At 60.0% G+C, this 55,965-nt stretch carries 54 protein-coding genes, 1 other RNA gene and 2 pseudogenes (1 of these 57 only partly in view); 29 read left to right on the top strand and 28 right to left on the bottom strand.

Translation table 11 applies throughout. From position 1 onward, the window contains the following. The 3 genes in view from FHX06_RS29385 to FHX06_RS29375 are tightly spaced (at most 16 nt apart) and all read right to left on the bottom strand, a layout consistent with a single transcriptional unit that may run on beyond the window. On the bottom strand, positions 1 to 192 hold the 5' portion of the coding sequence (locus tag FHX06_RS29385) for a 5-(carboxyamino)imidazole ribonucleotide synthase (RefSeq protein ID WP_183881987.1). It extends 876 nt beyond the left edge of the window; the window shows 192 of its 1,068 coding nt (coding positions 1-192); its start codon is at positions 190 to 192; the stop codon falls past the left edge of the window. Continuing rightward, positions 189 to 683 carry a 5-(carboxyamino)imidazole ribonucleotide mutase gene (purE, locus tag FHX06_RS29380; protein WP_029868737.1) on the bottom strand — a complete coding sequence of 165 codons (495 nt, stop codon included), beginning with the start codon at positions 681 to 683 and terminating at the stop codon, positions 189 to 191. The genes FHX06_RS29385 and purE overlap by 4 nt, the downstream gene beginning before the upstream one ends. A gap of 16 nt (positions 684 to 699) precedes the next feature. Further along, on the bottom strand, positions 700 to 903 hold the full coding sequence (locus FHX06_RS29375) for a YdcH family protein (protein WP_029868736.1): 204 nt from the start codon (positions 901 to 903) through the stop codon (positions 700 to 702). 230 nt (positions 904 to 1,133) lie between these two features. Between FHX06_RS29375 and FHX06_RS29370 the strand changes: the two genes are divergently transcribed. Further along, positions 1,134 to 1,307, top strand: a complete 174-nt coding sequence (locus FHX06_RS29370; protein ID WP_007826474.1) for a YdcH family protein — start codon at positions 1,134 to 1,136, stop codon at positions 1,305 to 1,307. Positions 1,308 to 1,464: 157 nt separating this feature from the next. Here FHX06_RS29370 and FHX06_RS29365 read toward each other — a convergent pair whose 3' ends face one another. Together FHX06_RS29365 and FHX06_RS29360 are read right to left on the bottom strand one after the other, a co-directional pair. After that, on the bottom strand, positions 1,465 to 1,725 hold the full coding sequence (locus tag FHX06_RS29365; RefSeq protein ID WP_029868735.1) for an ArsR/SmtB family transcription factor: 261 nt from the start codon (positions 1,723 to 1,725) through the stop codon (positions 1,465 to 1,467). A gap of 65 nt (positions 1,726 to 1,790) precedes the next feature. Further along, positions 1,791 to 2,555 (bottom strand): sulfite exporter TauE/SafE family protein, encoded by a 765-nt coding sequence (locus FHX06_RS29360; protein ID WP_183881816.1) that lies wholly within the window; start codon positions 2,553 to 2,555, stop codon positions 1,791 to 1,793. Between the two features lie 108 nt (positions 2,556 to 2,663). Between FHX06_RS29360 and FHX06_RS29355 the strand changes: the two genes are divergently transcribed. Together FHX06_RS29355 and FHX06_RS29350 are read left to right on the top strand one after the other, a co-directional pair. Then, entirely contained in the window at positions 2,664 to 3,317 is a 654-nt protein-coding gene (locus FHX06_RS29355) for a thiamine phosphate synthase (protein ID WP_183881814.1), read from the top strand. A gap of 10 nt (positions 3,318 to 3,327) precedes the next feature. Then, positions 3,328 to 4,410 (top strand): tetratricopeptide repeat protein, encoded by a 1,083-nt coding sequence (locus tag FHX06_RS29350; RefSeq protein WP_183881812.1) that lies wholly within the window; start codon positions 3,328 to 3,330, stop codon positions 4,408 to 4,410. Between the two features lie 12 nt (positions 4,411 to 4,422). Here FHX06_RS29350 and FHX06_RS29345 read toward each other — a convergent pair whose 3' ends face one another. Next, positions 4,423 to 6,168, bottom strand: a complete 1,746-nt coding sequence (locus FHX06_RS29345; RefSeq protein ID WP_183881810.1) for a chemotaxis protein — start codon at positions 6,166 to 6,168, stop codon at positions 4,423 to 4,425. Positions 6,169 to 6,511: 343 nt separating this feature from the next. Between FHX06_RS29345 and FHX06_RS29340 the strand changes: the two genes are divergently transcribed. The 11 genes and pseudogenes from FHX06_RS29340 (at position 6,512) to FHX06_RS29290 (ending at position 20,576) form a co-directional block, all read left to right on the top strand. After that, complete coding sequence (locus FHX06_RS29340; RefSeq protein WP_113117311.1) at positions 6,512 to 6,841, top strand: STAS domain-containing protein; 330 nt, start codon at positions 6,512 to 6,514, stop codon at positions 6,839 to 6,841. Continuing rightward, the gene (locus FHX06_RS29335; protein WP_112544064.1) at positions 6,838 to 7,206 is read left to right on the top strand and encodes a response regulator; all 369 of its coding nucleotides are present in this window, start codon (positions 6,838 to 6,840) and stop codon (positions 7,204 to 7,206) included. Before FHX06_RS29340 ends, FHX06_RS29335 begins: the two co-directional genes overlap by 4 nt. Continuing rightward, positions 7,203 to 9,248 (top strand): chemotaxis protein CheA, encoded by a 2,046-nt coding sequence (locus tag FHX06_RS29330; protein ID WP_113145553.1) that lies wholly within the window; start codon positions 7,203 to 7,205, stop codon positions 9,246 to 9,248. The genes FHX06_RS29335 and FHX06_RS29330 overlap by 4 nt, the downstream gene beginning before the upstream one ends. Next, entirely contained in the window at positions 9,245 to 9,751 is a 507-nt protein-coding gene (locus FHX06_RS29325) for a chemotaxis protein CheW (RefSeq protein WP_112544062.1), read from the top strand. Before FHX06_RS29330 ends, FHX06_RS29325 begins: the two co-directional genes overlap by 4 nt. Before the next feature lie 30 nt (positions 9,752 to 9,781). Then, positions 9,782 to 11,497 carry a methyl-accepting chemotaxis protein gene (locus FHX06_RS29320; protein ID WP_183881808.1) on the top strand — a complete coding sequence of 572 codons (1,716 nt, stop codon included), beginning with the start codon at positions 9,782 to 9,784 and terminating at the stop codon, positions 11,495 to 11,497. A 360-nt stretch (positions 11,498 to 11,857) separates the two neighbouring features. Further along, a complete protein-coding gene (locus tag FHX06_RS29315; protein ID WP_183881806.1) occupies positions 11,858 to 13,786 on the top strand; it encodes a methyl-accepting chemotaxis protein in 1,929 nt (642 codons plus the stop codon). Between the two features lie 791 nt (positions 13,787 to 14,577). Continuing rightward, positions 14,578 to 16,038 (top strand): annotated as a pseudogene (locus FHX06_RS29310) (methyl-accepting chemotaxis protein); the annotation flags it as partial. 170 nt (positions 16,039 to 16,208) lie between these two features. Continuing rightward, positions 16,209 to 18,029 carry a methyl-accepting chemotaxis protein gene (locus FHX06_RS29305; protein WP_113211970.1) on the top strand — a complete coding sequence of 607 codons (1,821 nt, stop codon included), beginning with the start codon at positions 16,209 to 16,211 and terminating at the stop codon, positions 18,027 to 18,029. A gap of 75 nt (positions 18,030 to 18,104) precedes the next feature. Continuing rightward, complete coding sequence (locus FHX06_RS29300; protein ID WP_029869063.1) at positions 18,105 to 18,581, top strand: chemotaxis protein CheW; 477 nt, start codon at positions 18,105 to 18,107, stop codon at positions 18,579 to 18,581. Between the two features lie 32 nt (positions 18,582 to 18,613). After that, positions 18,614 to 19,468 (top strand): CheR family methyltransferase, encoded by an 855-nt coding sequence (locus FHX06_RS29295; protein ID WP_183881804.1) that lies wholly within the window; start codon positions 18,614 to 18,616, stop codon positions 19,466 to 19,468. 10 nt (positions 19,469 to 19,478) lie between these two features. Continuing rightward, positions 19,479 to 20,576 carry a chemotaxis response regulator protein-glutamate methylesterase gene (locus tag FHX06_RS29290; RefSeq protein WP_112968827.1) on the top strand — a complete coding sequence of 366 codons (1,098 nt, stop codon included), beginning with the start codon at positions 19,479 to 19,481 and terminating at the stop codon, positions 20,574 to 20,576. Between the two features lie 53 nt (positions 20,577 to 20,629). Here the strand turns inward: FHX06_RS29290 and FHX06_RS29285 are convergent, their stop codons facing one another. Beyond that, the gene (locus FHX06_RS29285) at positions 20,630 to 21,370 is read right to left on the bottom strand and encodes a 3-oxoacyl-ACP reductase family protein (RefSeq protein WP_113211972.1); all 741 of its coding nucleotides are present in this window, start codon (positions 21,368 to 21,370) and stop codon (positions 20,630 to 20,632) included. Between the two features lie 66 nt (positions 21,371 to 21,436). Next, complete coding sequence (locus FHX06_RS29280; RefSeq protein WP_029869240.1) at positions 21,437 to 22,015, bottom strand: TetR/AcrR family transcriptional regulator; 579 nt, start codon at positions 22,013 to 22,015, stop codon at positions 21,437 to 21,439. Between the two features lie 212 nt (positions 22,016 to 22,227). Between FHX06_RS29280 and FHX06_RS29275 the strand changes: the two genes are divergently transcribed. The 3 genes from FHX06_RS29275 (at position 22,228) to FHX06_RS29265 (ending at position 25,274) form a co-directional block, all read left to right on the top strand. Then, positions 22,228 to 23,028, top strand: coding sequence for an inositol monophosphatase family protein (locus tag FHX06_RS29275; RefSeq protein WP_029869239.1), 801 nt, complete (start codon positions 22,228 to 22,230; stop codon positions 23,026 to 23,028). 113 nt (positions 23,029 to 23,141) lie between these two features. Next, positions 23,142 to 24,239: a MotA/TolQ/ExbB proton channel family protein gene (locus FHX06_RS29270; RefSeq protein ID WP_112545034.1), complete on the top strand. Its 1,098-nt coding sequence runs from the start codon at positions 23,142 to 23,144 to the stop codon at positions 24,237 to 24,239. 3 nt (positions 24,240 to 24,242) lie between these two features. After that, a complete protein-coding gene (locus FHX06_RS29265; protein WP_112545035.1) occupies positions 24,243 to 25,274 on the top strand; it encodes a peptidoglycan -binding protein in 1,032 nt (343 codons plus the stop codon). On the opposite strand, the gene FHX06_RS29260 is transcribed toward FHX06_RS29265, so the two are convergent. From FHX06_RS29260 to FHX06_RS29240, 5 genes are all read right to left on the bottom strand, one after another. Next, positions 25,255 to 26,505, bottom strand: a complete 1,251-nt coding sequence (locus FHX06_RS29260) for an RNA polymerase sigma factor (protein WP_183881802.1) — start codon at positions 26,503 to 26,505, stop codon at positions 25,255 to 25,257. The two genes, FHX06_RS29265 and FHX06_RS29260, sit on opposite strands and share 20 nt — an antisense overlap. Positions 26,506 to 26,512: 7 nt before the next feature. Further along, complete coding sequence (locus FHX06_RS29255) at positions 26,513 to 26,854, bottom strand: YciI family protein (RefSeq protein WP_112545037.1); 342 nt, start codon at positions 26,852 to 26,854, stop codon at positions 26,513 to 26,515. Between the two features lie 231 nt (positions 26,855 to 27,085). Further along, the gene (locus tag FHX06_RS29250) at positions 27,086 to 27,274 is read right to left on the bottom strand and encodes a YegP family protein (RefSeq protein ID WP_029869175.1); all 189 of its coding nucleotides are present in this window, start codon (positions 27,272 to 27,274) and stop codon (positions 27,086 to 27,088) included. Between the two features lie 168 nt (positions 27,275 to 27,442). Then, positions 27,443 to 28,432, bottom strand: coding sequence for a Bug family tripartite tricarboxylate transporter substrate binding protein (locus tag FHX06_RS29245; RefSeq protein WP_183881800.1), 990 nt, complete (start codon positions 28,430 to 28,432; stop codon positions 27,443 to 27,445). A 137-nt stretch (positions 28,433 to 28,569) separates the two neighbouring features. Continuing rightward, positions 28,570 to 30,372 (bottom strand): ABC transporter transmembrane domain-containing protein, encoded by a 1,803-nt coding sequence (locus FHX06_RS29240; protein ID WP_183881798.1) that lies wholly within the window; start codon positions 30,370 to 30,372, stop codon positions 28,570 to 28,572. A 193-nt stretch (positions 30,373 to 30,565) separates the two neighbouring features. Between FHX06_RS29240 and rpmE the strand changes: the two genes are divergently transcribed. Continuing rightward, a complete protein-coding gene (gene rpmE, locus FHX06_RS29235; protein WP_112545040.1) occupies positions 30,566 to 30,787 on the top strand; it encodes a 50S ribosomal protein L31 in 222 nt (73 codons plus the stop codon). 131 nt (positions 30,788 to 30,918) lie between these two features. On the opposite strand, the gene FHX06_RS29230 is transcribed toward rpmE, so the two are convergent. From FHX06_RS29230 to FHX06_RS29220, 3 genes are all read right to left on the bottom strand, one after another. Then, on the bottom strand, positions 30,919 to 31,434 hold the full coding sequence (locus FHX06_RS29230; protein ID WP_112545041.1) for a DUF1465 family protein: 516 nt from the start codon (positions 31,432 to 31,434) through the stop codon (positions 30,919 to 30,921). Between the two features lie 373 nt (positions 31,435 to 31,807). Next, positions 31,808 to 31,999, bottom strand: a complete 192-nt coding sequence (locus FHX06_RS29225; RefSeq protein ID WP_113015551.1) for a DUF1192 domain-containing protein — start codon at positions 31,997 to 31,999, stop codon at positions 31,808 to 31,810. Positions 32,000 to 32,122: 123 nt separating this feature from the next. Beyond that, entirely contained in the window at positions 32,123 to 33,403 is a 1,281-nt protein-coding gene (locus FHX06_RS29220; protein WP_112968833.1) for an MFS transporter, read from the bottom strand. A gap of 175 nt (positions 33,404 to 33,578) precedes the next feature. On the opposite strand from FHX06_RS29220, the gene FHX06_RS29215 reads away from it, so the two are divergent. Beyond that, complete coding sequence (locus FHX06_RS29215; protein WP_183850680.1) at positions 33,579 to 33,746, top strand: hypothetical protein; 168 nt, start codon at positions 33,579 to 33,581, stop codon at positions 33,744 to 33,746. 6 nt (positions 33,747 to 33,752) lie between these two features. On the opposite strand, the gene FHX06_RS29210 is transcribed toward FHX06_RS29215, so the two are convergent. The 7 genes from FHX06_RS29210 to tkt form a co-directional block, all read right to left on the bottom strand. Next, positions 33,753 to 34,673 (bottom strand): PhzF family phenazine biosynthesis protein, encoded by a 921-nt coding sequence (locus FHX06_RS29210; protein WP_183881796.1) that lies wholly within the window; start codon positions 34,671 to 34,673, stop codon positions 33,753 to 33,755. Positions 34,674 to 34,831: 158 nt separating this feature from the next. Next, positions 34,832 to 35,857, bottom strand: coding sequence for a class I fructose-bisphosphate aldolase (locus FHX06_RS29205; protein WP_112545045.1), 1,026 nt, complete (start codon positions 35,855 to 35,857; stop codon positions 34,832 to 34,834). A 231-nt stretch (positions 35,858 to 36,088) separates the two neighbouring features. Next, positions 36,089 to 37,285 carry a phosphoglycerate kinase gene (locus FHX06_RS29200; protein WP_183881794.1) on the bottom strand — a complete coding sequence of 399 codons (1,197 nt, stop codon included), beginning with the start codon at positions 37,283 to 37,285 and terminating at the stop codon, positions 36,089 to 36,091. 80 nt (positions 37,286 to 37,365) lie between these two features. Further along, positions 37,366 to 39,216, bottom strand: coding sequence for a potassium/proton antiporter (locus FHX06_RS29195; protein WP_112545047.1), 1,851 nt, complete (start codon positions 39,214 to 39,216; stop codon positions 37,366 to 37,368). A gap of 273 nt (positions 39,217 to 39,489) precedes the next feature. Continuing rightward, a complete protein-coding gene (locus tag FHX06_RS29190) occupies positions 39,490 to 39,999 on the bottom strand; it encodes a GNAT family N-acetyltransferase (RefSeq protein WP_183881792.1) in 510 nt (169 codons plus the stop codon). Positions 40,000 to 40,080: 81 nt separating this feature from the next. Further along, the gene (gene gap, locus FHX06_RS29185; protein ID WP_183881790.1) at positions 40,081 to 41,091 is read right to left on the bottom strand and encodes a type I glyceraldehyde-3-phosphate dehydrogenase; all 1,011 of its coding nucleotides are present in this window, start codon (positions 41,089 to 41,091) and stop codon (positions 40,081 to 40,083) included. 65 nt (positions 41,092 to 41,156) lie between these two features. After that, entirely contained in the window at positions 41,157 to 43,130 is a 1,974-nt protein-coding gene (gene tkt / locus FHX06_RS29180; protein ID WP_112545049.1) for a transketolase, read from the bottom strand. Between the two features lie 333 nt (positions 43,131 to 43,463). Between tkt and FHX06_RS29175 the strand changes: the two genes are divergently transcribed. The 3 genes from FHX06_RS29175 to ssrS all read left to right on the top strand — a co-directional run bounded on the left by FHX06_RS29175 (position 43,464) and on the right by ssrS (position 44,349). Continuing rightward, positions 43,464 to 43,739 carry a DUF4164 domain-containing protein gene (locus tag FHX06_RS29175; protein ID WP_112545050.1) on the top strand — a complete coding sequence of 92 codons (276 nt, stop codon included), beginning with the start codon at positions 43,464 to 43,466 and terminating at the stop codon, positions 43,737 to 43,739. A 14-nt stretch (positions 43,740 to 43,753) separates the two neighbouring features. Further along, positions 43,754 to 44,131, top strand: coding sequence for a cell division protein ZapA (locus FHX06_RS29170; RefSeq protein ID WP_113015555.1), 378 nt, complete (start codon positions 43,754 to 43,756; stop codon positions 44,129 to 44,131). A 59-nt stretch (positions 44,132 to 44,190) separates the two neighbouring features. Beyond that, positions 44,191 to 44,349: non-coding RNA, 6S RNA (ssrS, locus tag FHX06_RS29165), on the top strand. 61 nt (positions 44,350 to 44,410) lie between these two features. On the opposite strand, the gene FHX06_RS29160 is transcribed toward ssrS, so the two are convergent. Both FHX06_RS29160 and FHX06_RS29155 read right to left on the bottom strand, forming a co-directional pair. Next, positions 44,411 to 45,022 carry a GrpB family protein gene (locus tag FHX06_RS29160; RefSeq protein WP_246715684.1) on the bottom strand — a complete coding sequence of 204 codons (612 nt, stop codon included), beginning with the start codon at positions 45,020 to 45,022 and terminating at the stop codon, positions 44,411 to 44,413. After that, the gene (locus FHX06_RS29155) at positions 45,019 to 45,915 is read right to left on the bottom strand and encodes a LysR family transcriptional regulator (protein WP_113213262.1); all 897 of its coding nucleotides are present in this window, start codon (positions 45,913 to 45,915) and stop codon (positions 45,019 to 45,021) included. Before FHX06_RS29155 ends, FHX06_RS29160 begins: the two co-directional genes overlap by 4 nt. 115 nt (positions 45,916 to 46,030) lie before the next feature. On the opposite strand from FHX06_RS29155, the gene FHX06_RS29150 reads away from it, so the two are divergent. Together FHX06_RS29150 and FHX06_RS29145 are read left to right on the top strand one after the other, a co-directional pair. Continuing rightward, positions 46,031 to 47,224 (top strand): MFS transporter, encoded by a 1,194-nt coding sequence (locus FHX06_RS29150; RefSeq protein WP_183881788.1) that lies wholly within the window; start codon positions 46,031 to 46,033, stop codon positions 47,222 to 47,224. A 25-nt stretch (positions 47,225 to 47,249) separates the two neighbouring features. Further along, on the top strand, positions 47,250 to 48,080 hold the full coding sequence (locus tag FHX06_RS29145; RefSeq protein ID WP_183881785.1) for an aldo/keto reductase: 831 nt from the start codon (positions 47,250 to 47,252) through the stop codon (positions 48,078 to 48,080). Between the two features lie 113 nt (positions 48,081 to 48,193). Here FHX06_RS29145 and FHX06_RS29140 read toward each other — a convergent pair whose 3' ends face one another. From FHX06_RS29140 to FHX06_RS29130, 3 genes are all read right to left on the bottom strand, one after another. Further along, positions 48,194 to 49,183, bottom strand: coding sequence for an NAD-dependent epimerase/dehydratase family protein (locus tag FHX06_RS29140; RefSeq protein WP_113015557.1), 990 nt, complete (start codon positions 49,181 to 49,183; stop codon positions 48,194 to 48,196). Positions 49,184 to 49,279: 96 nt separating this feature from the next. After that, entirely contained in the window at positions 49,280 to 49,813 is a 534-nt protein-coding gene (locus FHX06_RS29135; protein ID WP_113213265.1) for a multiprotein-bridging factor 1 family protein, read from the bottom strand. A 30-nt stretch (positions 49,814 to 49,843) separates the two neighbouring features. Further along, positions 49,844 to 50,176 (bottom strand): ArsR/SmtB family transcription factor, encoded by a 333-nt coding sequence (locus tag FHX06_RS29130; RefSeq protein ID WP_112545056.1) that lies wholly within the window; start codon positions 50,174 to 50,176, stop codon positions 49,844 to 49,846. Between the two features lie 56 nt (positions 50,177 to 50,232). On the opposite strand from FHX06_RS29130, the gene FHX06_RS29125 reads away from it, so the two are divergent. The 5 genes and pseudogenes from FHX06_RS29125 to FHX06_RS29105 form a co-directional block, all read left to right on the top strand. Continuing rightward, positions 50,233 to 50,715: an SRPBCC domain-containing protein gene (locus FHX06_RS29125; RefSeq protein WP_113015559.1), complete on the top strand. Its 483-nt coding sequence runs from the start codon at positions 50,233 to 50,235 to the stop codon at positions 50,713 to 50,715. A gap of 11 nt (positions 50,716 to 50,726) precedes the next feature. Then, a complete protein-coding gene (locus FHX06_RS29120) occupies positions 50,727 to 51,083 on the top strand; it encodes a hypothetical protein (RefSeq protein ID WP_113015560.1) in 357 nt (118 codons plus the stop codon). Between the two features lie 235 nt (positions 51,084 to 51,318). Beyond that, positions 51,319 to 52,344 carry a phosphogluconate dehydrogenase (NAD(+)-dependent, decarboxylating) gene (gene gnd / locus FHX06_RS29115; RefSeq protein WP_112968846.1) on the top strand — a complete coding sequence of 342 codons (1,026 nt, stop codon included), beginning with the start codon at positions 51,319 to 51,321 and terminating at the stop codon, positions 52,342 to 52,344. Between the two features lie 144 nt (positions 52,345 to 52,488). Further along, the gene (locus FHX06_RS29110; protein WP_183881783.1) at positions 52,489 to 54,561 is read left to right on the top strand and encodes a mechanosensitive ion channel family protein; all 2,073 of its coding nucleotides are present in this window, start codon (positions 52,489 to 52,491) and stop codon (positions 54,559 to 54,561) included. 202 nt (positions 54,562 to 54,763) lie between these two features. Beyond that, positions 54,764 to 55,965: pseudogene (locus FHX06_RS29105) on the top strand (lysylphosphatidylglycerol synthase domain-containing protein); the annotation flags it as partial.

Genomic DNA, 55,965 nt, shown 5'->3' with positions numbered 1-55,965 from the left:
GAGCCCCGCCAGTTCGGCGAGCGCTGAAGGGTCGTCATAGGCGGCGGTGATCTGGCTGTTGGCGAGCTGCGCGGCGGGGCTATCGGCTTGCGGTTCCAGTATAACAGTGCGGAAATTCAGCCGTGCTGCGGCCATGGCAAGCATGCGGCCGAGCTGGCCGCCGCCGATGATGCCTATCGTCCTTACCATCAGAGATCGTCCATAGGATATTCGGCGACGGAAGCGCTCTGGCGCTCGCGCCATTCGTCGAGGCGCTCGGCGATCTCGTCGTCGGAAAGGGCGAGCACGGCAGCGGCAAGAAGGGCCGCATTGATCGCACCGGCCTTGCCGATGGCAAGCGTGCCGACGGGGATGCCGCCCGGCATCTGGACGATGGACAACAGGCTGTCCTGGCCGGACATGGTCTTGGACTGCACAGGCACACCGAAAACCGGCAGCGGCGTCATGGCCGCCGTCATGCCCGGAAGGTGAGCCGCGCCGCCAGCGCCCGCGATGATGATCTTGAAGCCCTCGGCGCGCGCGCCCTTGGCGAATGTCACGAGCCGGTCAGGTGTACGATGAGCCGAGATGATGCGTGCATCATACTCGATTTCCAGCGCCTCCAGCGTATCGGCAGCATTCTTCATGGTCTCCCAGTCGGACTGGCTGCCCATGATGATGGCGACTGGCGGTCTGTCTGTTATCGTCACAATCGTTCCTTCAGGCGATGATGTCAGGGATGATCTGGTCTTCCAGCTTGGAGAGCTTGTCCTTGATGACCAGCTTCTTCTTTTTCATACGCTGGATGCGGAGGGCGTCGCAGCCCGTCTCAATCATGGCGTTGATCGCGGCGTCGTAATCCTCGTGCTCCTGACGCAGACGCGCCGCCATGAGCCTGATTTCCGCCTGTTCCTGATCGGCCATTTGCATTCCCCATAATCGTCTTCGGACCTTGTCCGGTCTGCCGATAATTTCCGCAAGCTCCTATCACCAAATAGAGGTAACGGGAAGTTAGTGTTGATCATGAATTTGCCGCTTAGTCTTCATCTTTTGGCCTTCGACAAGCCTTCAAAAATGTGTCACAGTCCGCTGGTTGACACCTTGGATCCCTGGCAATGGATGGCTGGGGAAGGGTAAGAGGAAGGAAGGGTCAAATGACTGTTCAAGCTCATCTTGAATCGCTCCAGAAAAAGCATGTCGCTCTCGAGGAGGAGTTGCATGCCCTGAGAACATCTCCCTCTATTTCCGATACTGAACTTGCCGAATGCAAGCGCCGTAAGCTGCGCATCAAGGACGAGATCGAGCGTCTCAAGTCATCCGTCCATTGATCTTTCCAGGCTATCGCCGGACGTTAGTCTTGTGAAAGAAAAGGTGAAATTCCCAAATTTTCTCGACTATCAAGCAAGACCCGGTGAATAACCGAAATCGAGCGCCAGTCCCTTGCATGCGGCATCGGGCTGGCGTTTTTGCGAGAAGAGGGTGCCTTCAGGCCCAGAACTGATCCAGCCAGAGATTGAGCTTGTCGAAACCACGGTTGTTGACCGTGTAGATGCGCCTCGTTCCTTCCGAGGTCACGGAAACAAGGTTGCTTTCGAGCAATGCCTTCAGGTGCTGCGACACGGCGGGACGGCTGATCGGCAGACCCTCGGCAAGCTCATTGACCGTCTTTGGAGCGCGCCGCAATTCCTCCAGCAAGAACCGCCGGTTCGGATCGGCAATCGCAGAGAAGGGGTCCGTGTTCGACATGTCAAAAAGCTACGTCAAACGGGCCTTTCCAGCAAGGAAATTGTGCATCGCAACGGAATGCAACCCTATCCAAGCACGCCTTCACGCAAGATCAGGAAGGCAGCGATCAGCGCCATAGCATACATAAAAGGGTAGAATATCTGCGGCTTCATGCGACGTACACACCATGCACCGGCCATTGTCGCCAGCGGAGCGAAGGGCACAAGCGTGGCTGAGGTCAGAAGATTGCGGGTGTCGAGTTGGCCGAGCGCGAAATAAGGAACAAGCTTTATGGCGTTCAGAATGGCGAAGAAGCGTACGCTGGTGCCGGTGAATTCGCGTGGCGGCAGCTTGAGCGGCAGCGCGTAAATCTGGAATGGCGCGCCGCCGGCATGGGCGACGAAGCTGCCATAGCCGGAAAACGTGCCCCAGAGGCTTGCCAGTACCGGGCGTTGGGGACGCGGTGGGACGACTATCCCCTTGCCGGGGCCGAAATTATTCCAGAAGTAACGCAGGCAGAAGGCCACCGTGACGGCACCGATGAGAACGCGCAATACGCTGCCTGGCACGAGAGCGGAGGTCGCCCAGCCGAAGGTGATGCCGAGAATAGCGCCGGGCAGCATGATCTTCAGCGTCGTCCAGTCGCCATGCTGGCGCCAGATCGCCAGCGAGATCATGTCCATGAAGACGAGGATGGGAAGGAGGATCGCGGCGGCTTCCACGGGAGCGACGACGAGGGCGAGAAAGGGAAGGCCGATCAGCGACAAAGCGTCGCCCATCCCGCCTTTGGCAAGCCCGACGAGAATGACAGCCGGGATTGCGGCGTAGTAGAATGACAGATCTTGCGGCATGCTTTTGAAGTTCCTCCCCTTGCAAGCCCCCTCTATCGGAATTACTCACTCAAAACGAGTGCGGATCCGCCATAGAGCGGGAAAAACCGCCGCAGATGGAAAGACTTCATGACCGAACCGGAAAACCGCTGCCGCCTTGTTCTCGTTCTGCCCGATATCGCCGATGCCGATGAGCGGGCGAAGATCGTCGCCGATGCGCTGAAAGGCGGTGATGTCGCGTCCGTTATCCTGCCGCAATACGGTCTTGACGACGGCGCCTTCCAGAAGCATGCGGAAAAGCTCGTTCCCATTATTCAGGGTGCGGGTGCCGCGGCGCTGATTGCCGGCGACAGCCGCGTCGTCGGTCGCGCGAAGGCCGATGGCCTGCACATCACCGGACCGGCAAGCGAGATTGCCGACGCAATCGATCGCTATGCGGACAAGCTGATCGTCGGCGGCGGCAATGCCGCCGACCGGCATACGGCGCTGGAAGTCGGCGAGGAGCGGCCGGATTACATCTTCTTCGGCAAGCTCGACGGCGACATCAAGCCGGAGGCGCATCCGAAGAACCTGGCGCTTGCCGAGTGGTGGGCGTCGATGATCGAAATCCCGTGCATCGTCATGGGCGGCACTGATCCGGCCTCCGCCCTTGCCGTTGCGCAGAGCGGGGCAGAGTTCGTGGCGATGCGCATGGGTGTATTTGCCGAGCCGGCTCAGGCGCCCTCGATCGTGGCTCAGATCAATGCCCTGCTTGACGAAAAAGCGCCACGGTTTGAGGATTGATATCGCGCTTATGCCGATCCCCGCCCGCTTTTCGAGATGCGCTCTCTTTTGTATAGCCGCCTTATTGGCGGCTCGGACGGAGTTTGCGCAGGCACAGGCGAATGAAACCGTTACCGAGCGCTCGCCAACGCCAAGCCAGACATTCCGTACCGACCGACCGCAGCCCCCGCAGGGTATTGAGCCGTCTGACGGCGTCGGGGTTTTCGATCGCATGGGTGCGAAGCTGCCCGATCTGCCACCTGAAAAGCCATATACGGGTGCGATCGACGAGGCGTTCGGCGCCTATCAGCGTGGCTACTATCTGACCGCCATGGACAGGGCGCTGCCACGGGCACAGCTCGGCGATCCGGCGGCCCAGACGCTGATCGCCGAAATCCTGTCGCAGGGCCTCGGTGTCAAGCGGGACATGAAGAACGCTGCCTTCTGGTATGGCAAGGCGGCAGAGGGCGGCGATCCGACCGCCATGTTCAAATATGCGTTGCTCCTGATGGAGGGCAACAATGTCACGCGCGACAAGGCGAAGGCCGACGAATATATGCGCAAGGCGGCCGATGGCGGAAATTCGTCAGCCGAATTCAACTGGGGCCAAACGCTCGTAGCCGACAATCCCGGGGACAAGGGATTGAAGCTTGCCCTGCCTTATTATGAAAAGGCAGCAGAGCAGGGCATCGCAGACGCGCAATATGCGGTAGCGCAGATCTATCAGCAGGTGCCCGACCTGCCCGAAGACAAGAAGCAACTGGCACGCGAATGGATGGCGCGCGCGGCGCGGGCGGGCTTCGATACGGCTCAGCTCGACATGGGTATCTGGCTGATCAACGGCGTCGGTGGGCCGAAGGATTACGTGCGCGGCTTCGAATGGATGAAGCTTGCGGCCAACCGGGGCAATGTCGCTGCGCAGAACAAGCTCGCTCATCTTTACGTCAATGCAATCGGCACGGCGCCCGATCCGGTCGAGGCGGCCAAGTGGTACGTCCTGTCACGGCGTGCAGGACTGAGCGATCCCTCGCTTGAGGATTTCTATCTCGGCATCGAAGACGACCAGCAGAAGGCGGCGATCGAAGCGGCGAACAAGTTCCGCCGCATCAATTGAGCTGCAGCCTTTCTAAAAGAGAGCGTCCTCGAACAAGTCCTCGTCGCTCTGGGCTTTGGCGGGCTCGGCAGGCGCCATTGTTGTTGTTTCCTCGTTGGCGGGAATGATGTTGCGATGGACATTGCGTTCCTGCACCATCGTGTAGAGCTTGAAGATCTTGCGGTCGAGCGGGCCAATTGCTTCGGCAATGTCGGAAATATCGGCGATCTGGTCGCCGGCCACGGTTTCCAGCACGTCGGCGCAGCGGGCAAGCACGTCACCGAGATCATGCTGGAAATCGAGTTTGCCGATCAGCAGGTTGATCTTGGTCGCGACCTCGCGGCCATGTTCGGCAAGGACTTTGAGTTCGTCTTCCATCAGGTTGGCCGCGGAGCGGATCGTGCCGACGGCCGACGTGAGGCTTTCGGCAAGGCCGCCGTTCCTGGAGCCGGCGGCGGGGGCAACGCGCCCTGCCGAGGCTTCGAGCGCAGGCAGGCCATTGACGATGGCATCGGCTGAATCATCCAGCTTGCCGGCAAAGATGCGCAATTCGGCGGTGACGACGTTGATCGACTTGCCCTCTTCGCCGAGACGGCTGCAGCGCAGGTTGGTATTGAGCGCCATGTAATGGATATCGGTCTTGACCGCGCGGATCGCCTCGATGGACTGCAGAAGCGTTGCGGCGGTGCCGATCGTCGACTGGCTGACCTGGTCGGCTTGACGGCTTGCCACATCGACCTGCTTGACGATCTCGTGAGCGGCGGAGACGCTCGATTCCAGCGCGCGCATGAAGTTCCCACCGCTGCCGTCGCTCTGACCGCTCATCTGGTCGCGCAATCTCAGAATTTCCTGCGTATCCTGGCTGAAGCTTGCGATGGTCTTTACGACATTACGGGAATCCCGCTGGAAGTCGGTGCACATCTCAGCCATCTGCGCGGCTGTCAGGTGATGAATGACGTTCTGCAGGCGCTTGCGTCCATCGGCATCGAGCTTAGCGCCGTCTTCGCTTGCGAGGAAATCCTCCAGCAGCGAGAAGGTGCTCTGCACATGTTCGATGCGCTGGCGAGTGATATCGCCGATCTGCAGCGCCGAAAGAGTGGAGGCGACCTTCCCCTGCACGCCACGGGCGATTGCGCCTACATCGCGGGCGATGGTGCCGAGGCTCTGGCGGTGGTCGGCAATCTTCTTTGCGTCATCCTTCAGCGCCCTGGCGACTGCCGGAACGGTGTCGGCGTAGCTCTTGGAAAGATTGTTGCCGAAGGAGAGGGCGAGCTTGACCTCCTTCTGGAGGCTGTCGAGATGGGTGGCGAAGCGGTTGACTTCGTCAGTTCCCGAATAGATGCGCTCAAGGATTTCCTGAGCGAAGCCTGCAAATTCGGCAAGGCCCGCACCCGTTATCTTTACCGTCACTGCGAAGGTGCGCAGGTAGCGCATCGTCTCCTGCATATCAGCGACATGCCGGTGCAGTTCCGAGCCGGTCTGGGCAAGTGCCGTCAGAGCCTGCTGGCGTTTTTCCTCAGAGCCCGGAAGCTCGATCAGGTTCTGGACGGTCGCATTGAGATCGGCGCTGGTGTCACTCGCCTCATTGTTGTCCAGCGCCTTGGTGATCTGGTCCAGTGACGTCAACAGACGATTGAGGACATCCATCACTGAAAGCAGGACTGTACCACCTTCGAGGAAGCGTTCCTCCACCTGGGCGCGGGCCGACTCTAGGGTCTGGCTGATATCCGAACCTGGTGCCAAAAATGCAGTCTGTGCCGATGCCGTCGCGTTTGTCACATTTGTACCTTTACTTATGAACACAGGCAATTTGACTCTATTTTTACGGGCAGGATGGAAACGGCAGGTAAACGCCGCAGACTCGTAAACGTTGTGATTAACAACCCATAAAACTATTCGGCAAGATTTTATAAGCTTCCTATAAAGTGTTGTCTATCATATTGTTTTTTCATGGTATTTTATAATATGAGAAAGCTTCAGTATAAATTATCCCGGATAAGAATTCAGGGAGTCGGGACTCGCGCCAATTGCACTTTCCTACAACCGCTGTTTACGCGCTGTTAAGCCTGTCATGAGAGTCCTTTTATGGTCGTTAAGTATTTCTCCGACCATGGAGGCTGCATTGGATACTCAGGCAAAATATTTCGAATCTATATCCCTTCCGGAAACTCTGAGCATTCGTAATGCTTCGGAAGTATATGCGAAGATTATTGATCGGTTTCGCGACAATAATAGTATTGCCGTAAGTCTTCCCGAAAACGCGGAGGCGGATCTGAGTTTTCTTCAGCTCATCGAATCCGCCCGTCGTCAGGCCAAGGCCGAAGGAAAGACTTTTACCCTTTCAGCTCCGGCCAGCGGTTCGCTTCTCAAGGTTCTTGAACGCGCCGGATTTATGGAAGTCTTCGATCAAGAAGACCAGAAGTTCTGGTTGCATAAAGAGGTGACATTATGAGCGCAAACATCCTGACCGTCGACGATTCCGCCAGCATCCGGCTGACCACCAAGGTCACGCTGACCAATGCAGGTTACACCGTCACCGAAGCCGTCAATGGCGCCGAGGGTCTGGCAACCGCCAAGAGCGGCAATTTCGACCTGATCGTCACCGACCTCAACATGCCCGTCATGGATGGGCTGACGATGATCGAGGAACTGCGCAAGCTGCCCGCCCAGGCCGGCGTGCCGATCATCTTCCTGACGACGGAATCCGACGCGGACCTCAAGGCCCGTGCCAAGGCCGCCGGTGCCACCGGCTGGCTCACCAAGCCGTTCGATCCGGAAAATCTCGTTAAGATCGTGAAGAAGGTTCTCGGCAGATGAGCTCGCTTGATCCAGTCGCAGTCTTCCGAACCGAAGCGGCCGAATGCCTCGAGGCGATCGAAGCCGGCCTTCTCGACCTTAATCACGACCTCGAAAACAGGGATCTCGTCGACGCTGTCTTCCGCGGCCTTCATACGTTGAAGGGTTCGGGTGCCATGTTTGGCTTCGAGGCGCTTGCGGCTTTCACGCATCATTGCGAAACGGCCTTCGACCGTGTTCGCAAGGGCGAGGTGCCGGCAACCGCCGAGCTCGTCGCCGCCGTTCTTGCCGCGCAGGATCACATGCGCGCCCTTGTCGAGCAACCCGATGCCGATCATGGTGATACCGGCCACAAGCTGCTTGCCCAGCTCCAGGCAGCGGTCGGCGGCAAGTCGGAGGCCAAAGAGGCCACAGCGCCTGTGGCTGCAGCACCTGTCGTCGCCGGTCCCGTCAAGAAGAAAACGACGTGGCGCATCCGTTTCAGCCTTCCGGCGAATTCCATGGCCAACGGCACCAACCCGCTCGGCCTTCTGGATGAATTGCGCGATCTCGGCGAATGTACCGTCCGCGCAAACAGATCGGGAATTCCGCTACTCAACGATCTGGTCCCGACAGAACTTCACGTTTCCTGGGACGTCGTTCTGACGAGTGAACAGGACCGTTCCGCCATCGACGACGTCTTTATCTTCGTCATGGATGACATGGAGCTCGATGTTCAGGAAATCGCCGGTCCGCAGGCCGCAACGATCGAAGCAAAGAAAGACGTAACTCCTGCCGCAGCAGCTGTCGCTCCAGTGCCCGCCGCTGCTCCGGAATTCCGCCCCGTCGAGGCGGTTCCGGTGAAGCGCGAGGCGGCAGCTCCTGTTCAGGCGGCAGCCCAGGCGAAAGCGCAGGAAAACGTCCGCGTTCCGGCCGAACGCCTGGACGAACTGATGGACCGCGTCGGCGAGCTCGTCATTGCCCAGTCGCGCCTTAGTCAGCTGGCAAGCTCCAGCTCGGATATAGCGCTACGCTCGGTTTCGGAAGAAATCGAACGTCTCTCCGGCGAGCTGCGCGACACGATGATGGTGTTGCGCATGGTGCCGGTCGGGACGCTCTTCTCGCGCTTCCGCCGTCTCGTCCACGATCTCGCCCGCGAAACCGGCAAGGTGATCGAGCTCGTTACCGAAGGTGAGACCACCGAAGTCGACAAGACCGTCATCGAGCGTCTGGCCGATCCGCTGGTCCACCTCGTCCGCAATTCGATAGACCACGGTCTCGAGCCGCCGGCCGAGCGCCTTGGCGCCGGCAAGACCGAAGCCGGCACGGTGACGCTTGCTGCCCACCAGTCCGGCGGCGAGGTCATCATCTCCATCAAGGATGACGGCCGTGGCATCAACCGTGACCGCGTTCGCGCCAAAGCGGAATCCTCCGGCCTCATCGCGCCCGGCCAGCCGCTTTCCGATCAGGAGCTGCTGCAGCTCATCTTCGCTCCCGGCTTCTCGACCGCAGCGGCGATCACCAATCTGTCCGGTCGCGGTGTCGGCATGGACGTCGTCAAGAAGACGGTCGAGGCGCTGCGCGGCACGATCGACATCGTCAGCCTGCCCGGGCAAGGCTCGGAAGTCTCTCTCCGCATTCCGCTGACGCTCGCCATCATCGACGGTCTTCTGGTGCGAGTGGGTTCCGGCCGCTACGTCATCCCGCTCTCGGCGGTCGAGGAATGCCTCGAACTGTCGCTGGAAGAAGATCTGCGCTCGCGCGGCCGCTCCTTCATCTCGCTGCGCGACAGCCTGGTTCCGTTCCTCAGGCTTCGCGATCTCTTCCGCACAGGCACCAAGCCGGACGTCCACCAGAAAGTGGTCGTCATCTCGACGGGCACCGAACGTGTCGGTCTGGTGGTCGACCAGATCATCGGCGACCACCAGACGGTCATCAAGTCGATGTCGAAACTGCACAACGACGTGGCGACCTTCTCCGGCGCCACCATTCTCGGCGACGGCAGCGTCGCTCTCATTCTTGACGTCGGGCATCTCGTTGCCGCGGGTCAGCAACAGGAGGCGCAATTGCGCGTGGCAGGATGAGCACAGCAACAGCCGAAAAATTCGACAAGCACTGGAACTACGCTGAAGAAGTCGAGGTTCTGACCTTCGATCTCAATGGCGAAACCTTCGCTCTGGAAGCAGTCATCGTACAGGAAATCCTGGATCTGCTTCCCGAGACCGCAGTACCGGGCGCCCAGCCTTTCGTTGCCAGCGTCATCAACTTTCGCGGCAAGGTGATTCCGCTTGCCGATCTTCGCCTCGCCTTCGGGATGGAGGCTTCGGAAGCGACAATAGACAGCCGCATCATCGTCATCGAAGTCGATCTGCAGGGGGAGCAGACACTCGTCGGTATCCGCACAGACAAGGTGAACGAGGTGACGACGCTGACGAAAAACGCCAGCGAGCCGCCGCCGAGCGTGGGTATGCGCTGGCGCGCGGATTACATCAACTGCCTGGTCAAGAGGGGTGGTGAGTTCATCATCCTCCCGAATTTGCAGGCGATTTTCTCATCGAGGCATGAGACGGCGGGGGCCGTCAACTAGCCGGGGGCCAATCACTGAGGGGTTAAGACGATGCGATTGACGATCAAGACAAAGCTGGTGACAGCGTTCACCTTTATCATTTTCATGCTGATAGGCACGGCCGCCTACGGCATCTTCAGCCTGGGCTCGCTGAACGATACGATCGGCAACCTTCTTGCCGGTCCTGCTGCGCGCCTCGACCTGGCGCAACAGATCAACATCGCCCAGCTCGAAGCCATCCGCCAGCAGAAGAACCTTCTGACTGCACGCAACGCCGATGACGCTTCCGGCGCCATCGAAAAGGGCGCCAAGGCCCGCAAGGACTTCGCCGATGCATTCGCTGCCGTGACGAAACTCGCCACCGAGGAAGGCAAGGCGCGTTGGGAGCGCGTTGCCCAACTCTCCGCGACATTCAATCAGGCCGACGACCAGATCCGAGATTTCATCAAGGCCGGCAATATGGACGGCGCCAACAATATCTCGGTCACGACGGCTCGCCAGGCGGCCAACGATATAGACGCCACGCTCGACGAAATTCTGGCGCTCGAAAAACAGCGCATGCAGGATGCAGACGACAGCGCCGAGCAGCAGTACGGCACGACACGCACGATGATGATCGCGGTTGCCGCCGCAGCGTTGCTGATCGCTGTCCTCACGGCGTTCTGGATCGCAAATACCATCAGCAAGGGTCTCAACCGCGCCAACACTGTTGTCCGTGAAGTTGCCGAAGGCGACCTGACCAAGATGGCCGAAATCACCACGCATGACGAGATCGGCGAACTGCTCGGCAACGTCAACGTCATGATCGAACGCCTTCGCGGTGTCGTCGCCGATGCACTGTCTGCCGCCGACAATGTCTCTTCGGGCAGCCAGGAACTGTCGGCCAGCTCCGAGCAGGTCTCGCAGGGTGCTACCGAACAGGCGGCATCGGCTGAAGAGGCCTCCGCTTCGATGGAGCAGATGGCTGCGAACATCAAGCAGAATGCCGATAATGCCGCGCAGACCGAAAAGATCGCCCGCCAATCCGCCAAGGACGCGGAAGCTTCCGGCGACGCCGTCAACCGCGCCGTCGATGCGATGCGCACGATCGCCGAGAAGATCGGCATCGTTCAGGAAATCGCCCGCCAGACCGACCTGCTCGCTCTAAACGCTGCGGTCGAAGCCGCGCGTGCCGGCGAACATGGCAAGGGCTTTGCGGTCGTCGCTTCGGAAGTGCGCAAGCTTGCCGAACGCAGCCAGTCGGCCGCCGCGGAGATTTCCTCCATGTCAAGCGACACGGTCAAGGCTGCCCGCGACGCCGGCGAAATGCTCGGCCGCCTGGTTCCGGACATCCGCAAGACCGCGGAGTTGGTCTCCGAAATCAGCGCTGCCTGCCGCGAACAGGATATCGGTGCCTCACAGATCAACGAGGCGATCCAGCAGCTCGACAAGGTGACCCAGCAGAATGCCGGCGCCTCCGAAGAAATGTCGGCAACCTCCGAAGAGCTTGCTGCTCAGGCCGAGGAACTGCAGGCTTCGATCGCCTTCTTCAAGGTCGACACGGCAGGCGCGACCCGCGCTGGCGTACGGAAGACCGCCACAAAGACTTCTGCAAAGGTGGTGAAGGCTCCGGCCGCCGCCACCCCACGCAAGCCGGCTCCGGCGACGCATAGCCATAATCACGGCAATACCGTTGCGTCCCAGCAGGCGCGTGCCAAGGGCTTTGCCCTGGATATGTCGATGGGTGGTCCGGACGCCGGTGACGACGATTTCCGCGAAAGCGCTTAAGCGCTTCGCCGATACGAGCATCGCCGCGGACTTCTTGCCCGCGGCTTCTTGAAAGACCCGACGTGTGTATGCGTCGGTATCGATCGGCAGATGTCCGCCTGCCAGGTTATACAGGCAGGCGGAGCATCGGATTTCCCTTCCACAAGATGGGACCTTCCGCAGTCAGACGCGCTGCGGTTTTGCAAGCCGATCGTAATTTCCGGCAGGGTCCGTGACGACGGGCACGCGGAATGAGCGGCAATGATCTCCTGCAACCGAATGTTCTGCATGCATGCCGTCATAAGCGGCAGAATGACGATCCATGCCCGGACGTCGCGCAATGCCCCCAGCTCTGTCGATCTACTTCAAGGAAGTATTCAAATGCGCTTCACGATCAAGGCAAAGTTAGCCATCGCCTTCGGGCTTCTCATTGCCGTCACCCTCTGCTGCGCAGGCTTCGGCATGCGTGGCGTCAGCCTCGTCGCTTCCATGCAAGATGAACTGCTGACCGGTCCGGTTCGCCAGGACGGCTATGCATCCAACCTTGCGAGAGCCTTCGATTCGCTCAATCTCGCGGAAAGCGACCTTCTGCTTGCGACGACGCCCCAGAGAACGCAGCAGGCAGTTTCGGAGATGGAAGCGCAGCGCAAGGCATTCGAACAGGCTCTTAAGGAAGGTCAGGAAAGCGCTGCCGACGGCTTCAAGGAAAAGTGGGAAGCGATTAGCGCCTTCTGGTTGGACTACACGAAGCTCAACGATAACATCCGTGAGCTGGCGCTCAATGGCCAGCGCGACCGCGCAATCGAGGTAAACCAGACGGACGGCGATGTCGCTTCGGAAAAGCTTGACGCGCTGACGGAATCCCTGGCTGGCCTGACGCGCGCCTCGATCAGCGAAGGTGACGAAAGCGCCGACGCAGCATTCCGCAGCACCTTTACGACGCTGATGATCATTGCCGGCGTCGGCGTGGTGCTCTCGATCGTTGCGGCTCTCTGGATCGCGATCAACATCATCACCGGTCTTTCCAAAGTGCGCAGCGCGGCCAATGCGGTTGCCATCGGCGACCTTAACCAGACGATCAACGTGCGCACCAATGATGAGATCAAGGATCTCGTCACGACGATGAATGTGATGACAGCCAATCTGCGCTCCACGGCCGACGTGGCGAATGCCATCGCTGCTGGCGATCTTTCGATCGATGCGAAGCGGCTTTCCGACAAGGACGCGCTCGGTATCGCGATGGAAGATATGATCGCCAATCTGCGTGCAACCGCGCACATCGCCGGTCAGATTTCGAACGGCGACCTGACGGTTTCCCCGAAGCCGCTTTCCGACAAGGATGTTCTGGGCGTTGCGCTCGAACAGATGGTCGAACGTCTGCGCGGTGTCGTCGCCGATGCTATCGCCGCGGCCGAAAACGTCTCGTCGGGCAGCCAGGAACTATCATCCAGTTCCGAACAGGTCTCGCAGGGTGCGACCGAACAGGCAGCTTCCGCTGAAGAGGCTTCCGCCTCGATGGAAGAGATGGCAGCCAATATCAAACAGAACGCCGATAACGCGGCCCAGACGGAGAAGATTGCTCGCCAGTCCGCCAAGGATGCCGAGACTTCTGGCGATGCCGTCAACCGCGCTGTTGCGGCCATGCGCACGATTGCCGAGAAAATCGGTATCGTCCAGGAAATTGCCCGTCAAACCGACCTGCTTGCTCTAAACGCCGCCGTCGAGGCTGCTCGCGCCGGCGAACATGGCAAGGGTTTTGCGGTCGTCGCCTCGGAAGTGCGCAAGCTCGCGGAGCGCAGCCAGTCGGCTGCCGCTGAGATTTCCTCCATGTCCAGCGACACGGTGAAGGCCGCTCAGGAAGCCGGCGACATGCTCGGCCGCCTGGTTCCGGACATCCGCAAGACGGCCGAACTGGTCTCCGAGATCAGTGCAGCCTGCCGCGAGCAGGATATCGGCGCGGGGCAGATCAACGAAGCAATCCAGCAGCTCGACAAGGTAACCCAGCAGAATGCCGGTGCCTCCGAAGAGATGTCGGCAACGTCCGAAGAACTGGCGACCCAGGCTGAGGAACTGCAGGCCTCGATCGCCTTCTTCAAGGTCGACATGGCCGGCAACCGTCTATCGCACGCTCCTGCTGCCAAGGTCACGGTTCGCACGCCGGCTCCGGCTGCAGCCCGCAAGCCGGTCGCCAAGAAGGCCGCGCCCGCCAACACGGTTTCTGCCCAGCAGGCACGCGCCAAGGGCTTTGCCCTGGACATGTCGATGGGCGGTCCCGACGAGGGGGATGCAGAGTTCAGGGAAAGTGCCTGAGCGCTTTGCCACGTTGATGCCGTCAGGGGCTCGGCATTCGGCCCCTGACACAGGCTTTCGGTGCCCAGGAACGCCGGAGGCAAGATCGCAACTTCTTCGATAACCGTTTTCGCCTGCCGGAATGTTTTTGCTGCGCGATGCCGCGCCAAGGAAACCACCGGTCCACACTTATTCCGTCGCTTTCAAATAGGGGTATTGCGATGCGCATCACGATCAAGCTCAAGCTCGCGGCCGCATTCGGCTTCGTCATACTGCTGCTAATGGGTAGTGCAGTCTTTGGAATTATCAGCCTCAGTTCGCTGAACGATGCCGTTGGCAACCTGATCGCAGGCCCCTCAAAAAGCCTGGAACTGGCTCTGGAAGCCAAAGCTGCCGAGCTCGATGCCATCAGGTGGCAGAAGAACGCCCTTCTGGAAATGGATCCTGAAACGGCCAAGAAACACTACGAAAACTCGGCAAGGAGCATGGATGAAATGCTCGCGTTTGCGACAGGCGGCCAGCAGATCGCAACGGCTGACAGCAAGCCGACATGGGACAGGCTGATCGAGCTGAGCAAACGTTTCGTTGATGGTTCCAACAAAGTCGCCTTGATCCACGAAAGCGGCGACAGGGCGGGGGCCACGGCTTATTCCGGTGGTGAGGTTCGTGCCATCGTCACGGAGCTGGAAGACGTCTTCACGGCGCTTGTCACGCATCAGCAGAAGGCGATGACCCAGGCCGACGACGATACGGAAACCCTCTATGGCAACACCAGAAACCTGCTGATCGGCATTGCCATCGGCGCTTCCGTCATCGCTTTCGCTGCCGCGCTGTGGATCGCGCTCGGCATCAGCAGCGGTCTGCGCAAGATCATGAATGTCGCCAACGCCGTCGCCATCGGTGATCTAAACCAGAAGGTCGAGATCAAGAGCAATGACGAGATCAAGGATCTGGTGAACACGATCAACGTCATGACGGATAATCTGCGCAATACCGCGGGCATCGCAAACGAGATCTCGAATGGTGACCTCACCGTTACGCCGAAACCGCTCTCTGACAAGGATACGCTCGGCATTGCCATGCTCGGCATGGTGAACAACCTGCGCGCCACCGCCGATATTGCCAACCAGATCGCAGAAGGCGATCTCTCGGTCGAGGTCAAGCCACTTTCAGCTAAGGATACGCTTGGCATCGCGATGCAAAGCATGGTCGCCAACCTTCGCGCCACAGCCGAAATTGCCACCCAGATTGCCGGGGGCGACCTGACAGTCTCTCCGAAGGCGCTCTCGGCCAAGGATACGCTCGGCACCGCGCTGGAACAGATGGTGGAGCGCCTGCGCGACGTCGTTGCTGATGCAATTGCGGCCGCCGAGAATGTTTCGGCCGGCAGCCAGGAGCTTTCGGCGAGTTCGGAGCAGGTGTCGCAGGGCGCCACCGAGCAGGCCTCTGCGGCCGAGGAAGCCTCCTCCTCAATGGAGGAGATGGCCGCTAACATCAAACAGAACGCCGACAACGCCGCCCAGACGGAAAAGATCGCGCGTCAATCTGCCAAGGATGCCGAGATGAGCGGAAGCGCCGTTTCCCGCGCTGTCGAGGCCATGCGTACGATCGCCCAGAAGATCAGCATCGTTCAGGAAATCGCTCGCCAGACCGATCTGCTCGCCCTCAATGCTGCGGTCGAGGCCGCCCGTGCCGGCGAACATGGCAAGGGCTTTGCGGTCGTCGCTTCCGAAGTTCGAAAGCTTGCCGAACGCAGCCAGTCGGCAGCAGCGGAAATCAGCGCCATGTCGAGCGATACCGTCACGGCCGCCCAGGAGGCTGGCGATATGCTCGGCCGCCTGGTGCCTGATATCAGGAAGACCGCGGAACTCGTGGCGGAGATCAGTTCGGCATGCCGCGAGCAGGATGTCGGTGCGTCGCAGATCAACGAGGCGATCCAGCAGCTCGACAAGGTAACCCAGCAGAATGCGGGCGCTTCCGAGCAGATGTCTGCGACGTCGGAAGAGCTCGCCGCCCAGGCCGAGGAACTGCAGACCTCCATCGCCTTCTTCAAGGTGGATACGGCAGGTGGCAAGGCAATGGCGGCGAGTGGCCGCCAGGGCCGCTTACCAGCCGCCAAGGTGACTACGCGCAGCCCGGCGCCGTCTGCAGCCCGTAAGGCAGCTTCCGCCAACGGCGTTGTTGCTCAGCAGGCCCGCGCCAAAGGCTTTGCTCTCGATATGTCCATGGGCGGACCGGACACGACTGACGATGATTTCCGGGAAAGTGCTTAGGCGCTTCCCCGCGGACAGATGTCGGGGCCGCAGCAACAGCGGCCCCGTTATGGCCGGCGCATGGACGCGTCGGGACACACCGGCCCAGCCGGCAACGCATGAAGCGTTTTTACGGCGGCACAATGTGTCATTTCGCGGGATATCCGCAGCAGTCCTGAAGGGGTCTTGGAATGCGCTTCACGATCAAACTCAAACTGAGCCTGGTGTTCGGTTTCATCGTTCTCCTGACCTGTGCAATGGCCGGTCTTTCGATCTACAATCTCTCGTCGCTCAATGACGACATCTCAGTCATGGTTGCCGGCCCGGTCGCCAACCTGCGTGACTCCGGTGATCTCTCCGATGCGGTGATGCGCTCGATCCGTTCCGAAAAGGACGCGATCATCAATACGGATCCGACGAAGATCACCGGCTATGTCGACGAAATCTCCCAGAGCCGCGATCAGATCAAGACACTGCAGGCGCGTCTTGCTGCATCGCCAGATCCGGATATCCGCAACAGCATGAGCGAATTCGGCGATCTCTACGGCAAATGGACGTCCCTGCAGGACCGTGTTGCCGATCTCGCCAGGCAGAATACCAATGAATCCAACACGCAAGCCGGCGCTATTTCGATGGGCGAAGGCCAGCAGGTTACGAACCAGCTTCTCGCCATCCTCTCGAAGCTGAACGATACGGTGACGGGCAATGTCGGCGAGACCGACGCGGCCACCAACGAACAATATGCGCAGTCACGCAACATGCTCATCTTGATGACGATCGGCCTGATCGTCGTATCCTCGGCAGCTGCGATCTGGATCCTGCTCAACATCTCGCGCGGCCTGAAACGCGCCGTTCAGCTTGCAGATGCCGTCAGCATTGGTGACCTCGAACAGAATATCGATCACAAGAGCAACGACGAAATTCGCGACCTGGTCAATTCCATGTCGAGGATGACCGGCAACCTGCGTAACACGGCGCAGATTGCCAACCAGATCTCGAACGGCGACCTTACGGTTTCTCCGAAGCCCCTGTCGGAGAAGGATACGCTGGGCATTGCTCTGGAGCAGATGGTCGAACGTCTGCGCGGTGTTGTTGCCGACGCGATTGCTGCGGCCGAAAACGTCTCGTCCGGCAGCCAGGAGCTTTCGGCGAGCTCCGAACAGGTGTCGCAGGGTGCGACCGAACAGGCGGCTTCGGCTGAAGAGGCTTCCGCTTCGATGGAGGAGATGGCCTCCAACATCAAGCAGAATGCCGATAACGCTGCCCAGACGGAGAAGATCGCCCGCCAATCGGCCAAGGATGCTGAACTGTCGGGTGAAGCGGTCAACCGCGCTGTTGCGGCCATGCGCACGATTGCCGAGAAGATTGGCATCGTTCAGGAAATTGCCCGTCAGACCGACCTGCTTGCTCTAAACGCTGCGGTCGAAGCCGCGCGGGCCGGCGAACATGGCAAGGGTTTTGCGGTCGTCGCTTCGGAAGTGCGCAAGCTTGCCGAACGCAGCCAGTCGGCCGCCGCTGAAATCAGTGCGATGTCCGGCGATACGGTCAAGTCCGCGCAGGAGGCCGGCGACATGCTCGGCCGCCTGGTTCCGGATATCCGCAAGACGGCCGAACTGGTCTCCGAGATCAGTGCGGCCTGCCGCGAGCAGGATATTGGCGCAGCCCAGATCAACGAAGCAATCCAGCAGCTCGACAAGGTGACCCAGCAGAATGCCGGCGCCTCAGAAGAGATGTCGGCAACGTCGGAAGAACTGGCGACCCAGGCTGAGGAACTGCAGGCCTCGATCGCCTTCTTCAAGGTCGACATGGCCGGCAACCGCCTGTCGCACGCTCCTGCTGCCAAGGTCACGGTTCGCACGCCGGCTCCGGCTGCAGCTCGCAAGCCGGTCGCCAAGAAGGCCGCGCCCGCCAACACGGTTTCTGCCCAGCAGGCACGCGCCAAGGGCTTTGCTCTGGACATGTCGATGGGCGGTCCCGACGAGGGGGATGCCGAGTTCAAGGAAAGCGCCTGAGTATCAGGTCCTTCCAATATATTAACAGGCGTCCCCGATAATGGGGCCGCCCGAATCCAAGGAAAGCGGTTGATCATGGCGACAACATCTCTGGAAGCTCAATTCGTGACCTTCAGCCTCGGCGAGGAGATCTTCGCCGTTCCGGTGGAGGTGGTGCGCGAAATCCTCGACTACGCCGAAGCGTTCAAGATTCCGAACGGTCCCGACTATCTGCTCGGTCTGCGCGATGTGCGCGGACAGGGCGTCCCGACGATCGACCTGCGCCTGAAGCTCGGCATGTCGAAGACGGTGCCGACGCCGCATACGCGTGTGCTGGTTCTCGACGTTCCCATGGAAAATCGCCTTCTGACGCTCGGCCTCGTTGCCGACCGCGTTTTCGAAGTGACACCGTTCCGCCGCGACCAGATCGAAGCTGCGCCCGATATCGGCGTACGCTGGCGATCGGATTACATTGCAGGCGTGGTGCGTCGTGAGAACGGCTTCGTTGTCATCGTCGACCTTGCCCGGCTTCTGTCGCGCGAGGACGCCTCTGTCCTGCAATCGGCCGCCTGAGGCCCTCAAGACTACCCGGAGTGTTGCGTGTTATGAGTATGGCAGCGGTAGAAGCCCAGTTGCCGGGCGACAGGATCAGCAAGCGTAATTTCGACAAGCTGGCGCGGTTCATCTACGACTATAGCGGCATCAAGATGCCGCCGACGAAGCTGACGATGCTGGAGGGTCGGCTGCGCCGGCGCCTGCGCGCCACGCGCCATGCGAGCTTCGACGATTATTGCGATTTCCTGTTCAACGAGGGTGGTCTCGATCAGGAGACCATCTACCTGATCGATGTCGTAACGACCAACAAGACCGACTTCTTCCGGGAAGCCAAGCATTTCGAGTATATGCAGACCGTCGCCCTGCCGACGCTCGCCGACAGCGGCCTGCGCACGATCCGCACATGGAGTTCTGCGTGCTCGACCGGTGCCGAACCCTACACGATGGCAATGGTGCTGGCCGAATTCGTCGGGGGCCGCAGCGATGTGTCCTACAATGTGCTGGCGACGGATCTCTCCACCGATGTCCTGCAGACCGCGCGCCGGGGTATTTATGCGGAAGATCTGGTCGCCCCGGTGCCGCGCGACCTGCAGAAGAAATATGTTATGGTTGCCAAGCAGCAGGGCCGCCGTGAAGTTCGGATTTCGCCGAAGCTGCGCAGCCGTGTCGGCTTCGCCCGCATGAACCTGATGGATGAGAAATATCCTATTGGCGACATGATGCACCTGATCTTTTGCCGCAACGTGCTGATCTACTTCGACAAGCAGACGCAGGCCGGTGTGCTCACCCGTCTCTGCGGCTGCCTGGCGAAAGGCGGTTACATGTTTATCGGTCACTCGGAATCGATTACCGGCTTCGACCTTCCCCTGAAGCAGGTTTCGAACACGGTGTTCCAGCGCATCTGAGAGGGGTCCTATGGCCAAAAAAGTCCGCGTCCTCATCATCGACGATTCCGCCAGCGTCAGGCAGACGCTGACACGGGTTCTGGAAGAAGACCCGGAGATCGAAGTCATGGCCGTCGCCTCCGATCCATTCATGGCGGCGCGCAAGATCCAGGAAGAGATCCCTGACGTCATCACCCTGGATGTCGAGATGCCGCGCATGGATGGCATCACCTTCCTGCGAAAGCTCATGTCGCAACGACCGATTCCGGTCGTCATGTGCTCCTCGCTGACGGAGGCGGGTTCGGAAACTCTGCTGCAGGCGCTTGAGGCGGGTGCCGTCGATATCATCCTGAAATCGAAGATCGGAGCGGCGGATAGCCTGGCAGACGATGCCATGCGCATCCGCGAAGTGGTCAAGAGCGCTTCGCATGCGCGGCTTGCCAATACGCGCCGTGCTGCGGGAAGCGTCCGCTCGGCCTCGGCGGAAGGCCCGGCCAAGAAGCTGACGGCCGATGCGATGCTGCCGCCGCCAAGCGGTCGGGCAATGGCGAAGACAACTGAAATGGTCGTCTGCGTCGGTGCTTCTACGGGCGGAACGGAAGCCCTGCGCGAATTTCTGGAAGCGCTGCCGGCCAATGCGCCAGGCATGGTCATCGTCCAGCACATGCCGGAGAAGTTCACCGCAGCATTCGCCAAACGTCTCAACGGTCTCTGTGAAGTCGAGGTCAAGGAGGCGGCCGATGGTGATCCGGTGTTGCGCGGTCACGTGCTGATCGCGCCGGGCGACAAGCACATGCTGTTGGAGCGTCAGGGCGCGCGATATTACGTATCCGTCAAACCCGGCCCGCTGGTTTCCCGCCACCGTCCGTCCGTTGATGTGCTGTTCCGTTCCGCTGCCCGTTCTGCGGGGTCGAACGCGATGGGGATCATCATGACGGGAATGGGGGACGATGGTGCGCGCGGCATGCTGGAAATGCATCAGGCCGGCGCCTACACGGTTGCCCAGGACGAGGCGAGTTCGGTCGTCTTCGGCATGCCGAAGGAAGCGATCGCCAAGGGCGGCGTCGACCGTATCCTGCCGCTCGACCAGATCGCCCGCGAAGTGCTGATCACACAGCAGAAGTCTTGAATTCCGAATTGAATGCAAGAGCGGCAGCGCATCGCGCCGCCGCTCTTGTGGCTTCAGGCGAGATATCCGCCATCGATCGTCAGACTGGCGCCGGTGATGAAGGACGCTTCCGGGCTCGCGAGATAGGCGGCGAAGCTGGCGATTTCCTTATCCTCGCCGATGCGCCCGAGCGCCATCAATTGCTTCAGTCGCTCATGGCCTGTCTCGTCCGAGTTCATGTCCGTGGCCGTCGGGCCTGGCTGGATATTGTTCACGGTAATACCGCGCGGGCCGAGATCGCGCGCAAGGCCACGTGTCATGGCAGCGACCGCCCCCTTGGTCATGGCATAGACCGATGAGGTCGGAAAGCCGCTGCGGTCGGCGACAATGCTGCCGATGGTGATGACGCGTCCGCCCTCTTTCATGTGGCGCACGGCAGCCTGCGTGCCCGCGAAGACGGCGCGGACATTGACTGCGAACATGCGGTCGAAGTCTTCGAGGGGAAAATTCTCTACTGAATTCAGCATGAGAATTCCGGCGCTATTGACGAGAATATCGATGCCGCCGAATGCCGAGACGGTCTGATCGATCGCGTTCTGGACGGCTTTCGGATCGGCGCTGTCAGCCTTGATGGCCAGTGCTTTCGCGCCCTTCGTCTCGATTTCGGCAACGATGGCCTTCGCCTTATCGTCGGAAGCGGAATAGGTGAAGGCAACGGCCGCGCCGTCGCTGCTGAGACGGCGGACGATTGCGGCACCGATTCCGCGCGAGCCGCCGGTTACGAGGGCGATCTTGCCGGCAAGTGGTTGGGACATTGTAGTTCCTTTCTGGATTATTTAGTCTAGAATTGAGCATGCGGAATCGAGTTTGGACTTCAGGTTTTACCGGAGGCTTCGAATGGCGAGACGGGCTATACCGCGGAGCGCTTCAGGGGAGGCACCGTTGCGCGCACTGACCTTCATGCCTGAGAGGGTCGAGCCAAGGAACTGCACGGCATCGGTGGTATCGACTTCATCTGCGACCTCGCCCCGTTTCTTTCCTTCCTCAAGGATCGTCTTCACGGCGGATGAAAGCCGGCGGGATGCCTGGTCGGTCAGATCGGAGATTTCACTGTCCGTCCGTCCGAACTCGCATACGGCGCTGACGCCGAGGCAGCCACGGCCAGCTTCGGTCTCGGGGCGGGAGGCAAAGGCGATGAGCGTCTCCTCCAAGGCTTCCAATGGTGTCGTATCGCGGCCCAGGTCGGCCACGAGTTGAGAGACGCTGTCGGTATTGTAGCGGTCGAGCGCTGCCAGATAGAGGCTGCGCTTGTCGCCGAAAGTATCGTACATGCTTTGCCGGCTGATCTTCATGGCCGACAGCAACGCATCAGTCGAGGTCCCCTCGTAGCCGTGTTCGGCGAACACGGTGATGGCCGCCTTGAGCGCTGTGTCGCGATCGAATTCCTTATGCCTTGCCATGACGCCTCAATAATCTTTCCAGACTGATCTGTCCAGAATAATTTGGGAACTATCCTTTGCTGTTGCAACCCCGCCATGCGGCATTCCCCTTGAAATTTTCCTGATTTTGTGGTCTTGAGGCCGCCAATCTATGCAGCGCTGTCGCTTTCGGCGTTCAGGGACATATCCCGCCCCTGACAGCGCGTCCCGTATTATCCAAGGAAAATGCCCACATGGCCCGTTCAGCTCTTCTCAATGTCATGGTTCAGGCTGCCATCAAGGCAGGCAAGTCGCTGGGGCGTGATTTCGGGGAAGTGCAGAACCTGCAGGTATCGGTGAAGGGACCGGGCGACTTCGTTTCGAATGCCGACCGCAAGGCAGAGAAGATCGTCAAGGAGGAGCTTCTCAAGGCTCGTCCGACCTATGGCTTCCTTGGCGAGGAGAGCGAAGAGATCAAGGGTACCGACGGTGCGCACCGCTGGATCGTCGATCCGCTCGACGGCACGACCAACTTCCTGCATGGTATCCCGGCCTTTGCCGTTTCCATCGCGCTCGAGCGCAACAACGAGATCGTCGCAGGCGTGGTCTTCAATCCGGCGACGGACGAGCTCTACACGGCAGAGCGTGGCGGTGGCGCATTCCTCAATGACCGCCGCCTGCGTGTCGCCTCGCGCCGGGTGCTTTCCGACAGCGTCATCGGTTGCGGTGTGCCGCATCTCGGCCGTGGCAATCACGGCAAGTTCCTGATCGAACTCCGCCACGTCATGGGCGAAGTCGCTGGCATTCGCCGCATGGGTGCAGTCTCGCTCGATCTTGCCTATGTGGCCGCCGGCCGTTTTGACGGCTTCTGGGAAACGGCACTGTCGCCCTGGGACATGGCAGCCGGCATTCTGCTCATCCGCGAAGCTGGCGGTTTTGCGACCGACTGGGATGGCGGCGCGTCGATCCTGGAGACGGGCTCGATCATCGCCGGCAACGAGCATATCCAGAAGGCGCTGATGGAAGTCGTCAAGCGACCGGTTCCGACCCGCTGACGGGTATCGGAAACAGGCTGTTGTAAAGTCCCGCTTTTCCGCGGTGCATACTTCAATTCGGCACAATGTTGATCTAGTCTCCGGCTGCAATGAATCCGGAGGCCGAGGAACCTATGGAAAATGTGAATGCGGCCGAGTTCGGCTCCACTGAGAAGACGGCCGGTGGCTACGCCTACAAACTCTCCAGTCCCATGTCGTTCTTCTGGACGATGGTGTTGTTCCTTATCATCGTCGGCTTCATAGCAGCGATCCTGTTCCGCCAGACTCAAACCGCCTTCATGCACAATCCGGGCCTCAACGGCCTCATCCTCGGTGTTCTTGCCGTTGGAATCATTCTCGTTTTTAATCACGTGCTGTCGCTTCGTCCGGAAGTGCGCTGGTTCAATTCCTTCCGCGCCGCAGGCAGCGTCGAGAAGGTGAACCGCAATCCGCGGCTGCTCGCGCCGATGAGGGCGCTGATCGGCAACCGCAAGTCGGGTGTTGCATTGTCGACCACGGCGCTGCGCTCCATTCTGGATTCCATTGCCAACCGCCTCGACGAATCGCGCGACGTTTCGCGCTATCTGATCGGCCTGCTCGTCTTCCTCGGCCTGCTCGGTACCTTCTGGGGTCTTATCGGCACGATCGGCTCGATCAGCTCGGTCATCCAGTCTCTCGATGCCGGTTCGAACGGCACGGGCGATGTACTCTCGACGCTTAAGGAGGGGCTCGCGACACCACTGTCCGGCATGGGCCAGGCCTTCTCGTCCTCGCTGCTCGGTCTTTCGGGTTCGCTGATCCTCGGTTTCCTCGATCTGCAGGCCGGGCGTGCACAGAACCGTTTCTATACGGAGCTGGAGAACTGGCTCTCCTCTGTTACCGATGTCGGCTCGGATATTCCGGTGCCGGCGCTCGATGGCGTCTCCGGCGGCTCGTCGGAAGATATGAAGGCGCTTTCGGAATATCTGCGCAAGGTTGCCGAAGACGGTGGCCCCACAAGCCAACGGTCGGTTGCCGCCATGGCAAGCCTTGCCGAAGGCATCCAGGGCCTCGTCAAGAACATGCGCAACGAGCAGCAGATGCTACGCGACTGGATCGAAGTGCAGCAGGACGAAGCGAAGGCGATGCGGCGTACGCTCGACCGGCTGGCCGAGCGCATTGGCGTGCATGACCGCGGCAGCGACAGAGCGCGGGAACGATCCGGCCAGGTCGAAAAGAGCGAGGGCAAGTAAGCCATGCCTCTTGGCCGCAACCGTCGCCACCAACGCGCGGTGGACTACTGGCCGGGCTTCGTCGATGCGCTGTCGACGCTGCTCATCGCCATCATGTTCATTCTCACGGTATTCGTTGTCGGCCAGTTCATTCTCAGTCGCGAAATCAGCGGTCGGGACGAAGTGCTGACGCGTCTGAACGGCCAGATCAACGAGCTCACGCAGTTGCTGGCGCTGGAAAAGGGCAGCAATCAGGACCTTCAGGATTCCGTCGCCAATCTGCAGGCGTCACTTGCGAGTGCAGAGGGCGAGCGAACGCGGTTACAAGCGTTACTCAGCGCTGGTGCTGGCGGGCAGGATGCGGCAAAGCAGCAGATCGGAACGCTGACGCAGCAGCTTGATGAGCAGAAGCAGGTGAGCGACCGTGCCCTCAGCCAGGTAGAGCTCCTCAACCAGCAGATTGCGGCATTGCGCAGCCAGATCGCTGCTGTCGAGGCAGCACTGCAGGCTTCCGAAGAGAAGGACCAAACGTCGCAGACAAAGATCGCCGATCTCGGACGCCGCCTGAACGTGGCGCTGGCTGCGCGCGTGCAGGAACTCAACCGCTACCGGTCGGACTTCTTCGGACGTCTGCGCGAAATCCTGTCGGATCGCGAGAACATCCGTGTCGTCGGCGACCGTTTCGTCTTCCAATCTGAAGTCCTGTTTCCATCCGGCGGCGCCGACCTCAATCCGGATGGCCAGACGGAAATGGCAAAGCTTGCCGCCGCGCTGCTTGACCTCGCCAAGGAAATTCCGCCTGAAATCAACTGGGTGCTGCGCGTCGATGGCCATACGGACAATGTCGCGCTCTCAGGCTCAGGTCGTTACCGGGACAACTGGGAGCTTTCATCCGCCCGCGCGATTTCGGTCGTGAAGTTCCTGATCGCGCAGGGTGTGCCCGCAGACCGGCTCGTTGCGGCAGGTTTTGGCGAATTCCAGCCGATCGCACCGGGCGATACCCCGGAGGCGCGTGCCACCAACCGTCGTATCGAGCTCAAGCTGACCGAGAAATAACGGCTTGAAGCTTGCCAGCGAGGAAGGTGCGGACGGCGGGACTGTCGCTGAGGCCGATCGCCATCCTGTAGGCTTCTGCCGCGGCATCGCTTTCACCGAGGTCTGCCAATAGATGTCCCCGCACGGCCCAGTAAGGCTGGTAGCTGGCGACGCCCCGTCGTTCCAGCCCGTCCAACAGGGCGATGGCCGGAGCCGCGCCGTCGACCCTGCCAATGACGGCGGCATGACTGACCTTTGAGCCCAGTGTCGGTTTCATCTCGATGAGCGCCCGGTAGAGGGTAATGAGCGCCTTCCAGTCCGTCGTGCCCGTCCGGCGACGCGTAGCGTGGACGGACTGGATCGCCGCCTGGCACTGGAACGGACCGAAACGGTCGAAGGTGCCCGCCTTGCGCAGCAACGTATCGGCTTCCGCCAGCATGATTTCGTTCCAGAGACCGGTATCCTGCTCCTCAAGCGGTATGTAGGTGCGATCGGCATCACGCCGTGCGCGCCTTCTCGCCTCGCAATAAAGCATCAATGAGAGGAGCCCGATAACCTCCGGCTGCTCAGGCAGCATGGTCATGAGAGCGCGGCCAAGCCAGATCGCCTCGCCGGTCAAACCTGTGCGATTGTCTTCCTCGCCATCGAGCCCGTCCCAGCCGAGCCCATAGGCGGCATAGATTGCCGAGAGTACGCCCGCCAGCCGATCGGTCAGGATCTGCCGCTCAGGGATGGCGAACGGAATGCCGGCGTCGCGGATCTTGATCTTGGCCCGCACCAGGCGCTGGCTCATGGCATCCGGCGAGATTACGAAGGCTTGTGCGATTGTCTTCGCGTCAATGCCGAGCACCGTCTGAAGCATCAGCGGCGTGTGAACGGACCGATCGATTGCTGGATGTGTACAGGCAAAAAGCAGCTTCAGCCGCTCATCGGAAAAGTCTGCGTTTCGTGCATCGTTCAAACGCTCCTCAGCTTCCTCGATGGCCAGCGCAATCGTTTCACTGGCATTATCGTGCACGGTTCGGTGACGGGCAGCCTGAATGAGGTTGCGGCGGGCTGCGGTGAGCAGCCAGCCCTCGGGATTGTCGGGAATACCGCGCTCGGGCCAGACCCGCAACGCAGCCGCCAGCGCATCAGACAAGGCATCCTCCGCTGCCGGAACATCGCGGGAGCGAGCGGCAAGAAAGGCGATGAGCTTGCCATAGGATTGCCGTGCCACCCTTTCGGCGACACGGCCCGCATCTGATGTCACAACGGCCTCACGCGAATTGCAGCCGCGGCCGTACTTCCACCGAACCCCATTCGGAGACGGGCACGCGCGTGGCCCATTCGAGCGCGGCATCGAGATCTGGTACCTCGATCACGTAGAAGCCGCCAAGCTGTTCCTTGCCTTCCGGATAGGGACCATCCTGCACATCATGGTCCTCGCCTTTCCGACGTACGATCGTGCCGGTCTCAGGCGGGGTCAGGCCGGCGCCGGCGGTCAAGATCCCTGCCTGCACCAGGGCTTTGGTGTAGGCCGTCCAGCCATCGCGATAGGCGGGGTCGTTACGGCGGACAAAGTCTTCTGCAGATTCACGGATGATAAGTGCGTATTGCATCGGAAACTCCTGATCCTCTGATGGGTTTGACCGGGCAAGCAGCATGTAAGGCCGAATTTGCCCAAGCTGCAATGCTTCGGTGGCGCGGCTTCGAGCCGTTCCGAAACAATGAGGTCTCAGTCGTCTTCATTTCGACATTGCGGCCGAAAAAAATCGATCACACCGAAATGGGCGCGAGAAATTCGCTGAGCGGGAGGTGCTGGAGGCGACTGATGCCGCCTCCGCTTCCAGTCAAGCGTCCGCCTTTGTCTGATCCACCACTTCCGCGCCGGGCGAATTCTTCTTGATGGATTCGATGGCGTTCACCGCGGATGCTTTCGCCTTGTAGCCTTCGGACGAGAACATGGTCTCGCCGTTCGACGCCTTGAAGCGGAAGCGGAATTCACCGGCCTTATCCTTGTAAACTTCAAATCTGTACATGGATCCCTCCTGGTAAGCTGAAATCGTGCATCAGCTTTCAGAAGGCTAGCCCAGAATTGTGAGCTTTTCCACCACCTTAATTAGAATTCCATTGTATGGCGTCCAATTGCCGCCGGTTGGATCGGGCGCGAGAGAAGGGCTGGCCGCATGCTGTCCCTTTCGCAAAGATCATTCCATCTGGATATGGGCGCCGTCTACGACCGGTTTCCATTTCGCAAGCTCGGCCTTCACATGGGCGCCGAGTTCCTCCGGTGTCGAGCCGACGATGGTTGCACTAAATTCCTTCATCCGCCCGGCGACGGCCGGATCGGTCAGCGCCTTGTTGGCGGAGGCGTTGAGGCGAGTGATCACATCGGCCGGTGTGTTGGCCGGCGCAAAGAGTGCGTTCCACGTATAGGTCTCGTATCCTGGAATGCCGGATTCCGCGATAGTCGGGATATCAGGGAAGGATGGCGCGCGTTCGGCGGTCGTGACGGCGAGTGCCCGGAGCGTACCGGCCTTGATGTGGCTCGACGACGAGGGCAGGTTGTCGAACATGATCGGTACCTGATTGCCGATGACGTCGTTCAATGCGGGCCCGGCGCCCTTGTAGGGGATATGCTGCATGTCGACGCCCGCCATGCTCTTAAAAAGTTCGCCGGAAAGATGCAGCGGCGTGCCGTTACCGGATGAAGCATAACTGTATTTGTCCGGATCGGCTTTCAGGAGCGCAATCAACTCCTGCACATTTTTTGCGGGCAGCTCCGGATTGACCACCAGGACATTGGGAACAACCACGAGCAATGAAACCGGCGCGAAATCCTTTTCGGCATCATAGGGCGTCGATTTCAGGATCAGCGGATTGAGGGCGTGGGTGGCGACGGTGCCCATCAGGATCGTATAGCCATCCGGCGCGGCGCGCGCGACGTTATCAGCGCCGAGATTGCCGCCGGCTCCCGCAACATTCTGCACGATGACCTGCTGGCCGAGATCTTCGGACATTTTCTGCGCGACGATACGCGCGACGACGTCAGTCGAGCCTCCGGCGGCGAACGGCACGACCATGGTTATGGAACGATCTGGAAAAGTCTGGGCTGATGCGGCCGTACCAGTCGCGGCTGTGATCAGGCCAAGTCCAAGTGCCACACTTATGCGACTGAGAATATCAGAAAGCGCCATTCGAATCTCCTCCCACCGATTTCAACAGCAAAGACCCCTACCTTGGGCATGGGAAGGTTAGGGCAGGTTCCAGCAAAGGCAACCGAGCGGGAAGGCTGTCGCGATCAGACTTTAGTCGCGATGGGGGTATGAGGCAGCTATTTGGCGGCTGCCAGCACATCCTCGTTGGCCGCATCGAATTGCAGGCGGGCGAGTTTCGCATAGATGCCGCCGTTTCGGATCAGGCTCTGATGCGTGCCCTCCTCTACGACACGTCCCTGATCCATGACGAGAATGCGGTCGGCCTTGAGAACAGTGGCGAGACGGTGGGCGATGACAACAGTGGTGCGGCCATGCATGAGCCCGTCAAGCGCTCTCTGCACAAGCGTTTCGCTCTCGGCATCAAGCGCCGAAGTCGCCTCGTCCAGCAGCAGGATCGGCGCGTTTTTCAGGATCGCGCGGGCAATGGCGATGCGCTGGCGCTGGCCGCCGGACAGTGTGACACCGCGTTCGCCGACCTGCGTCTCGTAAGCCTTTTCCAGCCGGTTGATGAATTCATCGGCCTGTGCTGCGATTGCCGCTGCGCGAACCTGCTCGCGCGTCGCGCCATGAACGCCAAAAGCGATGTTATCATGGATCGAGGAGGCGAAGATGGTCACATCCTGTGGCACGATGGCGATGCGCTGGCGCAAGGCGTCCGGATCGGCCTGGCGGGCGTCGACGCCATCGATCTTCACGCTGCCCTGTTGCGGATCGTAGAAGCGGAGCAAGAGCGAAAAGACGGTGCTCTTGCCGGCGCCGGATGGGCCGACGATCGCAACCGTTTCGCCCGGCAGGACCGTGAAATCCAAGCCATGCAGAGCTGACCTGCCGGGACGGGATGGATAGGCGAAATGCACGCCGTCAAATTCCACGCGGCCCTGGGCGGGCGAGGGGAGTGGCTGCGGGTTTGCGGGGGCGGCGATCGGCGAGACTTCATCGAGAAGCTCGGTCAGGCGGTCAGCGGCACCGGCTGCCTGCGAAAGCTCGCCCCAGACTTCCGACAGTGCACCGAGCGAGCCGGCTGCGATGACCGCATAGAGCAGGAACTGGCCGAGCGTGCCGGCCGAAAGTGTACCGGCGAGGACGCTGTGGGCGCCAAACCAGAGAACGGCTACCACGCTGCCGAAAATGAGGGTGATGGCGATGCCCGTCAGCAGGGCGCGGGAGGAAACGGCAGAACGTGCGGCCTGATAGGCGGATTCCACAGCCGAGCCGTAGCGGTCCGCTGCAATGGTTTCGGCGTTGAAGGCTTGCACGGTGCGGGTTGCGGCGATCGTCTCATTGGCGAAGGCGGAAGCTTCTGCCAGCGTATCCTGTGCGGCGCGGGAGCGCTTGCGCACCGAACGGCCGCCGGCAACAAGCGGAAAGACGATGACGGGGATCGCGACGATGACGAGGCTGGAAAGCTTTGGCGAGGTGACGATCATCATGCCGAGCGCGCCGATACAGAGGATCAAGTTGCGAAGCGCCACGGAAGCGGTGGCGCCGACGGCGGATTTGATCTGCGTGGTATCGGCCGTCAGCCGCGAGACGATCTCGCCCGACTGGTTGACGTCGAAGAAAGAGGGCGAGAGCCGCGTGACATGCGAGAAGACATCGCGGCGCAGATCCGAAACGATGCGCTCCCCAATGGTGATGACGAAATAGTAGCGCAGAGCGCTGGCAATCGCGAGCACGATGGCCATGATCATCATCATGGCGAAATAGCTGTTGATGAAGGTGCCGTCGGCCTGCGTGAAGCCGTGGTCGATCATGCGGCGCACGGCGAGCGGTATGGCAAGCGAAGTCACGGCCGCCAGCGCCAGCGCAATCAGGGCACCGGCCACCATGCCACGATAGCGTGCCACATAAGGTGTCAACCTGCCGAGCGGCTTCAGCGAACGCGACCTCTTCTCCCCAAGTTCTGCCTGCTCTGCCAAATTGTCTCCGATCGCCCTCAAAGACCGCGTATTGCGGCTCCTTGGCCCTTGTTATCCCTGCGCCCTTCATGTATAGGCACCGCATCCTAATGGGAAGCCGTAGCCTTCACGACTGCGGCTTCATTTATTCAATCGGTTCTTCCGCCGCAACTGTCTGCGGCAAATTGGACCTCGGCATCGCAGGAAGATTGTCATGAAGGAAGGCATCCATCCCGACTACCATACCATCAAGGTAGTCATGACCGATGGCACCGAGTACGAAACCCGCTCGACCTGGGGTTCGGAAGGCGCTGTCATGAACCTCGAAATCGACTCCAAGTCGCACCCGGCCTGGACTGGCGGCAACCAGCAGCTCATGGACCGCGGCGGCCGTGTTTCGAAGTTCAACAAGCGTTTCGGCGGCCTCGGCCTCTAATTCGCTTCCGCTTTGCGGATTATTCAAAAGCCCGGCCTTGTGCCGGGCTTTTTGTTTTGGGGGCTTGCCGGCGCGCAAATAAAAAACCGGCCGCGTCGCCGCAGCCGGTTTCATCAATTCTATATGCCAGATCAGTTGTTGCCGAAGGCCGTCTGCAGCAGGGAAAGCTGGGCCTGGACGCTGTTCTGATTATCAGGAACGATCGCAGCTTCTGCCGGGCGGTAGATTTCACGGTCGAGCAGGGCAATGCGGTTCTGCAGGCGAAGCGAGCGCTCTACGAGATCGCGGAAGGATTCCGGCAGGTCACCCCAGCCCGGAGCATTGCGATCGACGTTGAAGCCATCGAGCCGAACCTTGTTTTTCTCGGCCAGGACCTGATCGCGGGACATTTCGCCATTGTTGACGGCGCGCTGCAGCAGCAGCCAGGAAGCCATCTGCATCAGGCGGGTTGTGAGGCGCATTGATTCAGCCGCATAAAGGACCGAGGCCATGCGCGGCAGCACCTTGGAGGCTGCGCGGCCCTGGCCGTCGAGATAGGATGCGGTTTCTTCGACCAGCGACATGCCCTCTGCATACAGCGTCTTGAACTGCGAGGATGCGGCAGCGCGGCCAGCAAAACTGATTGTGTTCAATCCAAGTTCCGACATCTAAAGAATCCCTGTTGCACGCATCTACTATCAGGTAACGCCGGGTTCCCGGAAAAAGTTTCCCAAGCCGGTCTTCGTGATTTCAAGATGGTATCTTTAACCTAGATGCGCAAGCCGTTTCTTAAGAAAAGGTTAATCTCCACAGTTTCGTGGAAAGGTCTAAGGCAGCGCAAAAAGAAGAGCCGCAAAAGCGGCTCTCAAGGTAAAACAGGGAGAAAAATCAGACCAATTCACCGCTTGGAAAACTGTCTGAGGTCCAGAAGAATCTGAACAGCATCAGTAATACCTTATAAAGCTTAATTTTTTATTAATGTCGTCCCGATTTAAGACTTAACGAAAGTAAATACGAAGCAATATTTGCTCGCTCACAGTCTTATGACCGGAAAAGATTTTCGGCGGCCAATCGGCCGGAAGCCTTCTTGGCGGCCTCGGCCTCGAGCCGTGCGATCTCGGTTTTCAAAAGTTCCACGCGTGCTCTCAACTCGTCGACCGAAAGCATAGAGAGATCGGAGCCGATCTCGTGCGCTGTCTTCTTCTGCGGCCTATCGTCATCCATCAAGCTCATTGTTGCACCTCCTGCAAACCGTGTGGCGATCCCTAGGATTTCGGCCCACGCTTCAAGTCTCTGTTGCAAGCGTGTCGCTATCGCAAAATCGCTGCGCATTTGCGCGCGACATGCCTCAGTCCGTCAGCCGAACTTTACAGCAGGATCGCCGCTTTCGGGAGACTTGTTGGAGCTGCGATCGGCAAGCGACATGCTTTGCGGCGTGAGCGTCGGAGATGTTGCTGTCGGGATCGTCGTATAGGCATCGCGGTCGCTCGCCGGAATGGCTGCACGAATGCGGCTTCTGAGGATGGCATAGCCGGTGATCAGGAGATGGGCGAGCGCTGTCACCAGGAAGAGTGCATGGGGGCTGACGACTGACATGACCGGACCTCCGATCGTCGGCCCGATAACGGTGCCGATGCCGTAGAGCAGCAGCAGGCCGCCGGAAACCTTTACGAAATCCTCCGATGAGGCAAAGTCGTTCGCATGGGCGACAGCGATCGGATAGAGCGTATTGGCGACCGCACCGTAGAGGATGACAAGGCCGATCAGGAAGGCTGGGGAGGACGGATGCAGGAGGAAGATCAGGAGCCCGGCGAGCGCCGCGATGGCTGACATGGCAGCCAGGACGTAGCGACGGTCGATACGATCTGACAGGCGTCCGGCCGGAAGCTGCATCACCGCGCCGGCAAAGATGGTGGTGCTCATCATTACGGCAATCGAGGTGTCGGAAAGACCCGCACCCGCGCCGAAGACGGCACCGAGCGTACCATAGGCGCCATTGGCAATGCCAACCAGCAGGATGCCGAGGCAGGAAACCGGCGAATTGCGATAGAGCGCAGGCAGATCGAGTTTGACTGCTTTCAGCGGCTGCGGTGAGGCTGCGGTCGACAGCGTCGTCGGCAGCATGGCGATGCAGTAGAAGATGCCGCAGATCATGAAGAGTACCGGCGTGCGCACGTCTTCGAGGGGGATCATCATCTGGCCGCCCACGACGCCAAGGAGGGTGATGCCGATATAGAGCGAGAAGATCGCGCCGCGGCTCTCATTGTTCGCCCGTTCGTTCAGCCAGCTTTCGATGATCATCGAAGTCCCGGCAGTGGAGAAACCGGTGACGGCACGCAGGATGACCCACCAGACCGGATCGATGATGATGCCGCTGACAAGCGCGATGATGGCGATGATGGCGATAAAGCCGGAGAACGCGCGCACATGGCCGACGCGACGCACCATCTTTGGTGCAACCAGGCAGCCAATAACGAAACCTGCTGCCCAGGAGGTCCCGAGCAGACCGAGCGTGGTCGTGGCATAACCTTCGAGGTTTCCGCGCACAGGAAGCAGAATGCCCTGCAGTCCGTTGCCCATGAAAAGGAAGAGCGTGCCAAAGAGCAGCGCAGCGACGGACAGCAGATTTCTTGTCATATCCCCAGACTCGGCGTGTTCGCTTCGAAAAAGACATAAGGCGAGACGTTAATCTGCCCAGTCCATAAGAGTGTTGATTGTGTCCCGGAATGCCTTTACGGCGTGTAGATATTCCTGTGTTCGCGTGAAAAAATGTCCGTCCTGTGACATTCTGATAAATGGAAAAAATAAAGCCATGACAAAGCTGATAGCGTTGCTACTCATCCTTGCCATGGCAATCCAGATCATCAAGCCGCTCGGCTATCCGGGGCTGCGCCGCCGGATGGATTTCTGGAAGATCGCGCTGATTGCCTTTGCCATCTGGGCGGTGGCGTTGCTGGCGCGTGATTTCCTGGTGCAATAGGCAGGTTTAGTCCCGCAGGATGATATCGCCTTTCATGATCGGCACGCAGGTTCCCGAGATCGTCACGTCAGTGACCGTGCCGACCGTCTTGACGACATCGAGTTCGATGATGCTGCGCCGGCCCATTTCGACGCCCTGTTCGATCGTCACGTGCTGGCTGACGTCCGCCTCCGGCAGCAGCGAGACGAGATAGGCGGAGAGGGCGGCTGATGCGCTTCCGGTCGCCGGATCTTCAATGACGTTGTCCAGCGGCGCGAACATGCGGGCGCGGATCTTCCAGGGGGTGGCGGCGGGACGTACATAGAGGAACAGCGAAAAGTCATGGCTGCCGGCCACGCCCCTAGCCGCCGCCTGGAAGCCGTTCAGATTGGGACTTGCCGCGGCCAGAGCCTCGAGACTCTCGAGTTCTGCGATGGCGAAGTTCAGTCCCACCGATGCAAAGACCGGGGCATGCTTGTTCTTGCGGATCGAGGAGGGATCAAGGGAGACGCAATCGGCAATGACGGTCTCGGATATTCTGTCGCCTATTTCAAGCGGCCTTGGAGCACGGATGGTTGCTCCGGTGACTCGGCCTTCACGGCGCTGCAGGGTGACTTCCACAAGGCCGGCCTTTTCCTCGAACCGCAGCCTATCGCCAATGGCGCGACCGAAGATTTCGTTCTGCTGGCCGAGAACATAGGCAGTGCCGACATTGGGATGCCCCGCGAACGGCACCTCCATTGTCGGCGTGAAGATGCGAACTTTTGCGGTGTTTTCGGGGTTCTCGGGCGGCAGCACGAAGGTTACTTCGGAATAGCCGAATTCGGCGGCAATCTTTTGCATTGCCGCATCGCTGATGCCCCTGGCGTCGCTCATGACCGCGAGCGGATTGCCCTCATAGCGGGTGGAGGTGAAGACGTCGACGGTGAGGTAGGACAAGCTGTTCATGGCGGCTCCAACAATGGTGGCACCATGATTATCGAGGCTCGTTGTTGCGGCGAAGGACTATCTTGTCGCCATGACAAATCGGCTTCGCGACTGGCAAGAACAAAGACAGGCGGCGAGGGTGCTCGCCGCCTGTCTGTTTTCTCAAGCATCCAAAAGGCTCATGCGGCCTTTTCGAGTTCGGCCTTCCAGTTGCCCTTTGCGGCGAGGCTGTTCATTTCGGCGCGGTGTGCGAATTCGCGCTGGCCGGCAGCGACGTTTTCCTGCTTGCCGTTCCAGGCCTTGAGTGCGCTGTCCTGCAGAGCACGGCCATAGGAGAAGGTGACAAACCAGGGCAGCTCATAACCGGAGTTGATGGCGGAGAGATGGGCTGTCGCTTCTTCCGTGGTCTGGCCGCCGGAGAGGAAGGCGATCCCCGGAACGGATGACGGAACCGTGCGCTTCAACACCTGGACGGTGCGCTCCGCCACTTCCGCAACCGAGGCCTTGCGGGCATTCTTGCCGTCGATGACCATGTTCGGTTTCAGGATCATGCCCTCGAGGCTGACACGGGCATCAGCAAGTTCCTCGAACACGATGCGCAGCGTGGATTCGGTCACTTCGGCGCAACGGTCGATATTGTGGTCGCCCGGCTTTCCGTCCATCAGGCATTCCGGCTCGACGATCGGTACGATCTTGGCTTCCTGGCAGAGCGCCGCATAGCGAGCCAGCGCCTGGGCGTTGGCGCGCACGGAACCACGGCTCGGCAGGGTCTGCGAGATGGCGATGACGCCGCGCCACTTGGCGAAGCGGGCGCCGGCCTCATAATATCTGGCAAGGCGGTCTGCGAGGCCATCAAGGCCTTCGGTGACGGTTTCACCCGGATATTTTGCCATCGGCTTGGCGCCGATATCGACCTTAATGCCCGGAATGCTGTCGGCAGCCTTGATGATATCGACGAAAGACGTGCCGTCAGCGGCTTTCTGATACAGGGTTTCCTCGTAGAGGATGACGCCGGAAATGTACTTCTTCATTGCGTCTTCCGAGCGGAAGAGCATCTCGCGATAATCGCGTCGGCTGGTTTCGGTCGATTCAAGATTGATCGCATCGAAACGCTTCTTGATGGTGGAGGTCGATTCATCGGCGGCAAGCAGGCCCCGACCGCCAGCAACCATCTTTACTGCAATGTCTTCCAGTCGTTCGCTCATCTCGTTCTCTCCACAATGAAACCCGGTAGAATTGACAATATAGAACTCGGATAACAGAAGTTTATAGCGAGAAAAATGGGAGCGCTAAGTCATTGAAACGATTGAAATGATTTCAATCGTTTGAAAGTTCGGGAATTTTTCCTCTTCTTGAGCAAAAGACCGCGGAAGCGTTCATTCCCGCGGCCTATCCTGCTGGAATATCTGCCGAATCGGCTTATCGCCAATCGGCCGTTACCGAGAGAGAACGGCCACGCCCGGCAGTTCCTTGCCTTCCATCCATTCGAGGAAGGCGCCGCCTGCCGTCGAAACATAGGTAAATTCTTCGGCAACGCCGGCATGGTTCAGCGCCGAGACCGTATCGCCGCCGCCTGCAACTGACGTGAGCTTGCCGGCCTTGGTGCGCTCGGCGGCATATTTCGCAGCGGCGACGGTCGCTGCGTCGAAAGGCTCGATTTCGAAGGCGCCGAGCGGACCGTTCCAGACGAGCGTCGTGGCGCGCTCGATCCAGGCCTTGACGGCTTCGACCGACTTTGGACCGACATCGAGGACCATGGCGTCACCGGGGATGGCTTCGATCGAGACGATCTCATTGGCCGCTCCTGCCTTGAATTCGCGGGCGATAACCCCGTCTTCCGGCAGAACGATCGCGCAGCCGGCCGTGGCGGCTTCGATCATGATCTGCTTGGCGGTATCGGCGAGGTCATGTTCGCAGAGCGACTTGCCGACATTGGTGCCTCGGGCGGCGATGAAGGTGTTGGCCATGCCGCCGCCGATCACGAGCGCGTCGACCTTCTTCACGAGGTTCATAAGAAGGTCGATCTTGGTCGAGACCTTGGCGCCACCGACGATGGCGACGACCGGACGGATCGGGTTGCCGAGGCCTTTTTCGAGCGCCTCGAGTTCTGCCTGCATCGTGCGCCCCGCATAGGCCGGCAGGTGATGGGCAAGGCCTTCGGTGGAGGCGTGGGCGCGGTGAGCAGCGGAGAAGGCGTCGTTCACATAGATATCGCCGTTTGCGGCGAGCGCCTTTGTGAATTCAGGATCGTTCTTTTCCTCTCCCTTGTGGAAGCGGGTGTTTTCCAGAAGCAGAATATCGCCATTGTTCATCTTCGCGACGGCGGAAGCGGCGGCTTGGCCGATGCAGTCGGACGCAGTCAGCACGGCGTGGTCGAGCACCGCCTCGACCGACGGAGCAATCAGAGAAAGCGAGAATTCTGCCGAGGGGCCGTCCTTCGGGCGGCCGAAATGGGCGAGCAGGATGACCTTCGCTCCCTTTTTCGACAGTTCAAGGATCGTCGGCGCGACGCGCTCGATGCGGGTCGTGTCCGTAACCTTGCCGTCCTTGACCGGGACGTTGAGGTCGACGCGGACGAGAACGCGCTTGCCGGCGATATCGTTGAGGTCGTCGAGGGTCTTGAAAGCTGCCATGGAAGGATCCGTTCGTGGTTGCGAAAGTTGCGCCGACCATAGCAAGGATCGAAGGAGACGCAAGGCAGTCGGCGGCCGTTTTAGCGTGGGGTTTCGTCACGTCCGGCAGCACTTTCCGCAGCCGTCACCTCATGCCTTTTGCGGCCTTTCATACGGTCGCGGGTACGCTGGATAATTTCGCGCAGATTGATGAAGATCGGCAATGTTATGGCGGGCTCCACGGCCTCCAATGACATGCCGACAGAGGTGATGTGATCCTGATCGTCGAGGTCGCGGACGATGAGAATGAGCGAGCCGAGACGGACGCGATCAGCATAATCCGCCTTGCCGCCGAGGCGCTGTTTCATCAGTTCGGCGATCGTCAAACCCTTCTCGGATTCATTGAGCAGGCCCGGACCATAGGCGGCATCGAGATCGGCGGCAGGGCGAGCCGGCGACAGCGCGAAGGCGCCAAAAAATTCCGCGTCATCCTCATCAACAGGTGCGCGACTGGCGAAGAGTCGGTCGAGCAGGCGCGAATAGCTGGGAGCGATGAAGAGGTAGACAAGATCGTTTTCCCTGAGGCGACCGGCATATTGGTAGCGCATCGACTTGCCGTCGCGGATCACAAGCGAGGGTGCCGCCCAGCGCGGAATGCGCTCGCCACGCAGAACCGGGCTGTCCTTGACGACGCGATAGGAAAGCAGCTCGTGATTGGCCGCGCCTGGCAGGTCGACCTCGACTTTGTCGACCGCGCCGATCCGCGGCGGAATGATGAGGCCGAGGCGCTTGGCGACCGGCTTGATCGTCCAGCCCTGCACGAGGAGCGAGACGAGCACGATGATGAAGGCGGTGTTGAAGTAGATCTGACTGTGCTGCAGGCCACCGAGGATCGGCATGATGGCAAGCAGGATTGAGACTGCGCCGCGCAGACCGACCCAGGCGACAAAGCCGATTTCCTGCTGCGTATAATCGAAGGGCAGCAGCGACAGCCAGACGGCGAGCGGCCGGGCGACGAAGATCAGGAAGAGAGCGAGCAGGATCGCCGGCACGATGATGACAGGGAATTGCGAAGGCGTCGCCAACAGGCCGAGCACAAGGAACATAATGATCTGGGCAAGCCAGGTCATGCCGTCCTGAAAGCGCCTGATGGTGCCGATCGCCTGCATCTTTCGGTTTCCGGCATAGATGCCAGCGACATAGACGGCGAGGAAGCCGCTGCCGCCAACCGCGCCGGTGAAGGAGAAGACAAGCAAGGCGAGTGCCAGCACGAAGATTGGCGTGAGGCCGCGATCCGTTTCCAGCCGTCCGGCGATCAGCACGATCATCATGCCGCCAAGCAGGCCGAGTATGACGCCAAGGCCCATCTGCTGAATGAACATGGCAAGCATGCCGATATTGATGCCTGCGTAGCGTTCGCCGCTGGCGAGAACCTCGACCAGGGCGATGGTCAGGAAGATTGCCATCGGGTCGTTGGTGCCGGATTCGACTTCCAGCGTAGAGCGCACCTTGTCTCGGATGTTGATGCCGCCGATGCGCAGCAGAAAGAAGACGGCTGCAGCATCGGTAGAGGCGACAATTGAGCCAAGCAGCATGCCTTCCAGCCAGCTGAAATGCAGCAGCCAGCGAGCGGCGAAGGCGAAGAGTCCGGCGGTCAAGAGCACGCCGACCGATGCCAGTGTCAACGACGGTATCGCGGCAATCCGGAAGGCCTGCATCGGTGTACCGAAGCCGGAATCGAAAAGGATAATCGCAAGCGCGATGGAGCCCAGAATATAGGCGAGGTAGTTGTTGCTGAATTCGATGCCGAGGCCATCGACGCCGGCGGCAAGCCCGATCATCAGAAACAGCAGCAGGAGAGGAGCGCCGAAGCGGAACGCAAGCAGGCTCGAGAAGGCCGCAAGAAGCACGAGCGCCGTCGCAACCAGCACCACGATATAAAACGCTTCCATGCCTACCCCTTTCGCTTCGTCACGCCATCCCGCAGCCGCCCCGCCCATCCCCCAACGTCCAGCACGATCTTTCAGTAAACGGCAAAAAACCGCAGAAGGGTAGGCCTTGCGGCTTAACCTCGGCTGCATTGCTGCGTCATGCTGCTGGACGGCCCTTGGGGTGAGGGCCAGAAAAGAATGCTATTGGAAAAAGTCTCTATAAAGAATGTATGAGGAAATCAGGCGAGAGCAGGGCAGGCAGAGGGAGCGCCACACTTTTTGTTGATGAGACCGTTAGAGGCCGCTTCCATTTTTCGTCACCTGAAATTGCTTCTGAATTCGGTCGATGGGCGTACCGTCCTTAAGCGGTACTTTCTTCAGCGTGTTATAGGTACGGAACCCCATCTTCTCGTAGTAGGCCAGCCCGCCAATGTTGTCGGCGCGGATGGTTGCGTTGATGATTTCGATACTGCGTTCCTTGGCTGCAGAACGTGTTGCGGCAAACAGGGCAGTGCCGACGCCTGGGATCTTCGGGTTCAGGCGCGCGAAAGTTCCGATATCGGCCCACCCCACCGGCAAATCGCCGTAACGGCTGAGGAATTGAAAGCCGGCGAGGCCGGACCCTGCCTGCGCCACATGGCAGATGATGGCGAATTCGCCGAATATGAACCAGTCGGCCAAAAGTTCGGGCGAAAAGCGATCCTCGAGGGCAGTCGTGCCGCCCGCTTCGATGATTTCATTGATGAGCCCGCAGAGTTCGGCGGCGTCATCAACAGTCGCGTTGCGAATAGTCAGTTGCGCCATGCTCTTCCATCTCCTGATCGATCGCCCAAAATGAAAACGGCCCGGTTTCCCGAGCCGCTTCCTGATCTTGATGCCTGACGCTTAGATGAGCTTGGCGAAGGCAACAGCCGTGTCGGACATGCGGCTGGAGAAGCCCCACTCGTTGTCGTACCAGGACAGGACGCGCACGAAGTTGCCTTCCATGACCTTCGTCTGGTCGGTCGCGAAGATCGAGGAGTGGCTGTCGTGGTTGAAGTCACGGGAAACGAGCGGCTCATCGGTGTAGCCGAGGATGCCCTTCAGCTTGCCGTTTGCGGCAGCCTTGATCGCTTCGTTGATTTCGCCGACCGTGGTGGCCTTCTTGGCAACGAACTTGAAATCGACGACCGAAACGTTCGGGGTCGGAACGCGGATCGAGGTGCCGTCGAGCTTGCCCTTGAGGTGCGGCAGAACGAGGCCGACGGCCTTGGCAGCACCCGTCGAGGTCGGGATCATCGAGAGGGCAGCAGCGCGGGCGCGATACAGATCCTTGTGCATCGTATCGAGCGTCGGCTGGTCGCCGGTGTAGGAGTGGATAGTGGTCATGAAGCCGTGGTCGATGCCGACGGCGTCGTCGAGAATCTTCACGACCGGCACCAGGCAGTTGGTGGTGCAGGAGGCGTTGGAGATGACCAGATGCTCCTTGGTGAGCTGGTCATGGTTGACGCCGAAGACAACGGTCAGGTCAGCGCCGTCGGCAGGAGCCGAAACGATGACGCGCTTGGCACCAGCCGTCAGATGAGCAGTGGCCTTGTCGCGGGCGGTGAAGATGCCCGTGCATTCCATCGCGATGTCGACACCCAATTCCCTGTGGGGAAGGGTTGCCGGATCCTTGATCGCGGTGACCTTGATAGGCTTGCCGCCGCCGACGACGATCGTGTCGCCTTCGACCTTCACTTCGGCCGGGAACTTACCGTGGATGGAGTCGTAACGCAGCAGGTGGGCGTTGGTCTCGACCGGGCCGAGGTCGTTGATGGCGACGACTTCGATGTCCGTACGGCCGGATTCGACGATGGCGCGAAGAACGTTGCGGCCGATACGACCGAAACCGTTGATGGCAACCTTGACTGTCATGTTCATTCACTCCCTAGAGATTGGGATTGCGGATAATAGATGAGGAAGCGCCCGAAGGCACTCCCTTAAAGCTTGGCTTCTGCTGCTGCGACGACGGCGTCCGCCGTGATGCCGAAATGCTCGAACACCTTCTTGGCCGGGCCGGACGCGCCGAAACCCTTCATGCCGACGAAGGTGCCTTCCGGACCGATAAAGGCATCCCAGCCTTCGCGAACGGCGGCTTCGACGGCGATCTTGACCGGCGAGTTGCCGAGGATTTCCTTGCGGTAAGCCTCCGGCTGATCGAAGAAGAGTTCCGTGCAGGGAACGGAAACGACGCGGGTGCTGACACCCTTGCCTTCAAGCGTTGCACGGGCGGCAACGGCGAGTTCCACTTCCGAACCCGAGGCGAAGATCGTGACCTTGGCATCTGCGTTGCCGGCGAGCGTATAGGCGCCGAGTTCGCAGAGGTTCTTCTGATTATACTCGGTGCGGACGGTCGTCAGGTTTTGACGGGTCAGGGCCAGAGCGGACGGATGGTCCTTGCTCTTCATGGCGATCTGCCAGCATTCCGCGGTCTCGACTGCGTCGGCCGGGCGGAAGACACGCAGGTTCGGCACCGCACGCAGGCCGGCGATCTGTTCAACCGGCTGGTGCGTCGGCCCATCTTCGCCAACGCCGATCGAGTCATGCGTCAGGACGTGGATGACACGGATGCCCATGAGCGAGGCGAGGCGGATCGGTGGGCGGCAATAATCCGAGAAGATCATGAAGCCGCCGCCGTAAGGAATAAGACCGCCATGGAGCGCGATGCCGTTCATGGCAGAGGCCATGCCGTGCTCACGGATGCCCCAGTGCATATAGCGGCCGGCGAAATCCGTCGGCGTGATCGAATGCATCTGGCTGGTCTTGGTATTGTTCGACGGCGTCAGGTCAGCGGAGCCGCCGAGCGTTTCCGGCACGAAGCCGTTGATGACTTCGAGCGCATCTTCGGATGCCTTGCGGGAAGCGATCGTCGGCTTGGTTTCGGCAAGCTTCTTCTTGTAGTCGTCGATAGCCTTGTCGAAGCCTTCAGGCAGGTCACCGGCAAAACGACGGGTGAACTCGGCCTTGGCCGGCGACTTGGACAGCGTTTCTTCCCATGCCTTGACGATATTGTCAGAGCGGGTGCCGGCGGCGCGCCATGCGTCGAGCACGTCGGAGGGAACGACGAAGGGCTCGTATTCCCAGTTCAGCGCCTTGCGGGTGGCGGCGATTTCGTCGGCGCCGAGCGGGTTTCCGTGCACCTTGTGGGTGCCTTGCTTGTTCGGGGCACCGAAGCCGATGACAGTCTTGCAGGCAATGAAGGTCGGGCGGTCGGACTTGTGGGCGGCTTCGATCGCATCGGCGATGGCGGCCTGGTCGTGACCGTCGATCTCGATCGTGTTCCAGTGAACGGCCTTGAAGCGAGCGACCTGATCGGTCGAGTCGGACAGGGAAACGGCGCCGTCGATGGTGATCGAGTTGTTGTCCCAGAAGAGGATCAGCTTGTTGAGCTTCAGGTGGCCGGCAAGCGCGATCGCTTCGTGGCTGATGCCTTCCATCAGGCAGCCGTCGCCATTGATGACGTAAGTGTAGTGGTCCTGCAATTCCGGACCGAACTCGTCGCGCAGCTTGCGCTCGGCGATCGCCATGCCGACGGCATTGGCAATGCCCTGGCCGAGCGGGCCAGTGGTCGTTTCGATGCCGGTGGCATGGCCATATTCCGGATGGCCGGCGGTCTTGGAGCCGAGCTGACGGAACTGCTTCAAGTCCTCGACCGACATGTCTGGATAGCCGGTCAAATAGAGAAGCGAGTAGAGCAGCATCGAGCCATGACCGGCAGAGAGAACAAAGCGGTCGCGGTTCGGCCAGTGCGGCTTCTGGGGATCGAAGCGGAGATATTTGGTAAAGAGGACAGTTGCCACATCCGCCATGCCCATCGGCATGCCCGGGTGGCCGGAATTCGCCTTTTCGACAGCATCCATGGAGAGGAAACGGATCGCATTCGCCATCCGGTCGTTTTGTTCGCGTGAGGTCATGGCTTTTCCGCTAGTTCCGGGTTTGAGGATGGCCTCGAGCCTGCCAAGACCATCAATGAGAGCGGTCGAGACATACCAGTTGGAACGGCCAAGTCAACAAAATGGAAGCCGTTTGGAGGCCGGGTGCGACGATTTTTGACATTTGACCGTCAAGTTTTACAAAAGACGAATCTTGTGTGACAGGCTTGTGTAAATCGCTCATCCACAGAATAGGGCAGGGGGTAGCCGAGGGGCTTTATTGACGCGCTCCAGCCTAGCTGCATATCCTCTTGAAAATACAGGGTCGGCGACAGAGGCCGATTCGCGGGTCTTGTGCGGGGAACCGGAAAAGACATGACGCCTAATGGCAACATCATCGAAGCTGCGCTTACGGAGCTCAAACAGGCAATCTCGGGCCTCGAGAATGCCGTCGACATGCGCATCGAGCGCCAGCGTGAGCAGGGCGAGATCGAAGGCGAAGTCCGCCGCGTGCATGCCGACCGCTCTCGCCTTGCCCAGGAGCTCGACCAGGCCGAATTCCGCGCGAACCGGCTGGAAGAGGTCAATCGCGAGGTTTCGCGGCGTCTGGTGACGGCGATGGAAACGATCCGCGCGGTTCTTGACCGCTAAGAGGACATGATGACATGGCGCAGGTAACGGTTACGATCGACGGCAAGGCCTATCGCATGGCCTGCGAAGAGGGGCAGGAAGATCATCTGACCGACCTCGCAGTTCGTTTCGACCGTTATGTCGGCCATCTCAAGGGTCAGTTCGGCGAAATCGGCGATCTCAGGATCACCGTCATGGCCGGCATCATGGTGATGGACGAGATCTCGGAGCTGACGCGACGCGTTGCCGGGCTGGAATCGGAGTTGGAGTCGCTCCGCAGCAACCGGGACACGGTAATTGCCGCCACCGCTCGCACGGAAGAAGGCATTGCAGTGGCGCTTTCGGAGGTCACGAGCCGTATTCAGGGCATTACCGACAAGCTGAACGGCCGTACGCCGGCCGAGCTTAATTAATTTGGGAGAGCGGTGCTGCCCCACTGGTGCGGTGCTGCAAATGTCCCTATATTCGCTCACGCGGTCTGTGCTTCTCGACAGGAACAATGAATCCTCGGGGCCATACCCGATCCTTAGGGAGCTGTCCCTGTCCGGGCTCGTGGGTCTGGACATACGGCGCCCACCTACTTTCGTAGGCGCCCAGGATCGAAAGTTTCCACCGGTTGTGTGGATCGCGCTTTATCTCTCGTCGGCGGGCTCTTCTTGGCCGGCGCTGATATTTCCCGACAAGTCCCGCTTTCAGTCGCCTGGTGGTTCACTCCAGCCGGTGAGCTTTGCCCAGTCGTAGGCACCCTCCATGATGATATCGAAAACCGGATCCTTGATATCGTAATAGGCTTCGGCACTGTCAGGGAAAAAGCCGGCGAGGCGTTGCTTGATCAGCCCGTAGGCTGCTGCTGCCGTCGGATGAGCGCGCAGGAAATCCCGGCATAAAAGCGGATAGCGCTGGTTGAAGCGGCCCCTTTCACGAACATGGATATTCGCGGGCCGGCCCCTGTTTTTGAAATACAGCTTTCTCAGCTCGCCATCTGCCAGATCGAGACCTGGTGGACAGTGATCGGTTACGATCGAGCGGCTCTCGAACCCCTCGCGTTCGAACGCTGTTCTATCGACCAGCTCAAGAGCATCGACACTCACCTGGATGTCGATGATATCCTTTGCGACAAGTCCGGGCACGGCGGTGGAGCCGATGTGATGGAGTGCGGCGCCGGCGGGTGCTGCGCGCCGGATCGCCCGCTTCAAACTTGCGAAGTCGTCGGCCCAGCTTTGGCGCGGCGGATGGATTTCTATCGGCATGGAGCGCTCGCTATCGTTGAGCCGTGAAAGGGGAATGACGGAGGTCTTCCTCAATGAATGTTCTCGACCAGGAAATCGATGAAGGCCCGGATACGTGCGGCAAGATGTTCGTGACCGGGATAAACGGCGTGAATGAGTTCGATATCTTCAGGATTATAGGTTTCCAATACGGGCACCAGCGTTCCGGCATCGATATCCGGCTGCACATGGAACTGGCCGACACGAGCAAGGCCAAGGCCGGCGAGGCAAAGGCTGCGAGCCGTTGGTCCATTGTTGGTTTCGAGGTTGCCAAAGACGGGTCTCGAGAAGCGACCGCCATTTTCGGGATTGCGGAATGGCCATTCCTCCGAGGTCGCGCGGAAGCTGAAGGTCAGGCAGTTGTGACGAACGAGATCCTCAGGGCTTTCCGGGATGCCTTGCCGTTTCAGATAGCCGGGTGAGGCAACGATAACGCGGCGGCTTTCGAGGAGCTTGCGCGCCTTCAGTGAGGAATCGCGCAAGGCGCCCGAACGGATGGCGATGTCGGCGCGTTCGCCGATGATATCTATAATGCCATCGCTGAGCGCGAGGTCGAGGTCGACCTCGGGATAAAGCTTCAGGAAATCGGGCACCAGCGGCACGATGTAGCGAACGCCAAAGGCGACCGAGGTGCTCACGCGCAGGCGTCCTCGAGCCACCGTCGTGCCGCCTGCTGCGACGGCGCGTTCCGTTTCCTCGATGTCAGCGAGGATGCGTCGGGAGCGTTCGAGATAGATTTCGCCTTCTGGCGTCAGTTGCAGGGCGCGGGTCGTGCGCACCAGAAGACGCGTGCCGAGACGGTCCTCGAGCCGGGTGACGAGCTTGCTGACGGCGGAGGGCGAAAGCTTGAGCTTGCGGCCAGCGGCCGAGAAGCTTTGCAGTTCGGCCACCTGCACGAAAACATCCATCTCGCCGATGCGGTTATCCATCCGTTTCCTATCTTGAATTCAATTCACAACTGTTGAGCTATTATAGGCAATTATCGAGGAAGTGCGCCACGCCCATATTCCGACCCGAACAAGAACCAATCATCGGGTCACTCTCATGCCACTCGCTCTCTTTGCATTGACGATTGCGGCTTACGCGATCGGCACGACGGAATTCGTCATCGTCGGCCTGCTGCCGACGGTTGCCACCGACCTTCACATCACCCTGCCGCTCGCCGGCCTCATCGTCAGCGTCTATGCGCTGGGCGTTACCTTCGGCGCACCTATCCTGACGGCACTGACCGGACGGATCGAGCGCAAGCCGCTCATGCTTGGGCTGATGGCGCTCTTCATTATCGGTCACATCATCGCGGCGTTCAGCCCCGGTTATGAAGTGCTGCTGATTGCCCGCGTCGTCTCGGCCTTTGCGCACGGCGTCTTCTTTTCCGTCGGTTCCACCATCGCTGCCGATCTTGTGCCGGAGAACCGAAGGGCGTCGGCTATTGCGATGATGTTCATGGGCCTGACGGTTGCGATCGTCACCGGCGTTCCGCTCGGCACGTTCATTGGCCAGACTTTCGGCTGGCGCACCACCTTTGCTGCCGTTGCCGGTCTCGGTATCGTTGCCTTCGCAGCCATTGCCTTCCTGCTGCCTTCGAACCTCAAGAAGGCTCCGCCGGCCAGCATCGGTGAACAGATCCGCGTACTTGCCACGGGGCGGCTGCTTCTCGTTTATGCCATGACGGCACTCGGTTATGGCGGCACTTTTGTTGCCTTCACCTTCCTTGCGCCGATCCTCGAGCAAGTTACCGGTTTTGCCTCCTCGGCCGTCGGCCTGATCCTGATGCTCTATGGCGTGGCGATTGCCGTCGGCAACGTCGTCGGCGGGCGCATCTCCAACCGTGATCCGGTCAAGGCTCTGACCTTCCTGTTCATCGCTCAAGCACTCGTGCTGGTGCTCTTCGGCTTCACGGCTGTCTCGCCCTGGCTGACGATCCCGACGCTTGCGATCCTCGGCTTCCTGTCCTTCGCCAATGTGCCCGGCCTGCAGCTCTATGTCGTGCAGCTTGCACGCCAGCTGCAGCCGAACGCCATCGATGTCGCCTCGGCGCTCAATATCGCCGCCTTCAACCTCGGCATCGCCATGGGTGCCTGGATCGGCGGTCTGGTCGTCGAATCCCGCTTCGGGCTGGGCGCCACGCCCTTCGTTGCTGCCGCGCTCGTCACCGTTGCCCTAGGCCTCACCATCAGGAGCGGTGCGCTCGACCGCCGCTCCATCCCGAATGCTGCCGCTGCCTGTAGCGCGGCCTGATCTCTCAGACTTGAAAGGAAACAGCATGAAATTCGTCAGCACTAATGGCGCTGCCATCCCCGCCCTCGGCTTTGGTACATTCCGCGTGCCGGGACCCGACGCCGAACGCATGGTCTCGCACGTGCTCGCCAATGGCTATCGCCACATCGACACCGCGCAGATCTACGGCAACGAGGCCGAGGTCGGCGAAGGCATTCGCCGCTCCGGCGTCGCTCGCGGCGATATCTTCCTGACGACCAAGGTCTGGGTCGAGAACTACAAGCGTGGTGCCTTCCTTGCGTCTGTCGACGAGAGCCTGAAGAAGTTGAAGACTGATTATGTCGACCTTCTGCTGCTTCATTGGCCGAACCAGGCCGTACCGCTCGCCGAGCAGATCGGCGCACTGAACGAGGTGGCGAAGGCGGGCAAGGTGCGCCATATCGGCGTGTCGAACTTCAATACCGATCTGATGCGGGAGGCCGTCAAGCTCAGCAGTCTGCCAGTCGTGACGAACCAGGTGGAGTATCATCCCTATATCGATCAAACGCCGGTGCTGCGCGCTGCAAAGCAGCTCGATATGTCGGTGACGGCCTATTACGCCATGGCTGACGGCAAGGTATTCGAGGATACAGTGCTCAAGACGATTGCCGCCAAGCATGGCAGGTCGATCGCGCAGATTGTACTGCGCTGGATCGTGCAGCAGGATGTGATCGCGCTTTCCAAGACCGTCTCGGAACAGCGCGCGCGGGAGAATGCGGCGATCTTCGATTTCGAACTCTCTTCCGATGAAATGTCTGCAATCCATGCGCTGGCGAACCCCGATGGTCGCATCGTCAGCCCGGAAGGGTTGGCTCCCGCCTGGGACAAGGCAGCTTGAGAACGGGCGCTTCGGCGCCCGTTTCCCCATCGGCTAGAGCTGAGGCAAGCGCGGCGATGTCTGCAATTATCCCCTGTTCTTCTTGTGCATACGGGCCTGCCTCGCGGTCCGTATCAGCGGCGCTGCAGCGGGTAAGGCCCATCCTCGAAAATCCGGTCGTGATAGCCCTTTGCGCCGACGAGAATAGCGAGCGGACTTCTCCATTCCCTGCCGTCGCGCAGGCAATCGAGCACGTGCCGAAAGTCGTACTTCGGGCGCCAGCCAAGTTCCCGCCGGGCCAGCGCATTGACATAGACACGGTCGAAGTTCGGAAACATCGTCCATCCGTGCGCCGCGTAAAGTGCGGCCATGTCGGGGAAAAGGCGCTTCACCGTCACGCGCGCATCACGGCGCAGGTCGGCGAGATCGGCTTCGGTGAAGGGTGCCGTCGCTGAAATGACATAACGACCGAAGCGGATGGATGGCGCTCTTTCCAGTGCCAGCAAATGGGCGTCGACCACATCCTCGATATCGACCCGCCGATAAAGCAACTCGTTGGCCTGTGCGTTGGCGGCGGAGTAGCGGTTGCGAATATCGGGATCGTCGTCATCTTCCGGGAAGAATCGCGAAGTCCTCAGAACGACGACGGGCAGTGACATGGTGCGCGCGAAGAGTTCGCAGATGCCTTCGGCTGCGACCTTCGTAACGCCGTAGATATTTCGGGCAACGGGCAGAACATCTTCGGTGATCCAAGCGGCCGGTTCGCCTGGGGCCGGGCGCAGGGCCGCTCCGAAAGCGCTGGTGGTGCTGGTGAAAACGAAGCTTGTTACGCCTACCGCGACTGCCTGCTCGAGAAGGTTCATCGTGCCCGCGACGTTGGTGTCGATGAAATCCTTGTTGGCGTGTGTTCCGACATGCGGCTTGTGCAGCGTGGCGGCGTGGATAATGGCGGTGATGCCTGTCATCGCACGGCGGATGAAATCGGGATCGGTAATCGATCCGGTCATATCGGTAAAAGGCGAGGGTTTGATATCGATGCCGCGGATCTGACGGCCTTGATCCCTCAAGGTGCGCATCAGCGCTTCGCCCAGATGGCCTGTGCTTCCCGTCACCAGTATTGTCATTCTGCATCTCCGGACAGTTGGTGACGGACGCTAACAAAGGCCGCTCTCGCGGGACAACGCATAATTTATGCAGCGGAATGCAGGAAATCTGCAGGCTCAGTCGAGTGTCGTAACCAATCGTGCGGCGCTGCCGTCAGCCAGGAAGATGCGCTCCCACAATACCTGCCCGGCCACGATGGGCAGGTGCGGATTATCGTTTGCGCCCGTCTCCAGTGTCAGCGAATTCATTTGGCCTTCATGCCAGCCCAGGCCGGCGAGTTCGCCCTCTGTCTTCACGATTTCCTGCGACGCATAGGAGAGCAAAGACCTGTCCAGGAGATCGGAGACCGGCAGGCGCCATTCGCTCTGCCGTACACTGGAGGCTGCGAGAAGCCGGTGGGTGCGGTCGCAGATAAGATGAACCTTGCTCCGGGAATGTTCGACGAGACGTTTCAATGCGGCATCGGTGGAGGATGATTTGCTTGTGAAGATGCTTTCCAGCCGTGTTTCCTGAGCGACGGTGACTGGCAGGATGCCGCGCTCCCAGCGGCAGACGGTTGCCTGATTGACACCAAGCAATTCCGCCAGATGTTCCTGCTTCATCTTGCGCAGTTGGCGCATGCGACGGATGGCAGATCCGGATATCGGCATGGTTCCTCTCCCTCTAATTGCCGCAGCAAGCTAGTGCGACGGACCCTCGAGGTCGCTCTTCAGCCGGTCGAGAATCGACAGTGCATGGCCTGCATAGGCGCTGATCCAGCGGTCGTGAATCTGTTTGATCGGCAGGCTGTTCAGATGGTTCCAGCGCTCTCGGCCCTCCTTCCTGGCAATCACCAGATCGGCTTCCTCCAGCACCTTCAGATGCTGCATGACCGTGCAGCGATCCATCTCCGGGAATGCTTCGCAAAGCGCGCCCGTCGTGCGCGGTTCTTCCTTCAGAAGATCGAGAATATCGCGGCGGCGGCGATGCGCCAGCGCCTTGAAAATGGGGTCATCGTCCGATTCACTTGACATGTTATGTTTTTATAACATAATTGGATCAGACACAACGGAGAAGAGGAGGAAGTCGCATGTCCCTCAATATTCGCGTCTCGGGCCGCATCGGCCGCCCGGTGACTGATGTTTTCGATGCCGTCGTCAATCCAAAGAAACTCTCGAGTTACTTCACCACTGTGGGCGGGGCGAGCGCGCCCCTGGTTGAGGGCACGACGGTGACCTGGTGGAAAGACGTGCCGGTCGAGGTGGTCGAGCTTGTGCCCGACAGCAAGATCGTGCTGCGATGGGATGGCGCCACGGACGAGGAGAAGAAGGCTTACAAGACCCTCGTAGAGATGAATTTCAAGCCGCTTGACGACGGTGGCACGATGGTGACCATCGCCGAGGATGGCTGGCGCGAGGATGAGCCGGGGCGGCGCGGAACCTACCAGAATCTCGAGGGCTGGACGCAGATGTTCTGCTGCATGAAGGCCTTTGTCGAATACGGCATCAATCTGCGCGAAGGCATGTTCCTCAGCGAAATGCGGGGTGAGCAGGCCAAGGTGCAGGAAGGTTGAGGGGGAGCGTCATGAACGATCTGATCTACGGCGGCGTCGACGTCGCGATGAAGGTTCCGCCGCATCAGTATGAAGCCACCGTTTCCTTCTACCGCGACATTGTGAAGCTGAAGGAAATTGAAGGAGACGATATTTCCTTCGAGCTTGGGCCGATCCGGCTTTGGATCGACCGGGTGGCGACCATGAGCCAGGCCGAGCTTTGGCTGGAATTCATGACGCCGGATTTCGAGCGTGCTGCAGAGTATCTGGAAAAGGCCGGTGTCCCGCGCTGCGATCCCATAGAGCCACTGCCACCCAATCTTCGCGGTGGCTGGATCCTCAACCCCACAGGCATTGTCCATCTGGTACGGGAGGCCAGCCGCAATTAGGCGATGCAGCTGAAACTAATGCCGAGCTGGATCATGTAGCCGCCGATGAGGCGGCTATATCTCTCTTGGAGGGTTGGAATTGCGCTCCAAGACGGCAGATTGCTACCTGCGGAAGGCATAGCCCCACGCAAGGTGTAGCAGACGCACTCGCCTTTGTGACAGAGACTTCGCTTGCCTGTCACGATGCCGGTGCTAATTTCCGGAATCATATCGATTAAATCCCAGGAGATTTCAGATGCAGCTTGGCATGGTAGGTTTGGGCCGTATGGGCAATTACATGGTCCAGCGCTTGATGCGGGGCGGCCACGAATGTGTGGTCTATGACGCCAAGCCGGAAAGCGTCGCCGATCTCGTTGGGCTCGGTGCCGAGGGCAGCGGCTCGCTCGAAGAATTCGTTTCGAAGCTTGCCCGTCCGCGCGCAGTCTGGCTGATGCTGCCGGCTGCGATCACCGACAAGGTTATCGCCTCGATCGTTCCGCTGCTCCATGACGGCGATATCCTGATCGACGGCGGCAACTCCTACTATCATGACGACATCCGCCGCGGCGCCGAGCTCATCACCAAGGGCATCCACTATGTCGACGTCGGCACCAGCGGCGGCGTGTTCGGCCTCGAGCGCGGCTATTGCCTGATGATCGGTGGCGAGAAGGGCATCGTGCAGCATCTGACGCCCATCTTCGCAGCGCTGGCGCCAGGTGCGGGCACGGCGGAAAACTCACCGAACCGCACGCCGGAAGCTGCAGCTCTCAGCACCGCCGAGCAGGGTTTCCTTCATTGCGGCCCGCATGGCGCAGGCCACTTCGTCAAGATGGTCCATAACGGCATCGAATACGGTCTGATGGCCGCTTATGCCGAAGGCCTCAACATCCTGAAACACGCCAACGTCGGCGCCCTGACGCATGAGGCCGATGCCGAGACGGCTCCGCTCTCCCATCCGGAATTCTACCAGTACGATTTCAATCTGCCGGAAGTTGCGGAAGTCTGGCGCCGCGGCAGTGTCATCACCTCGTGGCTGCTCGATCTGACGGCCGATGCGCTGCACAAGGACCCGGTCCTTACTCAATATGCCGGCCGCGTTTCGGACTCCGGTGAGGGCCGCTGGACGATCATGGCGGCGATCGATGAAAGCGTGCCGACGCCGGTACTCAGCGCAGCCCTTCACGGCCGCTTCTCCTCGCGCGACCAGGACGAATTCGCCAACAAGGTGCTTTCGGCCATGCGTGCCGGCTTCGGCGGTCATGCCGAGAAACCACATAAGTAAAGCAAGCGCATTTCTCTCACGTCAGCCGCCGGCCGAAAGGCAGGCGGCTTTCTTTTTGCCGGTATTCAGCTAGACCGTTTGTTCGTCTGGCTTTTCCGTTGTGGCACTTGCATAAAAGCCTGACCTGTAACATCGGAGGCGGGCATGCGGCGAATTTCTGCGATCGGCATCTGCAGCATCATGATGCTGTTTTCTCTTTTCGGCGCCGTTTCCGCACAAACGACGCCGGCAGCTTCCACCGACGTCGCGCCGCCTGCCCAGGTGCGGCAGATGATGGAGCTGATGCAGACGCCGGAGGTCAAGCAATGGATGGCGACGCAAATGGCGGCGCCTGCAGCCTCGACCGACAACAACGAGGAAATGTCGATATTGTCGGGCCGCCTCCAGCACGCCCGCCGGCATATCGCCATGGTCTCGGGTGCTGCGATGACATTGCCATCCGAAATCACGCGGGCCTCATCGCTCTTCTGGGGCGAGTTGGGAGCCGCGGGTTCGCTGCGTATGGCCGCACAATTTCTGGCTATCCTCATCACCGGTTTTGTCGTCGAAATCCTGGTGCGACGGGCCGTGCGCGAAAGGCGGGAGCGGGCGGCGCAAATGACGGGCACGCGGCTTGCTGCGCGCGTCATTCCGGCCATTGTCTTCGGCCTTGCCACCGGGCTTGCGTTGATTAGCTTCAACTGGCCGCCGATCAGCCTGAATATCGCGATTGCCATTGCGGTCGCTGTCGTCGTGCAGCGCTTCGCTGTTTCCATCGGCGGTGTCATCGTCGATCTTGTCACCCTGCCGCGCGGCGAGGGAGAGACGGTTGCGGTTGATCCGGCCGTCGCACGATTCTGGTTTCGTCGCTGCATTCTGTTCGTCATCTATTTCGTCTTCGGCTGGGCCGTTCTCCAATCGATGGAACCGCTCGGCTATTCGATGGCCACACGCTATCTGGTCGGCTATGTGCTTGGTATCGGCCTATTCCTGATCGCTACGGAAGCGGTCTGGTCGCGACCGGGCAATGAAACGCGGCGCGGTCATGCGGCTACCTGGTTGTTGACCCTCTATTTCGCCCTGCTCTGGGGCATCTGGGTCCTGAGCTTCGATTGGCTTCTCTGGGTCTGCATCTATCTCATACTGTTGCCACGGGTACTTGCCGTCTCGACGCTCGCAGTCAAATCCTTCCACCAGGCCGAAGCCGGCTTCCTTGCCAAGCGCCATATCGCGACCGTTTTGCTCGATCGCGGTGTAAGGGCTCTGATCATCGCCTTTGCCGCGATCTGGCTCGGACGCATGCTCGGCGTCGAAACCGCTGCGATGATGACGTCAAACGAGACGATGATCGACCGGGTGGCGCGCGGCACGATCGGCGGCATTGTCATCCTGCTTGCGGCCGATCTGCTCTGGCATCTGGTCAAGGCCTATATCGACGGCAAGCTTCTGGATTCACCCGCTGACGGTACGGTCAGCGATGAGGAAAAAGTCAAGCGTGCCCGTCTGCAGACGCTCCTGCCGATCTTCCGTAACATCCTTGCCGTCGTCATCGTCGTGATCGCCGTTCTCATGGTGCTCTCAGGTCTCGGCATTGAGATCGGGCCATTGATTGCGGGTGCCGGTGTTGTTGGCGTTGCGGTTGGTTTCGGCGCGCAAACGATCGTCAAGGATGTCATCAGTGGCATGTTCTATCTGTGGGACGATGCTTTTCGTATCGGTGAATATATCGAAAGCGGCAGCCACAAGGGCGTGGTCGAGGCCTTCAGCCTGCGTTCCGTCAAACTCCGCCATCACCGCGGGCCGCTGACCACGGTGCCTTTCGGCGAACTCGGGGCCGTCAAAAACCTCAACCGCGACTGGACGATCGACAAGATCAGCCTGAATGTCACTTATGATACGGACCTGGTGAAGACGAAGAAGATCATCAAGCAGATCGGCCAGCAACTTCTCGATAACCCGGAATGGGGTCCGAATATCATCGAGACTCTGAAGATGAAGGGTGTCGAACAGTTCGGCGAATTCGCAATCGAGATCCGGCTCTCGATGATGACAAAGCCAGGCGAGCAGTTCGTCATCCGCCGCAATGCGCTGGCGATGATCCGCAACGCCTTCAAGGAAAACGGCATCGAATTCGCAGTTCCGACGGTGCAGGTCGCCGGCGAGCGTGACATTGATGCGAGTGTCGCTGCGGCGCGTTACGCGGCACAAGCCCATGCCGGGGGCGAACCGGCGGCCTGATCTTCCAATGCAAGGCAGAGCTTACGAAATTGCAATGCGATCACGCCTGTGCGCTGCGCAAATTTGCCCCAATTGGGGATGAAGGAGGCGGCAAGTGCGCGGGTGTGGGTAGCCGCAACATGGTTCATAGAGCTTGCATGTTGCGTATGTTACGTCTCTCAGAAGAGATTCCCGCCAAATTGGCAATTGCAGCAGGTAATAAATGTCGGGTCACGGCAAGTTGGAAGAGAATTCAGAGACGGAAGAGGGTTTTTCCGTCGGCGCAGTTTTCCGGCGCTATCGCACGCCTCTGACGGCTCTTGCCACGCTCCTCATTTTTTGCCTTGTCGGCTACGCGATCATGCAGTTGACCGATGAGGTGCGCTATGACGACGTCGTCGAGGCCCTCGCGGCAACCCGGCCGAGCTCGATCCTGCTCGCCTTGCTCTTCACGGCCCTGAGCTTTCTGGCACTCGTTTTCTACGATCTCAACGCCATCGACTATATCGGCAAGCGGCTGCCTTTTCCGCATGTCGCGCTCACCGCCTTCAGCGCCTATGCGGTCGGCAATACTGCCGGTTTCGGTGCATTGTCAGGCGGGGCGATCCGTTACCGTGCCTATACGAGGCTTGGGATTTCGCCTGAGGATATCGGCCGGATCATTGCTTTCGTGACGTTGTCTTTCGGCCTCGGCCTTGCGGCTGTGGCTGCAATCGCGCTTCTCGTTATTGCCGATGAGATTGCGCCGCTGATCAATGTCAGCGGCCTGTGGCTTCGGATCGTCGCGGCGGTCATCCTGGCGATCCTCGGCTCTCTCATGATTGTCGGTCGCGAGGGCAGGGTGATCGAAATCGGTTCGATCGCGCTTCGCCTGCCGGATTCGCGCACCTGGTCGCGCCAGTTCCTGGTAACCGCATTCGATATCGCGGCTTCCGCCTCGGTGCTCTACGTGCTCCTGCCTCAAACGGCGATCGGTTGGCCGGTGTTTCTGGCGGTCTACGCGATTGCCGTCGGGCTTGGCGTGCTGAGCCACGTGCCGGCGGGTCTTGGCGTTTTTGAAACTGTCATCATCGCCTCACTCGGCAGCGCGGTGAACATCGATGCCGTTCTCGGCTCACTGGTTCTTTATCGCCTGATCTATCACGTCTTGCCGCTGCTGATTGCCATCCTTGCGGTGTCGGCGACCGAGCTTCGCCGCTTCGTGGATCATCCTGCGGCCTCCAGCGTGCGGCGTATCGGCGGGCGGCTGATGCCGCAGCTTCTTTCGGCACTGGCGCTGCTTCTGGGCGTCATGCTGATCTTTTCGAGCGTGACGCCGACGCCCGATCAAAACCTCGAATTTCTCTCCAACTATCTGCCGCTGCCAATTGTCGAAGGTGCGCATTTCCTCTCCAGCCTGCTCGGGCTTGCGCTTGTCGTTGCGGC

Source organism: Rhizobium sp. BK512 (assembly GCF_014194915.1).
Lineage (GTDB): Bacteria > Pseudomonadota > Alphaproteobacteria > Rhizobiales > Rhizobiaceae > Rhizobium.
This window is presented reverse-complemented; position numbering and strand designations above follow the sequence as displayed.

Coding starts and splice junctions, on each gene's coding strand:
- FHX06_RS29375 (WP_029868736.1), bottom strand. CDS start 903: ATGGCCGATCAGGAACAGGCGGAAATCAGGCTCATGGCGGCGCGTCTG.
- FHX06_RS29370 (WP_007826474.1), top strand. CDS start 1,134: ATGACTGTTCAAGCTCATCTTGAATCGCTCCAGAAAAAGCATGTCGCT.
- FHX06_RS29365 (WP_029868735.1), bottom strand. CDS start 1,725: ATGTCGAACACGGACCCCTTCTCTGCGATTGCCGATCCGAACCGGCGG.
- FHX06_RS29360 (WP_183881816.1), bottom strand. CDS start 2,555: ATGCCGCAAGATCTGTCATTCTACTACGCCGCAATCCCGGCTGTCATT.
- FHX06_RS29355 (WP_183881814.1), top strand. CDS start 2,664: ATGACCGAACCGGAAAACCGCTGCCGCCTTGTTCTCGTTCTGCCCGAT.
- FHX06_RS29350 (WP_183881812.1), top strand. CDS start 3,328: ATGCCGATCCCCGCCCGCTTTTCGAGATGCGCTCTCTTTTGTATAGCC.
- FHX06_RS29335 (WP_112544064.1), top strand. CDS start 6,838: ATGAGCGCAAACATCCTGACCGTCGACGATTCCGCCAGCATCCGGCTG.
- FHX06_RS29330 (WP_113145553.1), top strand. CDS start 7,203: ATGAGCTCGCTTGATCCAGTCGCAGTCTTCCGAACCGAAGCGGCCGAA.
- FHX06_RS29325 (WP_112544062.1), top strand. CDS start 9,245: ATGAGCACAGCAACAGCCGAAAAATTCGACAAGCACTGGAACTACGCT.
- FHX06_RS29320 (WP_183881808.1), top strand. CDS start 9,782: ATGCGATTGACGATCAAGACAAAGCTGGTGACAGCGTTCACCTTTATC.
- FHX06_RS29315 (WP_183881806.1), top strand. CDS start 11,858: ATGCGCTTCACGATCAAGGCAAAGTTAGCCATCGCCTTCGGGCTTCTC.
- FHX06_RS29305 (WP_113211970.1), top strand. CDS start 16,209: ATGCGCTTCACGATCAAACTCAAACTGAGCCTGGTGTTCGGTTTCATC.
- FHX06_RS29300 (WP_029869063.1), top strand. CDS start 18,105: ATGGCGACAACATCTCTGGAAGCTCAATTCGTGACCTTCAGCCTCGGC.
- FHX06_RS29295 (WP_183881804.1), top strand. CDS start 18,614: ATGAGTATGGCAGCGGTAGAAGCCCAGTTGCCGGGCGACAGGATCAGC.
- FHX06_RS29290 (WP_112968827.1), top strand. CDS start 19,479: ATGGCCAAAAAAGTCCGCGTCCTCATCATCGACGATTCCGCCAGCGTC.
- FHX06_RS29285 (WP_113211972.1), bottom strand. CDS start 21,370: ATGTCCCAACCACTTGCCGGCAAGATCGCCCTCGTAACCGGCGGCTCG.
- FHX06_RS29280 (WP_029869240.1), bottom strand. CDS start 22,015: ATGGCAAGGCATAAGGAATTCGATCGCGACACAGCGCTCAAGGCGGCC.
- FHX06_RS29275 (WP_029869239.1), top strand. CDS start 22,228: ATGGCCCGTTCAGCTCTTCTCAATGTCATGGTTCAGGCTGCCATCAAG.
- FHX06_RS29270 (WP_112545034.1), top strand. CDS start 23,142: ATGGAAAATGTGAATGCGGCCGAGTTCGGCTCCACTGAGAAGACGGCC.
- FHX06_RS29265 (WP_112545035.1), top strand. CDS start 24,243: ATGCCTCTTGGCCGCAACCGTCGCCACCAACGCGCGGTGGACTACTGG.
- FHX06_RS29255 (WP_112545037.1), bottom strand. CDS start 26,854: ATGCAATACGCACTTATCATCCGTGAATCTGCAGAAGACTTTGTCCGC.
- FHX06_RS29250 (WP_029869175.1), bottom strand. CDS start 27,274: ATGTACAGATTTGAAGTTTACAAGGATAAGGCCGGTGAATTCCGCTTC.
- FHX06_RS29245 (WP_183881800.1), bottom strand. CDS start 28,432: ATGGCGCTTTCTGATATTCTCAGTCGCATAAGTGTGGCACTTGGACTT.
- rpmE (WP_112545040.1), top strand. CDS start 30,566: ATGAAGGAAGGCATCCATCCCGACTACCATACCATCAAGGTAGTCATG.
- FHX06_RS29230 (WP_112545041.1), bottom strand. CDS start 31,434: ATGTCGGAACTTGGATTGAACACAATCAGTTTTGCTGGCCGCGCTGCC.
- FHX06_RS29225 (WP_113015551.1), bottom strand. CDS start 31,999: ATGAGCTTGATGGATGACGATAGGCCGCAGAAGAAGACAGCGCACGAG.
- FHX06_RS29220 (WP_112968833.1), bottom strand. CDS start 33,403: ATGACAAGAAATCTGCTGTCCGTCGCTGCGCTGCTCTTTGGCACGCTC.
- FHX06_RS29215 (WP_183850680.1), top strand. CDS start 33,579: ATGACAAAGCTGATAGCGTTGCTACTCATCCTTGCCATGGCAATCCAG.
- FHX06_RS29210 (WP_183881796.1), bottom strand. CDS start 34,673: ATGAACAGCTTGTCCTACCTCACCGTCGACGTCTTCACCTCCACCCGC.
- FHX06_RS29205 (WP_112545045.1), bottom strand. CDS start 35,857: ATGAGCGAACGACTGGAAGACATTGCAGTAAAGATGGTTGCTGGCGGT.
- FHX06_RS29200 (WP_183881794.1), bottom strand. CDS start 37,285: ATGGCAGCTTTCAAGACCCTCGACGACCTCAACGATATCGCCGGCAAG.
- FHX06_RS29195 (WP_112545047.1), bottom strand. CDS start 39,216: ATGGAAGCGTTTTATATCGTGGTGCTGGTTGCGACGGCGCTCGTGCTT.
- FHX06_RS29190 (WP_183881792.1), bottom strand. CDS start 39,999: ATGGCGCAACTGACTATTCGCAACGCGACTGTTGATGACGCCGCCGAA.
- gap (WP_183881790.1), bottom strand. CDS start 41,091: ATGACAGTCAAGGTTGCCATCAACGGTTTCGGTCGTATCGGCCGCAAC.
- tkt (WP_112545049.1), bottom strand. CDS start 43,130: ATGACCTCACGCGAACAAAACGACCGGATGGCGAATGCGATCCGTTTC.
- FHX06_RS29175 (WP_112545050.1), top strand. CDS start 43,464: ATGACGCCTAATGGCAACATCATCGAAGCTGCGCTTACGGAGCTCAAA.
- FHX06_RS29170 (WP_113015555.1), top strand. CDS start 43,754: ATGGCGCAGGTAACGGTTACGATCGACGGCAAGGCCTATCGCATGGCC.
- FHX06_RS29155 (WP_113213262.1), bottom strand. CDS start 45,915: ATGGATAACCGCATCGGCGAGATGGATGTTTTCGTGCAGGTGGCCGAA.
- FHX06_RS29150 (WP_183881788.1), top strand. CDS start 46,031: ATGCCACTCGCTCTCTTTGCATTGACGATTGCGGCTTACGCGATCGGC.
- FHX06_RS29145 (WP_183881785.1), top strand. CDS start 47,250: ATGAAATTCGTCAGCACTAATGGCGCTGCCATCCCCGCCCTCGGCTTT.
- FHX06_RS29140 (WP_113015557.1), bottom strand. CDS start 49,183: ATGACAATACTGGTGACGGGAAGCACAGGCCATCTGGGCGAAGCGCTG.
- FHX06_RS29135 (WP_113213265.1), bottom strand. CDS start 49,813: ATGCCGATATCCGGATCTGCCATCCGTCGCATGCGCCAACTGCGCAAG.
- FHX06_RS29130 (WP_112545056.1), bottom strand. CDS start 50,176: ATGTCAAGTGAATCGGACGATGACCCCATTTTCAAGGCGCTGGCGCAT.
- FHX06_RS29125 (WP_113015559.1), top strand. CDS start 50,233: ATGTCCCTCAATATTCGCGTCTCGGGCCGCATCGGCCGCCCGGTGACT.
- FHX06_RS29120 (WP_113015560.1), top strand. CDS start 50,727: ATGAACGATCTGATCTACGGCGGCGTCGACGTCGCGATGAAGGTTCCG.
- gnd (WP_112968846.1), top strand. CDS start 51,319: ATGCAGCTTGGCATGGTAGGTTTGGGCCGTATGGGCAATTACATGGTC.
- FHX06_RS29110 (WP_183881783.1), top strand. CDS start 52,489: ATGCGGCGAATTTCTGCGATCGGCATCTGCAGCATCATGATGCTGTTT.